Raw genomic sequence first — 56,603 nt, forward strand, 5'->3', positions numbered from 1 at the left:
GCACAACGCGTTGGCGGGCTGGTGGCGGGAGCCGTACGACCGCAGGACCCCGCTGACCGCCGCCATCCTGGTCACGAACGGGTGGATCGCCGAGGGGTTCAGGGACGTCGAGCAGTCGGCCCACTGGCTGGGCCGGGCCCGCGACCTCGTCTCCGGCTACGTCGCGACCTTAGATCCCGGCGACGACCCGGTGGGCGTCGAGCGCACGGTCGCCACCCGTACCAAGGTCATCGCCGTCTCCGGCCGCATCGACCGGCTCGACCGGCGCGGTGACGAGCTGGTCGTGGTCGACTACAAGACCGGCCGCCGGCCGCTCACCCCGGACGACGCCCGCTCGTCCCTCGCCCTGGCCGTGTACGCGGTCGCGGCCTCCGCGGTGATGCGCACGCCCTGCCGCACGGTCGAGCTCCACCACCTGCCGACCGGCGAGATCCTGGAGTGGCGGCACACGGAGGAGTCGCTGGCCCGCCACATCCGGCGAGCGGAGGACGTCGCGACGGAGGCGTCGGAGGCCGACGAGCGCTACCGCGCGCTCGTGTCTCCACCCGCCCGGAGGTCCGCCGCGGGAGAGCGCCAGTCCGCCGGTCCGGCGGCGGTGCCGGATGAGGTCGACGAGCTGTTCGCGCCGAACCCCGGCCCGATCTGCTCCTGGTGCGACTTCCGCCGCCACTGCCCGGAGGGCCGGTCGGCCGCCCCCGACCGCAACTCCTGGGACGGCCTCGCCGAGTAACCCCGCCAGTCGTGGCGAGCGGTGGAGGGGACCGCTCGCCCCGGGCGCTGCCGTCCACCTGCCGCGTGGACGTGGACGGCAGCGCCGTTCCACGTGCATTGCCAGGGGACACGCAGTTTCCCCGGCGAAAACAGTGGTTATGACCGAAAAGTGGCACCTATCGGGCGGTTACCGGCGGCGGTGGCGCTGGGCACGCTGTTCAACCCCCTGAACTCGTCCATGATCGCCGTGGCCCTGGCCCACATCGAGGCCGAGTTCCACGTGGGCATCGCCGCCGTGACGTGGCTGGCCGCCGGGTTCTACCTGACCGGCATCGTCGTCCCGCCCGTGATGGGCACGCTGGCCGACAGACTGGGCCCGAGGCTGGTGTTCTGCGCCGGCCTGGTGACGATGGCCGTCACGGGCGTGCTGGCCGCGCTGGCCCCCTCCTACCCGGCGCTGGTCGTGATCAGGCTGCTGCAGGCGTTCGGGAGTTGCGCGACGATGCCCGCCGGGATGGCGATCGTGCAGGCCGCGATGCCGGGCGAGGACGGGAGGCCGCCGCCGCGCGTGATCGCGACGATCTCCATGGTGCTCACCGCCAGCGCCGCCGCCGGTCCGGTGCTCGGCGGGTTCCTGGTGTCGTTGTGGGGCTGGCGGGCGATCTTCCTGGTCAACGTCCCGCTCGCGGCGGTCGCGCTCATCGTGGCGCTGCGCTGGCTGCCCAAGGTCCGCGTGGACGGCCCGAAGCAGGCCCTGCTGCCCCGGCTCAGGCCCGGGCTGCTGGCCACCTGTGGCCAGTTCGCCCTGGCCAACGTGGTGTTCTACTCGGCGTTCTTCGTGGTGCCGCTGTGGGCGCAGCGCTCGGCGGGGTTGCCCGCGCACATCGCCGGCCTCCTGGTGCTCCCCATGTCCGGGCTGGCGATCGTCATGACGCCGGTCGCGGTGGCGGTGGCCAGGCGGGCGGGGATGCGGGTCGTGCTGGTGGCGAGCGCGGCGCTGCTGGTCACCGGCTCCTGCCTGATCCCCGCCGTCGGCCCCGTCTGGCTGGTGCCGGTGGCGGCGGCGCTGCTGGGGGTGGCCTCGGCGCTCGGCCAGTTCGGGCTCAACTCGCTGGTCTTCGTGCACGCCGGCAGGAACGAGACCGGGATCGCCGTGGGGCTCTTCCAGTCGTCCAGGTACGTGGGCGCCGCGACCGCGTCCACCCTGCTCGGCGTGCTGTTCGACGGCGGGGGCATGGGCGGGAGCGGATGGACGATGGCCGGCGTGTCGGCGGTCGTGCTGGTGACCGGCATGCTCCTGCCGGTCAGGCGGCCGGCGCCGTCGGCCACCGGCGGGGGTCGGTCAGGCCCTTGAGCCCCTTGCTCACGTCGTACCCCGCGGCGCCCAGGCGCTCCCTGGAGGCCCGCAGCATCTCCCTCGTGGCCGGCATGAACGCGTGGTCGTGCACCGGCTCGGGCAGCGAGTTCATGCCCAGCCTGAACGCCCTCAGCGCGGCCGTGACCGTCGCGCGCGGCACCTCCGGCAGCGCCCGGTACATCCGTCTGGCCCAGTCCGGCAGCGTGTAGTAACACAGCGCGCCGAACGGGAAGTAGGCGGGCTTGCCCGGGGACAGGAGCCTGAGCTCGTGCGGCAGCCTCGGCCACATGAGGAACCGCACGGTCGAGGCCGCCTCCTCCGTGACGCGCAGGCTGGGACGGGCCCGCTTGAAGTAGGCGTCCATCTCCGCGCACGAGCCGGGCACGTCCTCGGCGTGCAGGCCGACGTACGTGGCGCTCCTGCGCTGCTCGTACAGGTAGCGGTCGGCCTGGCGCTCGGTGAGGCCCAGCCCGCCGCGCCTGGCCACCTCCAGGTACGACGACACCTCCGCGCAGTGCACCCACAGCAGCAGCTCGGGGTCGTCCACCCGGTGGGTCCGGCCGGTGTCGGGATCGTGGATGCGCAGCGCCTTGTGGATGCCGCGCACCCGCCTGCCGATCTCGTCCGCCTCCTGCGGGCTGCCGAACGTCACGCGCCCCACGAAGTCCGCCGTGCGGCGCAGCCGGCCGAACGGGTCCTCCTGGAAGTCGGAGTTCTGCCAGACGCCGCGCATGGCCAGCGGGTGCAGCGCCTGCAGCATGAGACCGCGTACGCCGCCCACCCACATCGACCGGTCGAGGTGCACCTGCCAGGTCGCGCTCTGCGGGGGCTGGACGACGATGTCTTCGATGTTCGCCATAGTAAGTAAAGAATTACATGGCATTGGACTTAGTGTCCAAAGAGCGTTTTCTCGGCCGCGTTCCAGAACCTCACCAGCGCCGCCGCAGTCGTCTCCGGCGCCTCGACGGCGGGCGAGTGGACGGCGCCGGGCACGACCACGCACTCGGCCCCGAGACTGGCCGCCATCTCCGACTGCTCCTCGGGCGGCCACCCGTCGTCGTGCTCGCCGTACAGCACCAGCGTGGGCACCTCGATCTGGCGCAGCTCGTCGGTGCGGTCGTGCATGCTCAGCACCTGCTCGGCCATGCACGCCAGCCCGGTCGGAGAGTTGGTGAGCAGGCGCCTGCGCAGGAACGCCAGGATCTCGTCGGACACGTCGTTGGACAGCGCCTCGGGCTCCAGCCGGTGGTGCCAGACGTGCTCCAGCCCGAACGCCTGCACCTCTTCCATGATCTTCCGGCCGTTGACCGCCCGCTTGCCCTCGATGCCCGAGGGCCCGGACCCCATCAGCGTGAACGACGCGAACCTCGTGCGCCCGTCGATCACCGCCTCCCTGGCCACGAGGCCGCCGAACGAGTGGCCGACCAGGTGAACGGCGTCGCCGCCGCCGATGATCTGGGCGAGCGCGTCGACGTCGGCGCCGAGCGCGGGACAGGTGTAGGCGGCGGGGTCGTCGGGGCCCGGTGTCTCGTACTGGCCGCGCAGGTCGACGGCGACCACCCGGCGCCCGGAGTGGGCCAGGGTCATCAGCACCGCGAGGAAGTCCTCTTTGCTGCCTGTCAAGCCGGGGATCAGGAGGGCGGGCCAGCGCTCAATCACACCACTGACCGGGAGGGCCTCCAGGGCCGCGAACGTGCCCTGTGGCGTTTCGATCTTCTGTGGTGCGACGCCAGGAGGCAGATCGAGGAATCGCGGCGTACTCACGTGGGGCAACAATACCCAGAGGTCAGCGGCTCGACACCGTTATGGGCATTACGCTGGGCAGACTTGCGGTGAGTCGTCCGCAATCGGAAGACCCCCGAGCGCGCCCTCAGAGCCCCCCAGAAGGGCCGTGAGCGTCAAACGCGAAGAGGCGCGCACCCGATGCGGATGCGCGCCTCTCAGGCGGTGCTCAGCCCGTGCGGCGGCGGTTGCCGCCCCCGCCGCGGGCCTGGCGGCGCTGCTGCTTGCGCTCCGAGGCCGCCGACGGGGCGATGTCGTCGTCGTCCGAAGCCAGGTCGGGCGACTGGAAGATCACCGAGAACGGGCTCGGCGGGACGATCCGCTCCTGCTCCTTGCGCACCGGCGGAGGCGGCGTCGCGAGGAAGCTCGGCGCCGGATCGGCGACCGGCTCGGGAACGGGTGCGGCCTCGGCGACGGGCGCCGGGGCCGCGACGGCGGCGGTGCGGCGGGAGCGGGTGCTCTTCGCCGGCGCCTCCTCGACCGTGTCGGCCTCGGGAGCCGCGGCGACGCTCCGCCGCGACCTGGTGGCCTTGACGGGCGCCTCGGGGGCGTCGGCGAGCGCCTGCTCGATGGCAGTCGAAGCCGCCCCCCTCCGCGTACGGGTCCGCTTCGGCTCGGCGGCCGCCTGGATCTCGTCCGTTGAGAAGATCGCGGGAGTCTCCTCCGCCCTGGCATCCACGAGCTCGACCTCCGGAGTCTCGGCGACTGCGGTCTCCGCCAGTTCCCTGCCGCCACGGGTGCGACGGCGCTGGCGCGGCGTACGGGCAGGGCGCTCCTCGCGGCGCTCCTCACGCTCGTCGCGGCGACGGGCGCCACGACCGCGAACCCTGCCGGTCTCCCCGAGATCCTCGATGCGCTCCGCGGACAGCCCCGCACGCGAACGGCTCGCGTGCGGCAGGACGCCCTTGGTGCCCTCGGGGATGTTCAGCTCGGAGTAGACGTGCGGTGAGGTGGAGTAGGTCTCCTCGGGCTCGGCGAACTCGAGCCCGAGCATCTGGTTGATCATCTTCCAGCGGGTCAGCTCCTCCCACTCCACGAACGTGACCGAGATGCCCGTGCGCCCGGCCCGGCCGGTGCGGCCGATGCGGTGCACGTACGTCTTGTCGTCCGTGGGGCAGTCGTAGTTGACCACGTGGGTGACGTCGTCGATGTCGATGCCGCGGGCCGCCACGTCGGTGGCCACCAGCACGTCGATCTTGCCGTTGCGGAAGGCGCGCAGCGCCTGCTCGCGCTGGCCCTGGCCGAGGTCGCCGTGCACGGCCGCGACGGCGAAGCCGCGCGTGTCGAGCTGTTCGGCGACCATGTCGCAGGCCCGCTTGGTCTCGCAGAAGACCATCGTGAGCCCGCGGCCCTCGGCCTGCAGCAGCCGCCCGAGGATCTCGATCTTGTCCATCCGGTGCGCGCGCCACACGAGCTGGCGGACCTGCGGAGTGGTCTCGCCCTCGCCGGTCTCGTGCTCGGCGCGTACGTGGGTCGGACGGTTGAGGTATTTCCGGGACAGCGTGACGATCTCGCCCGGCATGGTCGCCGAGAACAGCATCGTCTGCCGCTGACCGGGGATCAGGTTGAAGATCCGCTCTACGTCGGGCAGGAAGCCCAGGTCGAGCATGCGGTCGGCCTCGTCGAGCACGAGGGTGGTGATCTGGCTCAGGTCGAGGTGCTTCTGCTTGACCAGGTCGAGCAGACGTCCGGGAGTGCCGACGATGACGTCGACACCGGCCTTGAGCGCCTCGATCTGCGGCTCGTACGCGCGCCCGCCGTAGACGGTCAGAACCCGGGATCCGAGCTTGCCGGCGGCGGTGACGAGGTCTTCGCTGACCTGCACGGCCAGCTCGCGGGTCGGCACGACGACGAGCCCGCGGGGCTTCTTGCGGTTTTTGCGTGGCTTGCCGATGCTCTGCAGCATGGCGATGCCGAACGCGTACGTCTTGCCCGTGCCCGTGCGCGCCTGACCGATGAGGTCCTGGCCGCTCAGGGCGAGCGGGAGAGCCATCTCTTGGATGGGGAACGGTGTGACGATGCCCTCGGTCTCAAGGGCATCGGCGATCTCAGGTGTGACTCCGAGGTCTCGGAAAGTCGTCAGCGTGGCCTGCCTCAGTTCTCAAATGAAGGCGGGCCTGCCGGGACCGACGGGCATGAAACAGCCCCCGTTGCGTGGGTCCTCGCGGTAGAGCCAGCCCTCTCGCGTCATCAGCGACCGCGCACCCGGAAGTGGGGGTAGTCGGGGGAAACCCCCGAATTTACACAGTGCGGTCGCACTTTCACAGAGCAGTGTACTCGATACCACAACGCTGGCCGAGCTTGCGTATGTTCCCGAAGATTCATCGAAGTACGCTGCCTTCCATGAAGGAGTCTCCAGGAGTGGTCGATCTGCTCGGTGTGCTCGCCTATGCGGAGCTCAGCGCGTACGCGCGGATGACGGAGGACGCCGCCACGCTGGCGCCCACGCTGGCCGACCGCGCGGCGCTGAGTGAGCTGGCCGTTACCGAATACGCCCACTTCCGCATGCTACGCGACCGGCTGGCCGAGCTCGTGGCCGATCCTGACGAGGCGATGTCGCCGTTCGTCGACGCGCTGGACGCCTGGCACACGCAGACCAGGCCGGCCGACTGGCTGCAGGCGCTGGTCAAGACGTACGTCGGGGACGGCATCGCGCTCGACTTCTATCGCGAGGCGGCCAGGCACCTCGACCCCTCGATCGCCAAGCTGGTGGACGAGGTGCTGGTGGACGAGGGGCGCTCGCAGTTCGCGGTCGAGCGGGTCAGGGCCGGGATCGAAGCCTCACCCGCCACCGCCGGACGGCTGGCCCTGTGGGCCCGGCGGCTCGTCGGCGAGGCGCTGAGCCAGGGGCAGCAGGTGGCCTCGGCCCGGCCCGAGCTGGCGCTGCTGCTGGTGTCGGGGGAGGGCGCCACCGACATTTCCCGGCTCTTCTCGACATTGACGGAAGCCCACAACAAACGCATGGCCGCCATGGGCCTCTAACCCCCCGGCGCCGCGGGCACTCACCCCCCGGGACACAGGGGCGGGCTCTGGGGGCGTCGGGTCGGCGGGGGTGGTGAGGCGCTGAGCGGGATCGGGGGTGCGCTCTCGCGACTCCGAGCACCGGGACGGCGTGCACGACCCGGGAGGGGTACGGCGGGCGGGCCGTACCCCTGGGTCAGGAGCGTCTAGAGGGTGCCGCCGAAGCCGACTGGCCGGGACTCGTCCTCGCCGATCTCGATGAAACCGAGCGAGGCCACCGGCACCACCACCCGCCGGCCCTTCACGTCGGTCAGGGCGAACACGCCACGATCGACCGACAACGCGTTTCTGATCTCTTCTTCGACCTGCTCGGCGGAGAGGTCGGTCTCGACGACGAGCTCGCGGTGTACGGAGCGTACGCCGATCTTGATTTCCATGTGGCTCCCTAGTCGACGGGCTGGCTCACTCCCATCGTGGCGGCTCGCGGCCGTGAAAAGCGCAAATGATCGCGCCCAGCGAACGGGTTATGCCGTACGCGGAAAACCGCTGATGCCGCGCCAGGCCAGTCGGGCCATCAGTTGCTCGGCCGCGTCCTTCGGGATCGAGCCGTGCTGGGTCACCCAGTAGCGGGCGCTCACCTCGGCCATGCCGACCAGCCCCACGCCGAGCAGGTGCGCCTCGTCGCTGGTGCACCCGGTGTCCTCCTGGATGAGCACGCTGACCATCTCCGCGCACTCCTGCAGCGAGCGCTCCACGCGCTGCCGCACCGGCGCGACGTTGCGCAGGTCGGACTCGAACACCAGCCGGAACGCCTCGCCCTGCGTGGAGACGAAGTCGAAGAACGCGCTGAAGGTGGCCTGCACGCGGAGTTTGTTCTCGTGGGTGGAGGCCAGCGCCTCCCGGCAGCGGTTGACCATGTCGTCGACGTGGAGGTCGAGCAGCGCCAGATAGAGCTCCAGCTTGCCGGGGAAGTGCTGGTAGAGCACCGGCTTGCTGACCCCCGCACGATCGGCGATCTCGTCCATGGCGGCCGCGTGATAGCCGTTCTCCACGAACACTTCCTGCGCGGCGCTCAACAGCTGCCGGCGGCGGGCGAGTCGGGGCAGCCGGGTGCCCCGGGGCTTAGCGTCCGGGGTTGCGGTCACGCGGGTCTCCATAGGTCTCTCAGCGGGCTGGGCTGTGCGGACATCCTACGTGCGGGTAGGCGACTTGTTCATTGCCTCACCGAGTGAGGCGATGCCCGGCCGCCCTGGAGCCGTCGCGGAGCCGTGCTCAGCGATATTCGTCGTCGTCGAGATCCACCACGCGGTCCTGGTCGGCGGCGTCGGCGGGATCGACGTCGAGCGGCAGCTCGCTGCGCGGCCTCCCGGCACTCTGGCGGATCTCGAAATGCTGCTCCGCGGCATCCGCCTCGGGCGTCTCGATCGACAGCTCTGCCTCATCCTGGCCGTAGGAGAGCTCGTCCCCGCGTATGTCCATCTCCGACATCTTCTGGTCCCCCTCTTGGTGTGGACGGAACCAGCCTACGCCCGGCCGAAAAGGTCGCCGCGTTTCTCCACTCTGGCGAGTACGTCGTGTGCCGTGAACACCAGCTCGCCGGGCCGTTCGCAGCCCTCGACCTCCGTCCACGTCAGCGGTGTGGAGACGGTCGGCAGCTCCCTGGCCCGCAGCGAGTAGGGCGCCACGGTGGTCTTGGCCGGGTTGTTCTGGCTCCAGTCGATGAACACCTTGCCAGGCCTGGCCTTCTTCGTCATCACACTCACGACCTGTTCGGGGTGCTCTTTCTCCAGGAACTGGGCCAGCCTCCTGGCGTACGCGGAGGGCTCCTCGCGGCGGTCCCAGTCGGCGTACAGCTGCATGCCCTTGTTCCCGCTGGTCTTCGGGTGGGCGGTGAGCCCGTCGGCGGCCAGCACCTCGCGCAGCATGAGGGCCACCCGGCAGCACTCGACGACAGTGGCGGGCGGGCCGGGATCGAGGTCGAACACCAGCGTGTCGGGCGCCAGCGCCTCGCCGCCCTCGCCGACGCGCCACTGGGGAACGTGCAGCTCCAACGCGGCCAGGTTGGCGTAATAGACGAGCGTGGGCAGGTCCTCGATGACGGCGAAGTCGATGCTCTCGCGGTTCTTGGTGCTGCCGGGGACGGGGAGCTTGACCCGCCTGACCCAGGTCGGGGTGTGGTCGGGGGCGTTCTTCTCGAAGAAGGACTGGCCGCCGACGCCGTTCGGGTAGCGCTTGACGGTCAGCGGCCTGCCCCGGAGGTGAGGGAGGAGCACGGGGGCCACGCGGCTGTAGTAGTCGATGACCTCGGCCTTGGTGAAGCCGTACTCGGGGTAGAGGACCTTGTCCAGGTTGCTCAGCGTCAGCGCTCGCCCGTCGACCTTGACCTGCACCTTCGCCGCGCTGTTCACAGCGTCACCTCCGAGGGGAGCTTGTCGGCGCGCAGCCCGCGCCAGACGGGGTGCCGCAGCCGCTGTTCGTCGGTCCACATCGTGTAGGCCACCTCCCCGACCAGCTCCGGCCTAACCCACCGATTTCGCCACGGAACCTCGTTGCTGAACGGGCTGTGCGCGAGCTCCAGCGGCCGCAGCCGCCGGTGGAGCTCGTCGAGCACGGTGTCGGTGAAGCCCGTCCCCACGTGCCCCACGTACGTGAGCCCCCTGTCGGTGAACACCCCCACCACCAGCGAGCCGATCCCGCCCGCCCGGCGTCCCTTGCCGGGCTTCCAGCCGCCGACCACGACCTCCCTGGCGCGCAGGTGCTTCACCTTGATCCACCACGGGGACCGGGTGCCGGCCCGGTAGGGCGAGTCCAGCCGCTTGGCGACCACCCCCTCCAGGCCCTGCTCGGACGTGGCCGCGAGCAGGTCGGACTCGCCGGGGAAGTACGGGGGCGCGCCGACGTCCAGCTCGTCGAGCAGCGCCCGCCGGTCGCGGTAGGGCAGGTCGAACAGCGGCATGCCGTCGAGATAGAGCAGGTCGAACGGCATGTACGTGATGGGGTACAGCTCCAGCATGACCGGCTCGGGATCGGTCAGGTGCATCCTGTGCTGCAACCGCTCGAAGCTGGGCCTGCCGTGCTTGTCGAGCGCGACGACCTCGCCGTCGATGATCGCGTTCTTGATCCCGAAACCCGATATTTCCGGATACCTCCGCGTGTATTCGGCCCCGTGCCGCCCGGTCACCCTCAGCCCGCCGTCAAGATGGACGACGGCGCGGATGCCGTCCCACTTGACCTCCAGCCCGTAGCGCTCTCGATCGGAGGGCAGTTCCCCAGGTACGGCCAGCATCGGTTCGACCGGGTATGGCATTGGTTGCCCCATGACGGGTATGTGCCCATTGGCGAAGCATTGAGAGCTGAGGAGTGACCATGCGCAGCATCTGGAAAGGTGCGATCTCCTTTGGGCTGGTCACGATTCCCGTCAAGCTCTACTCCGCCACCGAGCAGAAGGACGTGACGTTCCACCAGGTCCATCGCGAGGACGGCGGGCGGATCCGCTACAAGCGCGTGTGCACGCAGGACGGCCAGGAGGTGCCCTACGCCGACATCGCGAAGGGGTACGAGCTGCCGACGGGCGAGATCGTCGTGCTCACCGACGAGGACTTCGAGGACCTGCCGCTGAGCACGTCCCGCAGGATCGACGTCCTCCAGTTCGCCCCGGCCGCGCAGATCGACCCGATCTACTTCGCCAAGTCGTACTACCTGGAGCCCGACGCGCAGGGGGCGAAGCCGTACGTGCTGCTGCGCAACGCGCTGGAGAGCTCGGGCCAGGTGGCGGTGGTCAAGGTGGCGCTGCGCCAGCGCGAGTCCCTGGCCACGCTGCGGGTACGGGACGGCGTCTTCGTCCTGGAGACCATGCTCTGGCCGGACGAGATCCGCACGCCGGACTTCGGTTTCCTGGAGGAGGACATCGAGGTACGCCCCCAGGAGCTCCAGATGGCCGAGTCCCTCATCAGCACCATGGAGTCGGACTTCGACCCGGGCGAGTACCACGACACCTACCGCGAGGCGCTGCAGCAGGTGATCGAGGCGAAGGTGGCGGGCAAGGAAGTCATCCCGGCCAGGGAGGAAGAGGAAGCCGGCCCGGCGGTGGACCTCATGGCCGCGCTGCGCGCCAGCGTGGAGGCCGCGAAACGGGAGCGGGAGGGCGGGGGCGCCAAACCCAAGAAGCCGGCCGCCAAGTCCGCCGACAAGCCAAAGGACGAGGAGAAGGCCCCCGCGAAGCGCAGGCCCCGCAAGACGGCCTGACCGGCCGGAAGACGCACGTCTCCCAGCGCTCCCGCGTGCCTCCGCAAGGGCGCCGCAGGCCCGTTTCGCGTGCCTCCGTAATGGCCACACGCCCGTTCCGGGCGACGCCGTAATGGCCACGTGCCCGCTTCGCGCGACGCCGTAAGGGCCGTGGGCCCGCTTCGTACGACGCCGCCGTGGGCTTTCTCCTTCGGGTGTCCGCCCCCTTTCATGGGGCCTTCTCGGCAATGGGCGCTTCGCGCGACGGGGGCTTTGTGCTGCGCTCCTGTCGTTGTCGGCTCTTGCGGAATCCCGCACTACCCGTCGACCGAAGCGATCATCAAATAGGACATATCGGGATAAGTCATCTGATTTCGCTCTATAAATCTTTAATGCAAGCAATAAGATTGTTAATGCATAGCAAAACCGGCTAGTTGCCGTTTGCTGAGCCGCTGTCCGGAAATGACTTTTGGTGGATGACCCTTCGGCAGGCGTCCAGGACCTCTTTCCGGGATAACCGGAAACGTCTAGAACGGGGCAATCGATCCTTTAGGGGGAAAACGCAATGCCCAAGCTCAAGAGTGTTATCGCAGGCCTCGCCGTCAGCACGGCGCTGACCGGTGGCGTGGTAGCCGCGGGCGCGGCCACGACTTCGGCCAGCGCGGCTGCCCAGGTCAAGTCTGCCGCCTCCGTCCTCGCCAATGGCTGCGGCAACGGAGGTTGGCGCCGCTGTGGCTGGGGCGGTCGTGGCTGGGGCGGCTGGGGCTGGCGCCGGCACCAGAACAACCGCGTTCGGGTCCACGTCCACAACCGGAACATCAACATCAACCGCCACGAGGTGCGTGAGCGCCACCACGACCACCACAACCACGACGGCCACACCTGGTGACGTAACCGTGTGCTGACGGCGTGGAGATGACCGCGCTTTCGCGGAAGGGGGTTTTCTCCACGCCTCCACGGCAGGTCATTGTCGAGGGCTCTCCGGACCCAGGTCCGGAGAGCCCTCCGCTGCGTCCGGAGCCCTATATGCGGTGCGGAGTTCGGTCTGAATCATGAGGGTGTCTGTGGTGAGCCAAATGACGGCAATTCCAGTTTGTTGGCTGTTTCAGCCGGAAATATGCATGATGCGGATGATTCGTTAAGGATCATCCGAGGCGTTTCCAAGTCGGTCGGTTTTCGTGGATTGGCCGGGAACGCGAGGAACGGGGCAATCGAACCTGTAGGGGGAAAACGCAATGCCCAAGCTCAAAAGTGTTATCGCAGGCCTCGCCGTGAGTACGGCCGTCTCCGGCGGCGTGGTCGGCGTGGGCGCGGCCATGTCCGCGGCCGACGCGGCGACCCAGGTCAGCTCCGCCGCCTCCGTCCTCGCCCATGGCTGCGGCAACGGGGGTTGGCGCGGCTGCGGCTGGGGGGGCGGCCGCTGGGCCAACTGGCGCCACCACCGCATGCCTCGCATCAAGATCATCATCATCAACCGCAACCGCAACCGCAACGAACAGCAGCGCATGGACGAGCGCCCCGTGATGCACCACGACGACAACAACCAGGCCACGTGGCAGTAGAGCCCATCGCGCAGGTGAACCCGGGGTGCGGGCCGCGCCCCAACAGGTGCCCCTGAGTGAGGAAACTCCGGCCACGCCGATCGAGTGCCCGTATTCACCGGGACCGACGTCCACCCCGACAGCGGCGACGTCGACCCACCGAATACGGGCACTCGACATGTCTCCCACCGCCGCCGGTGGCGGCTCCACCGGTGAGAAAGATCCCTCCAAGACCGGGACCGCCCTCTTCCCGAGGATCGGCCGCGTGGAGGCAGCGGGTGCTCCCGCCTGAGACGGGGGCATGGCCGGAAGAACACAAGTGAGTGCCCGTATTCGGCGGGCCGCGCCGGTCGGGGGGTGGCGCGGGTCCCGGTGAACACGGGCACTCGATTGGTGTGGGCCGGAGTTCATCGCTCCTCGGGGGACTCCGCCCGATGCGGCGGCCTCAGCGGCGCGCCGATGCTCAGCTCGATGTCTGAGTCTTACCACTCGTCACGGTGGCCACCGTTGATGTTGTGGTTGTGGTTCTGGTTGACGATGACGATCCGGATCCGGGCGGCCCTGTGGGGGCGGTGCCAGCCCCAGCCGGGGCCGCCCCAGCCCCAGTTACGGCCACCCCAGCCGCGGCCGCCCCAGCCCCCGCCGCACCGGCGCCAGCCCCCGCCACGGCAGTTGCCTGTGAGCACGGAGGCGGCGGACTTGACCTGGACAGCCGCGCCGGCCGGCGTCGTGGCCGCGCCCGCGGCTACCACGCCACCGGCCAGCGCCGTGCTGACGGCGAGGCCTGCGATAGCACTCTTGAGTTTGGGCATTGTTTTCCCCCTGAAGGTTCCGATTGCCCTGTTTCGCGCCCCCGGCCCAGCCGATACAAACCTGGCCGGATCGGAAACGCTACGGAAGATTCTTGGAGAATCACCCGTATGGGGCATATTTCCGGGCGAATACCCAGCAAACCGGAACCATCTGGATTTGGCAGACCACAGACTCCCTCATGGTCGAAACAAAAGATTCCGCCCTATATATCCGTGCCAAGCCGACCGGCGGCCCGGGCGTACGGGTACCGCGACACCCGCCGATATCGACACCCGCCGATATCGACCGCCGCACAAAGCAGTGGGGGCTCCCCCGGCCAAAGGCCGGGAGAGCCCCCACCAAACCCCCCGCGGAAGACGAGAAGACAATGACCTGCCCGAAGGAGCGGACGCTCATCCTCCCGCCATTAACACGCGGTTATGTCAGAAGGTACGCCGGCGGCGCTCGGGCCTGTTGTCGTTGAAGTTGTCGTTGCGGATGACGACGCAGACCTCGCCGCCGCGACCGCGACGGCCCCAGCCGCCCCAGCCGCCGCCCCAGCCGCCGTGGTGGCGACGGCACTGCCGGCGGTTACGGTCACGGTTACGGTCGATGATGATGCCGTTGGTGAAGCCGTCATCGAAGCCGTCGTCCAGGCCGTCGTCGAAGCCGTCTTCGGCGAGGACGGACGGACCGGTGAGCTTGATGGCGTCGGCGCTGACCGCAGTGGTGGCCGCGCCCGCGCTGACCAGGCCGCCGGTCAGCGCCGTGCTGACGGCGAGGCCTGCGATAACACTCTTGAGCTTGGGCATTGCGTTTTCCCCCTAAAGGATCGATTGCCCCGTTCTCGACGTTTCCGGGTACCTGAAAACAGGTCTTGGACGGCTGCTGAAGAGTCATCCATTGAATGTCATTTCCGGGGCGACGGGCGGGCAAACTGGAGAGACCCTATTTTGCTATGCATTAAGAATCTTATTGCTTGCATTAAAGATCTATCCAGTGAAATGGCATGATATGTCCGATTGTGTGGCAATTAATAGGGCGGCCACGCATGGCAACGCTCGCGCCCCGGCCTGGCTCGTCGTCTTGGCCATGCCGGTTGTGTGAGTGGTGATTTCGCCTGCGGTGCCGCCCTCGGACCGATGAAAGTCCGCGAACATACGAATAGCCATTACGTCGAGCGCTTCGCCGGCGCCCGGCGTCATTATTCGGGGGAGCGCCATTATGCGTCCCCCCGAACAATGTCTCCCGATTGTTGTGCGGCACCCGGCGGTGGCGCATTCGAGGCTGCTCTGTCCCGCCATTAACGGTATGTGCCTCATGCGTCACGCTAAGTGCTGCTGGTTGTCATGCTTTCCGACCTTGGTGGGCCATAAACGGTGAACGGTGGCTTTTGCCACACTCTTGGCATGCGATGAGATCGATTAGACATCTAAGCGGCGATATATGGCGATATGTCCGAACGGGCGCCGACGGCCCGGACGCCCCGCCCCACCCGCCGACGGCCACGCCGGCGGGGCTGTTGGGGCATGTGTGAATGTATGTGCCTGATGTCGGAAAAGGGGAAGTAAGCAGGGTTCTGTACTGAATACAAACCCCACCCAGACGCGATGGTTATCGTTGAAGGAACGAGAAGGAACGGCAGGGAGGACGCATGATGGCGGAGCCGGTCCCGCACTGGCCTGGCCGCATGGTCGGCTCGGTGTACGTCCGATCGACGGGTGACCATCGGGAGCGACGCGAGCAGGCCGTCTTCGTGCACGGTCTGGCCGGGTCGGCCACCAACTGGACCGACCTCATGGACGAGCTCAAGGACACCGTCACCGGCCACGCGCTCGACCTCCCCGGCGCCGGCTACTCGCCCGCCCCGGCCGACGGCGACTACACCGTCGCCGGCCACGCCAGAGCCGTGGCCGAGCTGATGGAGCACACGGGCCCGGCCCACCTGTTCGGCAACTCGCTCGGGGGCGCGGTCGCCGTCAGGGTGGCCGCCACCCACCCCGACCTGGTCCGCTCGCTCACCCTCGTCTCCCCGGCCCTGCCCGACCTGCTCCCCAGGTACGGCCCCGTCCGGGTGGCCGCCGCCGCGGTGCCCGTACTGGGCGAATGGGTGGCGAGCAGGCTCCGCCTGGTGCCCGCCGAGCACCGCGTCAACGCCTCCATGGCCATGGTCTGGGCCAACTCCACCGCCGTCCATCCCATACGCCTGCGCGACGCGATCGACGAGCTGCGCAGGCGCGACGACCTCCCCTACTCGGGCGAGGCCATGATCGGGTCGGCCAGGGGCATCGTGGCCGAATACTTCCGCCTCGGCGAGGACAACCTGTGGCGCCAGGCGGCCAAGGTCAAGGCCCCGACCCTGATCGTGCACGGCAGGCACGACCGTCTGGTCCGGCCGGCGATGGCCGCGAAGGCGTACCGTACGTTCCCGCAGGTCCGGCTTGTGCTGCTGCCGACGGCGGGTCACGTGGCGATGATGGAGATACCGCAGGTCGTGGCGGCCGAGGCACGCCGTCTGATCCGTGAGACTCGATTGGGGAATGCCCCACTCGCCAGCTAGGTTTCAAGGTGAGATAGGACCCCCTGGAACGGGAGCGTAGAAAGTGTCGTTGCCACCGCTGGTCGAGCCGGCCGCAGAGCTGACCGTCGACGAAGTGCGCCGCTACTCGCGCCACCTGATCATCCCCGATGTGGGTATGGCGGGGCAGAAGCGGCTGAAGAACGCCAAGGTGCTGTGTGTGGGCGCCGGGGGCCTGGGCTCGCCCGCGCTGATGTACCTCGCGGCGGCGGGCGTCGGCACCCTCGGCATCATCGACTTCGACATCGTCGATGAGTCCAACCTGCAGCGCCAGATCATCCACGGCCAGTCCGACGTGGGCAGGCTGAAGGCCGAGAGCGCCGCGGCGTCAGTCCGCGAGATCAACCCCCTGGTCGACGTCGTCATCCACAACACGGCGCTGACCACAGAAAACGTCATGGAGATCTTCTCCGGATACGACCTCATCGTCGACGGCACCGACAACTTCGCCACGCGCTACATGGTGAACGACGCCGCGGTGCTGCTCGGCAAGCCGTACGTCTGGGGCTCGATCTACCGGTTCGACGGCCAGGCCAGCGTGTTCTGGGCCGAGCACGGGCCCTGCTACCGCTGCCTCTACCCGGAGCCCCCGCCTCCCGGCATGGTGCCGTCGTGCGCCGAGGGCGGCGTGCTCGGCGTGCTGTGCGCGTCGATCGGCTCCATCCAGGTCAACGAGGCCATCAAGCTGCTGACGGGCATCGGCGACCCGCTCGTCGGGCGGCTGATGATCTACGACGCCCTGGAGATGAAGTACCGCGACGTCAAGGTCCGCAAGGACCCCGAGTGCGTCCTGTGCGGCAAGAACCCGACGGTCACGCAACTCCTCGAAGACTACGAGGCGTTCTGCGGCGCGATCTCGGACGAGGCCGCCGAGGCCGCCAGCGGCTCCACGATCACCGCGCAGGAGCTCAAGGGCATGCAGGACCGCGACGAGAACATCTTCCTCGTCGACGTCCGCGAGCCGAACGAGTACGAGATCGTCTCGATCCCCGGCGCCACGCTGATCCCCAAGGGTGAGTTCCTCAACGGCTCGGCCCTGGAGAAGCTGCCGCAGGACAAGCGCATCGTGCTCCACTGCAAGTCCGGCGCACGCTCGGCCGAGGCGCTGGCCATCGTCAAGAACGCCGGGTTCTCCGACGCCGTCCACGTCGGTGGCGGCGTTCTGAGCTGGGTCAAGACCGTCGACCCGAGCCTGCCCTCCTACTGAGGGTTTCTGGGGGTGTTCCCTGGAAGCCCCGGTTAAGGTCGATGGGGTGAACTCTGCCCGTCCTTGGCCGACACTTGTGGTGGCCTCCGCGCTGACCCTGGTCTGCGCGGTGGCCGCCGGGGTGTCGGGCAGCGCGGCGGGCACCGAGCTCACCCGGGGTCCCAGCGCGGTCGAGTTGCAGACCGCGTCCAAGCGCGAGGTCGCCGAGCGCTGGCGCGCCTGGCCCAGCGGACGTATCTTCCCCGCCACATTGCCGTACTCCGCCGAGCAGGGCGGCCGGGAACGTGCCAGCAGGATCGGCATCTCGCCCGAGACCGCCTGCGACCGGGTCGATCCCAAGGCGGCCAAGGCCCTGCGCGAGGCGGGCTGCAAGGCCCTGCTGCGGGCCACCTACATCGACGCGCTGCGCGGCGTGCTCGTCACGATCGGCGTGGTCGCGCTGCGTGACGAACCGGACGCCGTACGCGCGAAAGCCGCCTTCTCCGACAGCGGCAAACCCGTGCCGGGCCTGTATCCGCTGGCCTTCAGCGGTACGGTCGCCGACCGGTTCACCCCTGGGGTGCGCCAGGCCGGCTCGGTGCGGCAGGCGGGGCCGTACCTGGTGCTGACCACGGCGGGCCAGGTGGACGGCCGACCCGCGGACGCCGCGGACGAGCAGCGGCCCTCCATCTTCGCCTTCGCCACCGAGATCTCCGAGCGGGTGCTGACCGACCTGAGCACGCCGCGGATGCCCGACTGCGCGGCCGAGGAGTGGCGGTGCTGATCCAGGACGGTACGGGGGCCATGCTCAGGCGGGGAGCGGCGGCCGCGGCGGTGGGGGTGCTGTTGTGCGCGGTCGCGCCCGCGTGGGCGGACGACGTACGCGGCGGGCAGCGGCCCGTCATCAAGACGCTGGAGCTGAACCAGGCGTGGCGCATCAGCAAGGGCGGCGGCGTGACGGTGGCCGTGCTCGACTCCGGCGTCGACCCGGACCACCGTGACCTGGTCGGCTCGGTCCGGGTGGGCAGGGACTTCACCGAGGGCGCGAACCCGCCGGGGGTCGCCCCGAGCCGCCTGCACGGCACGTACATGGCCTCTCTGATCGCCGGGCACGGTCACGGCGATGGGGGAAATCTGGGGATCATCGGCGTCGCGCCCGAAGCGGACGTACTGTCAGTAAGGGTCATCCTTGAGGACGAGGAGCCGGGTTTCCGGGAGTTCAACTCGGCGGAGCGTTTCGAGGACGTGGTGGCCCAAGGCATTCGCTACGCGGTGGACGAGGGGGCGGACGTGATCAACATGTCGATCTCCAAGGAGCTGGCGACCAGGGAGGAGCGGGCGGCCATCCGCTACGCCATCTCCAAGGGCGTCGTGCTCGTGGCCGCCGCCGGCAACGACGGCGACCGGAAGATCGACAGCGACTTCGCCCCCTATTCCTATCCGGCCGCGTTCCCCGGTGTGGTCTCGGTGGGCGCGACGGACCGGTCGCTGCGCAGGGCCACGTTCTCCAACTGGAACTCCTCCGTGCTGGTGGCCGCGCCGGGCGTGGACATCATGGGCGCGGGGCCGGGCGACGAGTACTGGGTCGGCAAGGGCACCTCGCAGGCGACCGCGCTGGTCTCGGGCGTGGCCGCCCTCATCAAGGCCAAATATCCGGGCATGTCGCCGCCGCTGGTGGCACGTGCCCTGACGGTCAGCGCCACCGACAGACCGCCGGGCGGATACGACACCGGCACCGGCTTCGGCGTCGTGAACGCGGCCAGGGCCCTGTCCGAGGCCGGCAAGTTGGCCGGTTACACCGAGACCGCCACCGGCGACCAGGCCCAGGACCCGGCCCAGCCGCTGGCCGGCGGGCAGACGGGCCCCATCAAGGTCATCGTCAGGGACGAGAGGCGCGTCACGGTCTACGCGGCCATCGCCGCCGCCGCGGCCGTCGGCGCGTTCGCGTCCCTGGGCGTCATATTCATCCTGGTCAGGCGCGTTCGCCGGGCATACGGCTCACAAGACGCATGATCCGCCCACTAAGGGGGACGAAATAGACACGCGAGGGAGCGCCGTTGCCTGGACTGAGGAGTGGCGGGAGCGCAGCGACCAGAGCGACGAGGGAAGGCGACGGCTCCCCGGCGACCGAGCCCGCCTCACGTAGTGAGGGGCAGGGAGGACGCGAGGATGAGGCGGTGGTGAAGGCTCGTAGGTCGACTTCAGGGCTACCGCGCGCCGAGGGCGAGGCCACGCCGGAACGGAGGAATCCGCTCGGCGCCACCACCGGCCGGCGGTCGCGCGTGCGTACCTGGCCGGCGGCGGGCTCGCGGGTCCGTACGGCCGCCAAGGACCGCGCCGAACGCGAGGTGCTCCAGCAGGGTGTGCGGTATCGGCGCGTGTTCGTGATGCTGCTGAGCGTCATCATAGTCGTATCCTCCGTGGTCGTGCTGCTCGGCACGATCGGGCTGTTCGCGGAGACCCGCTCGCGCCCGCTGACCCCCGCCGAGCAGAACCAGTACAAACAGGAGGAGATCGCCAGGCGCTGGCAGGCGTGGCCGGCGACGGGCGTCTTCCCGGAAGAGGTGAAATACCTCGGGCTCGACCGGGCCCAGCAGTACGCCAGGCGTGTCGGCATCGCCCCCGAGACCGAGTGCGGCAAGGGCGTGGACGCCTCCGTGGCCGGGGTGCTGGAGAACCACGGCTGCGTCACGATGCTGCGGGCCACGTACGTCGACCAGACGGCCTCGTTCGTGATCACGGTCGGCGTGGCCGTGCTGAAGGACGAGGCGTCCAGGGTCTCGGCGAGCGAGGAGCTCACCCAGGACGACCGCGTGGGCGTGCTGCCCGTCGCGTTCCCCGGCACGGTGACCGAACGCTTCGGCCCCGACCAGCGCCAGCGCACCGGCTGGGTGGGCGCCGGGCCCTACATCGTGTTCTCCACGGCCGGCTACGCCGACGGCCGGACCAGGGCCGCGATCCCGCCGGAGGAGATCCTGCACTCCGAGCTGTGGCCGGCCGCGAAGTCCGTCGGCAACCAGATCGCCTACTTCCTCGCGGACCCGCCCAAGGTGCCGCCCTGCACTCAGGGGAACGTGTGCTAGCGACCGTGCGCGCGCTCACCGCGGCGCTCCTCGTACTGGCGGGACCCGCCGCCGACCCCGTGCGGGAGCAGCAGCAGTGGGTGCTCGACGCCCTCAACGTCGAACAGGCGTGGACCGTCACCAAGGGCGAGGGCGTCACCGTCGCCGTCGTGGACAGCGGCGTGGACGACCAGGTCAAGGAGCTGAAGGGGCGCGTGAACGCGGGCCCCGACATGACCGCGGGCGCGGTGACCCGGGAGACGCCGCCGGGCAGGCACGGCACCGCGATGGCCGGGCTGATCGCGGCCTCGGGCGAGGACGACGGGCTGATCGGCGTCGCCCCCGAGGCCCGCATCCTGTCGCTGCCCATGGTCACCGACGACGACCCCGAGCTCAGCGTCCCGCCCGTGGAGAACGACGAGCAGACCTCGGACAGCCCGCTCGCGCGCGCCCTGCGGTACGCGGCCAACCACGGCGCCCAGGTCATCAGCATGTCCATCGGCTCCTACGGCCCGCTCAGGTCCGAGCGCGAGGCCGTCTCGTACGCGCTCGGCAAGGGCGTCGTCCTGGTCGCCGCCGTCGGCAACGACGGCCTGACCGGCTACGCCAAGGAGAACCGCACCTCCTACTGGAGCTTCCCGGCCGGCTACCCGGGGGTCATCGGCGTCGCGGCCACCGACAAGCAGGGCAGGCGGGCCACGTTCAGCAGCGACAACCTCTCCGTGCTGGTCGCCGCGCCCGGCGTGGGCGTGCCCGTGGTCAAGCGCAAGAGCGGCTACGAACTGTCCGAGGGAACCAGCTCGGCCGCCGCGCTCGTGGCGGGCGTGGCCGCGCTCATCAAGGCGCGTTACCCGAACCTGCCGCCCGAGCAGGTCGCCCAGGCGCTGGCGTCCAGCGCGCGGGGCCGGCCCGCCCCCGGATACGACGACCAGACCGGGTTCGGGGTGGTCGACGCGGCCGCCGCGCTCAACGCCGCGGACCGGCTGACGGGGGAGCAGCGCAGTGTTTTGCCAGGTCAGGAGCACTTCGGGCAGGGTGAGGACTCGCCCGTGCCGACCAGGCCGGGGCCCGACCCGCTGCGGCTGTGGTTGTACGGGGGAGGAGTGCTGGTCGCGCTGGTCATGTTCTGCGGCGCGATCATCGTGCTCAATCAGCGCAAGGAACAGTAAAGATCCGCTATGGTCCCGCGTCATGGGATACGAGCTGCGGGTGGTGCGCGAGTCGCCACTCGCCTTCGCGGAGCTCGCGAAGGCCATCGCACCGGCCGGTTTCGAGCTGCGCGGGGATGACAAGATCATGGCCGCGCACAGGGGTGGCACGTACGCGGTGGCGCGCTGGCAGGACCAACTGGTCGGCGAGCCCGGCTCCGACTGGCAGGTCGCACAACTCGTCCGGCTCTCGGCCGCGCTCGGCGGCCGGCTCGTGGGCGAGGACGGCGAGGTCTACGCGCTGCGCGACGGCGTCATCGAGGTCGTGACGGGCGGCAGCGCGATGGAGATCGGCAAGTTCGAAGAAATCATCGACGCCGGCCCGGCAGCATGGACCCCCTGAACCCCTTCGCCGAACGGGTGCTCGAACTCGTCGAGCGCATCCCGCCCGGCAAGGTCATGGCTTACGGCGACATCGCCGAATACCTCGGCGAGGGCGGCCCCCGCCAGGTCGGCAAGGTGATGTCGACATGGGGCGGCGGCGTGCCGTGGTGGCGCGTCGTCCACTCCGACGGCTCCGGCGCGGCCCCTGACCACCTGCGACGCTGTCTGGCCCACTGGCGCGAGGAAGGCACACCGTTGCGGGGCGAACGGGTAGATATGCGACAGGCGCGCTGGGATGGGCGTTCAGCGGATTTTCAGTAAATGTCATGACCTGCTCTTTCACTGAACGGGCGAATCTCTGACATGTGACTCCCATTACCATTGGGAGAACACTGAATGGCGGCCCGAAAGGCGGTGCCACCCTTATGGCCACCGGCGTCACAGCCCAGAGCCAGGGAGGCGAGTCGTTCGCCGACCGCCTGAAGGCTGTCCAGGATCTTTGTGATCGTGGAGAGCCTCTCGAAGCGGTCATGCGAGCGGTCGGTCCCGGCGGTCGCGACGCGGCGTACGACACCGAGGTGCTGAGCGGCCCACTCGGGGCACGCATGGACCTCGCGGTCAAGCGCGGCGCCGCACGGCGGCGTGAGATGCTCGACCTCGTCCGGCCCTACCTCGCGGCCGTGGACGCGCGCGTCAAGCACGACCTGCCGGTCGCGCGGCGTGTCATATGTCACCTGATCGAGCACCGGCCCGACGAGGAGCTCGTCGAGGGCGAGACGCTCACCAAGGTCGTGACGGCGGCGGCCGAGCCGTCCAAGCGCATCCGCAAGGGCCTGCGCTGGTACGCGGACCTGCCCTTCCGCGAGGAGCTCGCGCCCGACCTCTACCGGCTGCGACGCGCCGACCTGGTGCCGGTGACCCACATCGACGACATCGTCTGGGTCGACGGCAAGCTGCGCGTCACCGGGTTCGCGTACCTGGCGGGGCTCTCCGTCCGCAGCCGCAGGTTCAACTGGGCGACCGTGGTGCTGCGCGGGCCGCGCTGGCTGCCGCCCATCCGCATGCGCACGCGACGCGTGCTCGCGCCCGAGGCCACCCACGGCGCGCGCGAGCCCGGCTGCAACTACGACTGGTCCGGGTTCGCCGCCGAGCTGAGCCCCTGGCCGCTGCGCTGGCGCGGCGCCGTGCGCGGCGTGGTCTCCGCCGTACGGCGGCGGATGCGCCACCGCCCGTCCGTGCCCGACACGACCACCTGGCGGGCCGAGATCGTGTTCTGGAGCCGGGGCGCGCGGGCCACGGGCCTGCTGCGCGGCTCCTCGGTCGGCCGGCCCGAGCGTCCCACCGGGCTCAAGCTGCGGCCGGGCTGGTGGATCAGGCCGGTGTGGACGTCCGACCGGGCGCTGCAGGTCGTGCTCCAGCCCAACCGGGCCGAGCTGAAGGGCGTGTCCGTCGAGGGCGAGCGCCTGGAGCTGAAGATCTTCCTCCCCGGTCGCACGGTGACCAAGGGCCACGCCCGCCTCGGCGGCCACCGCATCGCGGCCGACTTCACCCCTGCGGGTGACGGCACGGAGGTCACGGTGGGGCTGGCCGTGCCCACCCTGCTGCAGGAGAAGGACGGGCGGCGGCTCTGGGTCGAGCCCAAGGGCGACCCGGCGGCGTCCGTCATGCTCGCCGACCTGGTGGACACCCGCACGGCGGTCGGCGACCGCGAGATCACCGTGCTCGGCGACCGCCGCGACCGCGTGGTCGTCTCCGCCCACCGCATCCGGCCGGTGATCACCTCGGCCGTCTGGGAGGGCTCCGCGCTCGTCCTGCGCGGCCACTACCCCGACGCCCCGGGCTCCCGCATGCTGACGCTGCGGCACCGGTCCGGGCTGTCCTATCTGCTTCCCATGGAGCGCTCCGGCGAGGAGTTCTCCGTACACGTCGAGCCCTCGGCCATGGACCGCTTCGGCGAGTCCGTGCCGCTCGCGTCCGGCACCTGGAACATGTCCATCCGCCACCCGTCGGGCGAGATCGTGCCGTTGCGCATGGACCACGGTGCCCTGCCGGGGCTCGACGAGGACCCGCGCACGCTCGACGGGCGCACGTACCGGATGATCTCCACCCGATTCGACGTGCCGGTCGTGACGGTCGAGGAGGCCCGGCCCGCCGACGAGCGGGGCGTGGCCGGCACCCACGTGCTGCGCCGCGTGTTCTACCCGGCCCAGCGCACCGAGCCGCTGAACGACGCGACCGTCTACGTCGTCAACGACGGCCGCCTCTACGCCGACAGCGTCCGCGCCATCTACGAGGAGCGGCTGCGGCGGGGCGACGACCGCGAGCACATCTGGATCGTCAAGGACGGCGCCTTCGTGCCGCCCGGCGGGGCGACCGTCATCCGCGCGGGCAGCCGCGAGCACCACGCCGCGCTGGCCAGGTCCCGCCACATCGTGACCAACGCGTTCCTGCCGGTCTGGTTCCGGGCCCGCGAGGACCAGGTCGTGCTGCAGACCTGGCACGGCACCCCGGCCAAGCGCATCGGCAACGACCAGTCCCACATGGCGCGCGACCCGAAGCCGCCGATCTGGCACCGCCAGGCGGCGGAGGTGCGCGGCTGGGACCTGCTGCTGTCGCAGTCGCCGTGGGCCACACCGGTGCTGCGCAAGGCGTTCGGCTACAAGGGCGAGATCCTGGAGAGCGGGCTGCCGCGCAACGACGTCCTCAACTCGCCCGACCGCGAGGAACTGGCCGCCGCCGTGCGCCGGCGGCTGGGGCTCGTGGAGGGCAAGCGGGTGATCCTGTACGCGCCTACGTGGCGCGATTACGACCGCAAGAACGCCATGGTCAAGCTGGACCTCGCCAAGACGCGCGAGGCCCTCGGGGCCGACCACGAGATCCTGGTGCGGGCACACCCGATGCAGGCGGTGCCGGCCGTTCCCGACATCGCCCACGACGTCACCACTTATCCCGACATTGCCGACTTGCTGCTCGTGACCGATGTGCTGGTGACGGACTACTCGTCGGTCATGTTCGACTTCGTGTGCACGGGGCGGCCGATCGTGTTCTACGGGTACGACATGGCCAAGTACTCGTCCAAGCGAGGGCTCTACCTGGACCTGGCCGAACAGGCGCCGGGGCCGGTGCTGTCGACGTCGGCCGAGGTGATCGAGGCCCTGCGGTCCATCGACTCCGTCGCGGCGGCCCACGCCGACCGCTACGAAGCCTTCCGCGCCACCTTCGCCCCCCGCGACGACGGCAAGGCCACCGCCCGCGTCGTCGACCACCTCTTCTCGTAAACCCCCGTGGTGGGCCTCGTGCCCACCACGTCCCCTTGCGGGCGCCGCACTTCGGTCAAAACCCCGATCTTTTACGGCTGCGCACGGTGGGCCGCACGCGCCGACGTCAGTGGCCGTCCGTCATGGCCGGTCGTGAAGGCTCACGGGTCGGTCGTCGTGACGACGCGCACTCTTGACCGGCTCCGTGGTCAAAGGCGCGCCCCTCCCCGCACCACTCGGTCCGCCGACCCGCCGGCGAACCGCCGCACGGCACCCACCCCCGGCCCCCTTTGGCGCCCCGGAATCGCGCCGGGACGGCCGGGGAAGCAGGGTGCTCCCGGTCGGTGGGGTCAGAAGAGGTCTGGGAGGTCGGGGAGGAGGAAGCGGCGGTCGGGGTCGTAGCCGAAGGCGAGGTCTTCGGTGCGGTGGAAGCCGCCGTTCGGGAGGTTCTCCACCAGGAGGTAGAGAAGCGACGACATGGTGGTCCCGCAGACGATCTCGCCGTTCTCGATGAGCTTGCGAATGCCCGAGGCGTGCACCCACTCCACCCGCTCCGCCTCGCAAGGGTCCGAGGGCGGGCCGATGTGGGTGGCCGAGTCGGCGTGGTAGACGTGGTGCAGGCTGTCGGTGAAGCCGTTGGTCGGCTGGATCGACAGCAGCGGGCGCAGCGGGCCGGGACGCCAGCCGGTCTCCTCCTCGACCTCGCGCGCCGCCGCCACCCGGGGCATCTCGCCCTCGTCCACCTGGCCCAGCGGGATCTCCCAGCCCCAGCTGTCGGTGATGAAGCGATGCCGCCAGATCAGCAGCACCCGGTCCTGGTCGTCGGTGACGACCGCCCCCGCGCCGGGCGCTGAGCGTACGAGCCGGTGGTCGATGCGGCGCCCGTCGGGCAGCTCCACATCCGCCACCCGGATGTCCAGCCACGGGTCCGCGTACAGCGACCTCTCTGAGTGGACCTGCCACCGCATGCGATCAACCCCCAGACCGAGGCGCAATGTTGACCCTACGTTACAAGGCGGGACGCTCCGTAGGCGAGGTTATCGATCACTTCCGCAGGTCGACGTCGAGCGCCAGGGGCGACAGGTGGATGTCGTACGTGCGGAAGGAGGTCCGCGCGATGAAGTCCTCGAACTCGGACCTGGTGTACGCCCGCCGGCGCAGGAAGGACCGCAGGGCGTACTTCGTGAAGAGCCTGGACGGGCCGCTGATCCCCATCCGGGCCACATCGTCGTCCACGGCCTGCCTGGACACGTCCCGGCGGAGGTCGACGATGAGGGCGTGGCCGCCGGGCCGCAGCACCCGGTGCATCTCGTGGAGCGCCCCGACGGGATCGGAGAAGTTCTTGAACGCGGCGCAGCAGACGACGAAGTCGAAGCTCTCGTCCCCGAACGGCATCGCGGACGCGTTTCCCCGGCGGAAGTCCACCTGGACCCCGGCTTCGGCGGCCTTCGCACGGGCGATCTCCACGAACGTCCGGCTGATGTCGAGCCCCGTGACCGTGTAGTCGCCGGTGCCGGCCAGGGCGATCGACAGGTTGCCGGGGCCGGGGGCGACCTCCAGGACCTCGCTGCCCGGCCCGGCCAGCTCGCGCACCCGTTCGACCTGCTCGGAGTACCGGTCGGGCGACCGGTCGTTGCCGGCGGCGTACCAGCGGGCGATCGCGCCCTCCATGCCGACGCCCTTGTATCCCTTGTCAGTCATGACAAACACGATATGTCGCGTCTGAGAGAAGTCAAGATATATCGCGGGAAGCCGTCGGCGAACATGAAGGCGGCGTGTCGCGCGAGAAAGTGGAGATTCGCCCCGATACGGTAGGCGGATCGCGTGGGGAGACCGGGCAAGTCGGCACGATCTGTCCCTGTGGTCTGGTGGAATCTAGTGCTGTGAGTGGTCAGACCTGGCGGTTGGTGCGACGCGGCAACAGTGGCCCTGTTGCGCCCCCTGTGCTCGATGAGCACCAGCGTGCCGTGGTCGCCCACCAGAGCGGTCCCCTGCTCGTTCTCGCAGGTCCTGGCACCGGCAAGACCACCACGATCGTCGAGAGCGTGGTCGACAGGATCGAGCGGCGCGGCCTCGACCCCGAGCGCGTGCTCATCCTCACCTTCAGCCGCAAGGCCGCCGAGGAGCTGCGCCAGCGGGTCACCGCCCGCCTGCGCCGCACCACCCGCACCCCGCTGGCCCTCACCTTCCACTCCTACGCGTACGCGCTCCTGCGCCGCGAGTCGGTGCTGGAGGGCAAGGCCCCGCCGCGCCTGCTGACCGGCCCCGAGCAGCTCCTGGAGATCCGGCGGCTGCTCCACGGCGAGCTGGAGAACGGCGCGCTCGACTGGCCGGTGTCGCTGCGCGAGCCGCTCAGGACGCGGGGCTTCGCCGAGGAGCTGCGCGACTTCCTGTCCAGGGCCAACGAGCGCGGGCTCGACGCCGAGCGGCTGATCGCCCTGGGCAGGCTGCACGGCAGGAGCGACTGGGCGGCGGCGGGCAGGTTCGCCGAGCGCTACCAGGACAGGTTCGACCTCGACCCGGAGGAGACCTACGACTACGCCGAGCTGATCGGGGCCGCCTCGGCGTTACTGGCCCGGCCGGAGGTGCGCGAGCGGGAGCGGGCGGCGCACGACGTGGTGTTCGTGGACGAATACCAGGACACCGACCCGGCGCAGGAGTTCCTGCTGGCCCAGCTCGCGGGCGACGGCGCCGACCTGGTCGCGGTCGGCGACCCCGACCAGTCGATCTACGGCTTCAGGGGCGCCGACGTGCAGGGCATCATGAAGTTCCCCGAGCGGTTCAAGACCCTCGACGGCCGCGACGCGCCGGTGCTGGCGCTGCGGGTGTGCCGCAGGAGCGGGGCCGACCTGCTGGAGGCCTCCCGCCGGGTGGCGGCCCGGCTGCCGGTGGCGCCCATGCCCGACCACGCGTACGGGCACGAGCACGACCACCGCGACCTGGCGCCGCTCCCGGACGCCGACCCCGGTGACGCGCGGGTGCTGCTGGCCGACAGCACCAGCCAGGAGGCGGCGATCGTGGCCGACACGCTGCGGCGCGCGCACCTGATCGACGGGGTGCCGTGGCGCCGGATGGCGGTGCTGGTCCGTTCGGCCAAGCGCCAGGTGCCGCTGCTGCGCCGGGCGCTGGTCAACGCGGGCGTGCCGACGATGATCGCGGGCGACGAGGTGCCGATCGCGCAGGAGCCCGGCGTGCGGCCGCTGCTCACCATGCTCCGCGTGGCCATGGACCCCGCCCAGCTCGACGAGGGCGTGGCCGAGGAGCTGCTGACGGGCCCGCTCGGCGGCACGGACATGATCGGCGTGCGCCGCCTCCGCCGCGCCCTCAAGATCGCCGAGAACGAGGCCGAGGGCACGCGCTCGTCCGGCGAGCTGCTGGTCGCGGCCGTGCAGGACGTCAGGGAGCTCATCCGCGTCGAAGACCACGTCGCCGTGCCCGCCGAGCGCGTGGCCAAGCTCCTGGCCGCCGCCCGCGAGGCCGCGCGGCAGGAGGGGACGGCCGAAGACCTCCTGTGGGCCGTCTGGGACGCCAGCGGCCTGGCCACGCGCTGGACCGAGCAGAGCCTGCAGGGCGGCCCCAGGGCCGCGCAGGCCGACCGTGACCTCGACGCCGTGGTGGCGCTGTTCGACCACGCGGCCCGGTTCGTGGACCGGATGCCCAAGGCGGGCCCCGAGGTGTTCATCGACGACCTGGCCGCCCAGGAGATCCCCGGTGACACGCTGGCCGACCGGGCCCCCGACGGCGACGCCGTACGCGTGCTGACCGCCCACCGCTCCAAGGGCCTCGAATGGGACGTCGTGGTCGTCGCGGGCGTCCAGGAGGGCGTCTGGCCCGACCTGCGCCTGCGCGGGTCGCTGCTGGGCGTGGAAGACCTCGTCGAGGTGGTCGAGGGCACCAAGCCCAACGCCGCCTCGCTGGTCTCCAAGCTGCTGGCCGAGGAGCGCAGGCTGTTCTACGTGGCCGCCACCAGGGCCAGGCGCAGGCTGGTGGTGACCGCGGTGGGCGGCGAGGACACCGACGAGCGCCCGTCCAGGTTCCTGTCGGAGCTGATGCCGGGAGCGGTGGAGTCGGCCACGGTGGACGACCGGGCCCGGTGGCTGAACATGTCCGCGCTGGTGGCCGACCTCCGCAGCGCGGTGACCGACCCCACCAGGCCCAGGAAGATGCGGCAGAGAGCGGCCAGGCAGCTCGCCCGCCTGGCCGCCGCGGGCGTCCAGGGGGCCCATCCCAACGACTGGTACGCCCTCACGCCCATCTCCGACGACCGCCCGCTGAGCTGGCCCGACGACGTCGTCAGCATCTCGCCCTCGGCGGTCGAGAGCTTCACCAAGTGCGGCCTGCGCTGGCTGCTGGAGACGGCCGTCGGCGCCGCGGGCACCAGCACCGCCCAGGGCCTGGGCAACATCATCCACGCCCTGGCCGTCCTGGCGGCCACCGACCTGCCCAGCGAGGACCTCCTGGGCGAGCGCCTCAACCAGGTCTGGAGCGACCTCGACTTCGGCGGCGTCTGGTACAACCGCAAGCAGCGCCAGGTCGCCGAGCAGATGATCGGCAAGTTCCTGCGCTGGCACAAGGAAAACCCACGCGAGCTGGTGGCCCTGGAGGAGGCGTTCACGGCGATGGTCACCGAGGGCGTCCAGATCAAGGGCCGCGTCGACCGGGTCGAGCGCGACTCCGACAACCGCGCCGTGATCATCGACCTCAAGACCGGCGGCTCCAAGCCCAAGGCCGGCGACCTCGACCGCCACCCCCAGCTCGGCGTCTACCAGCTCGCCGCGCTGCTCGGGGCCTTCGCGCGCCACGGCATGACCGAGCCGGGCGGCGCCGCGCTGGTCCAGGTCGGCAAGGCGGCGGGCAAGAACGACGCGCTGGAGCAGGCGCAGCCCCCGCTGGCCGACGACAAGGACCCGGGCTGGGCCGCGGACCTGGTCGACACGGTGGCGACCGGCATGTCGGGCCCGTTCTTCCAGGCCAAGGTCAACGACGGCTGCCGCACGTGCGCGGCCAGGGCGAGCTGCCCGGTCAACGACAACGGGGGCCAGGTGTGCTGACCCCCGCCGAACTCGCCGGCAAGCTCGGCATCCTGCCCCCCACCCGCGAGCAGGCCACGGTCATCGAGTCCCCGCTGGAGCCCATGGTCGTCATGGCCGGCGCGGGCTCCGGCAAGAGCGAGACCATGGCCGGGCGCGTGGTCTGGCTGGTCGCCAACGGCCTGGTCAAACCGGAAAACGTGCTGGGCCTGACCTTCACCCGCAAGGCCGCCGCCGAGCTGGCCACCCGGGTCAGGGAGCGGCTGAACGGCCTGGCCGAGGCGGGCCTGGTGGAGCCGGGCGCGCTCGACAACGAGCCGACCGTGTCCACCTACCACGCCTACGCCGCCCGCCTGGTCACCGACCACGCCCTGCGCGAAGGGCTGGAGCCCACCATGCGCCTGGTCACGCCGGCCGTGTCGTGGCAGCTCGCGTCGCGGGTGGTGGCGATGTACGACGGGCCGATGGACCGGATCGAGCTGGGTCCGCCGTCGGTCACCGCCGCGGTGCTGGAGCTGGCCGGCGAGCTGTCGGAGCACCTGCGATCGGCCGGCGACGTGCGGCGGGTGGGGGAGTGGCTGCGGGGCAGGCTCGACCTGCTGCCCGGCAGGACGACCGTGGCCCAGCGCAAGCCGCTCGGCGTCCAGGCCGCCAGGGAGCAGCTGCTGCCGATGGTGGAGGCGTACGAACGGCTCAAGCGCGGCCGCGAGGTCATCGACTACGGCGACCAGATGTCGCTGGCCGCCAGGATCGCCGCCAACCACAAGGAGGTCGGCGAGATCGAGCGCGGCCGCTACTCCGTGGTCCTGCTCGACGAATACCAGGACACCAGCCACGCCCAGCTCGTCCTGCTGCGCTCGCTCTACGGCGGCGGCCACCCGGTCACCGCCGTGGGCGACCCCTGCCAGTCCATCTACGGCTGGCGCGGCGCCTCCGCGGGCAACCTCCGCCGCTTCCCCCAGGACTTCCGCACCAGCACCGGCGACCCCGCCGAGATCCGCCAGCTCAGCGTCAGCTTCCGCAACGGAGACCGGGTGCTCGACGTCGCCGCCCGCGTCCAGCTCCAGCTCCGCATGGAGGCCCGCGAGGTGCCGGTCCTGGTCCCGGGCCCCAACCGGGTCGACCGCGGCCGGGTCACCTGCGCCTTCCACGAGACGGCCGAGGACGAGGCGAAGTGGGTCGCCGACGGCATCGCCAGGATCCTCGGCACGGAGACGGCGCCCGACGGCCTGCCCTGGGGCGAGAAGGAGCGCAAGAAGACGCTCGCCGTGCAGCCCCAGGACGTCGCGATCCTGGCGCGCAAGCGCTCGCAGTTCCCCGCGCTGCGCAGGGCGCTGGAGGAGCGCGACATCCCGGTCGAGGTGGTCGGCCTCGGTGGCCTGCTGACCGTGCCCGAGGTGACCGACATCGTGGCCACCCTGCGCGTCCTGTACGACGCGACGGCCGGCGACGCGCTGGCCAGGCTGCTGGCCGGGCCCCGCTGGCGGATCGGGCCCGCCGACCTGCGGGTGCTGGGGGAGCACGCCAGGCAGCTGGCCCGCGAGCTGAGCGAGAGCGGCCGGGAGGAGGACCCGCTCGACCAGGTGGTGGCCGACCTCGCCGAGGAGCGCGGCAGCCTGGTCGACGCGCTGGACGAGCTGCCCGACAGGGAGGAGTGGCTGGAGGCGTTCTCGCCGCTGGCCCGCACCAGGCTCGTCGCGCTGGCCCACGAGCTGCGCCGGCTCAGGGCGCACACCGCGCAGCCGCTGCCCGACCTGATCAGCGAGGTCGAGCGCACGATCGGCCTCGACATCGAGGTGGCCGCGCGCAGCGGCACGGCGAGCACGTTCGCGGCGCGGGCCGACCTCGACGCGTTCCTCGACGCCGCGTCCAGGTTCGCGGGCGACGCGGAGGACCCGACGCTGGGCGCGTTCCTGGCCTATCTTCAGGCGGCGGAGAGCGAGGAGTTCGGGCTGGAGGCGGGCCGGGTCGGCGACAGCAACAGCGTCAAGCTCATGACCGTCCACGCCTCCAAGGGGCTGGAGTGGCCGATCGTGGTCGTGCCCGGCCTGTCGCAGCTCGTCAGCTCGAAGGGGACGATCGCGACGGGCAGCATCTTCCCCGCCACCCCGGTCATGAACAGCCGCTGGACCGAAAACCCGCGCAAGCTCCCCTACCCGCTGCGCGGCGACGCCGCCGACCTGCCCAGGCTGAGCGGGCTGAGCAAGGAGGAGCTGGGCGCGTTCGACGAGCACTGCCGCGAGCGCGACCTGATGGAGGAGCGCAGGCTGGCGTACGTGGCCGTGACCCGCGCCCACTACCACCTGATCGCCTCCGGCTACCGCTGGGGCAGTGCCACCAAGCCCCTGGAGCCGTCCGACTTCCTGCTGGAGATCCGCGACACCGCCGACCGCGTCTCGTTCTGGGCCGGCGACCTGGCCGACGGCGCGACCAACCCGCTGCTGGCCGAGCCCGCCGAGGCCATCTGGCCGGTCACGCCCGAGGGCCTGCGCTACGAGTCGGTGCTCGACGGCGCCCGCCTGGTCGAGGACGCCCTGGCCGGGGCGCTCGCCGACGAGGAGGACGAGCCGCTGCGCGCGTTCGAGGAGGAGCGGCTGCGGGCCTGGGAGCGCGACACCGAGCTGCTGCTGCGCGAGCGGGAGCTGCACCGGCGCAGGCCCGCCACGATCGTCGAGCTGCCGACCAAGCTGACCGTGTCGTCGCTGGTCACGCTGGCCGGAGACGCGCGCGAGCTGGCCCGCAGGATCCGCCGCCCCGTCCCGGTCAAGCCGGCGCCGCTGGCGCGCCGGGGCACGTCGTTCCACAAGTGGCTGGAGACGCGGTGGGACCAGCAGCGGCTGATCGACGACCTGGAGCTGTACGACGAGGAGCTGGAAGAGGCGGACGTGCGCCTGGCGGAGCTGCAGGAGCGGTTCGAGCAGAGCGAGTGGGCCGATCGGCGGCCGGTCGATCTGGAGGTGCCGTTCGAGACCATGATCGCCGACCGGCTCGTGCGCGGGCGGATGGACGCGGTCTTCGAGCTGCCCGACGGCGGCTACGAGGTCGTCGACTGGAAGACCGGCCTGCCGCCCAGGGGGAAGAAGGCCGCCAGGGTGGCGTCGGTGCAGCTCGCCGCGTACCGGCTGGCCTGGTCGCACCTGGCGGGGGTGCCGCTGGAGAAGGTGCGGGCGGCCTTCCACTACGTACGCGCCAACCGCACCGTCCGCCCGGTCGACCTGCTCGACGCCGACGGCCTGGTCGCGCTCGTCGAGGGCGTCAGGCTCGTAGATAGTGAAACGACGGCTTCGGGTGCATGAGGAAGTCGTGGTGCGAGATGTTCCAGGCGTAGGCCCCGGCCATCTCGAAGACGACGGTGTCCCCGACGCGCGCCGAGGTCACGATTTTTCGGGAGAAGACGTCTTTCGGGGTGCACAGCTGGCCGACGAAGGTGATCGGCTCGTCCGCCAAGCCCGGCCCCTCGCCCGTGGGCAGGATCGTGAACGGCTGGTCGTGGCCCTTGGTCGCCGGGGTCCGCAGGTGGTGGGTGCCGCCCAGCAGGATCGCGTACGCCTCGCCGCGCACCCGCTTCACGTCCACGACCCTGGTCACGTAGTAGCCGCAGTACGCCGTCAGCGCCCTGCCGGGCTCGATCCGCAGGAGTCTCCCGCCCCGGAGGGCCGCGAGGCCCGCCCCGTACGCCGCCCAGTCGAACCTGGACTCCGGCGCCGCGTACGACACCGCCATGCCGCCGCCCAGGTTGACCTCCTCGTGCTCGTTGTCCAGCAGGGCCTTGGCGAGGGCCAGCAGCTGAGGGGCGTCCAGGCCGCTGGCCAGGTGGGTGTGCAGGCCGCGCAGCCGTACGCGGTCGGTGAACAGCGGCAGGCACTCCTCCACGCCCCCCTCGTCCATGCCGAACGGCCCGCTCATCGTGAGCGCGGCGCCCTCGACCGGCAGGTCGGGGTTGAGCCTGAGCAGCACGTCGGCCTCCAGCCCGGTGGCGAGGAGGCGGCGCAGCTCGTTCGGGGACTCGACGTGGATGCGGTGGTGCGGCAGGCGCAGCTCGGCGTCGGTCTTGCCGGGCCCGCCGAGCGCGATCGGCCTGCCCGGGAACAGGGTCGTGACGTGCGCGTGCTCGCCCGCCGACGACGCCTCGAACCCGTCCACGTGCCCGGCCAGCACGCGCAGCAGCTCGGCGTCCGGGTTGGCCTTGACGGCGTAGTACAGCTCGACCCCGCCGAGCGCCCGCCGTACGGCGGCGGCGTGCTCGTCCAGCGCGGGCAGGTCGTACAGGTAGGCGGGTGTCTCGCCGATGCGCGGCGCGGCGTCCTGGACGCGGTCGGCGATCATGCGAGCGGGTTCGCGATCGGGACGTAACCGGCGGTCCGGTCGGCCGCCCGCGCCCAGCGGACGCCCAGGTTCGCCTTGGCGGGCAGCGGCGCGCCGGCCAGCAGGTCCGACAGCGGCAGCGGCCGGCCGAGGTCGCCCGCCTGGCCGGCGAGCAGGTCGCGGGCGATCCGCCACAGCTCGCGCAGCAGCCCGTCGTCCGCTCCCGCGACCGTGGCCGCGATCTCGGTCAGGTGGTTGACCAGCAGGCAGTACACAACGCGGGCCCAGCCGCGCTCGGCGTCGTAGGTCAGGGCCGCGGCCACCTCGGGGTCCAGGCCGTCGAGGTCGTGGCGGCCGGCGACGAGCTTGGCGCCCTCCAGGTCACGGAAGACGGCCTCCGCGGGGAGGCCGTCCGCGTCCAGGCCGACCAGGACGTTCTGCAGGTGGGGCTCCAGAACGACGCCGTAGGCGAAGTACAGCTCCATGACGGGCAGCGCCACCGCCGCCACGTACGCCCGCCACCAGGCGATCGGATCCGTGACCGGCGCGTCGAGGGCGAGCGCGGCGGCCAGCACCGGGGTCACGCCAGGGGAGCAGGTGGTCCAGGGGCTCTGCCTGACGATCACGCCCAGGCCCTCGTGGAGGCGGGTGCCGAGGGCCGCCGAGCGGTAGCCGGGCTCGGGGAGCCAGCGGGTGGCCGGGTGCCTGTTGGCGACCTCCTTGAAGATCGGGCCCAGGCGGGAGGTGAGCTCCACGGCGCCGGCCAGCTCGTACCAGGCGTTCTTGCGCACGCAGTTCGTGATCCGCACGTCCAGGGAGAACTTCAGGCACGCCTCCGCCCCGGGCGCGTACACGGTCCGCACGGACGAGGTCGGCAGCACCGCCGGGCCCGGCCCCAGGTCGATCAGCTCGGCCCCGAACGCGGGCCGCAACAGCTCCAGCTGCCACGGGTGCGCGGGAAGCAGCCGGTAGCCGCACGGCGCCTCGCCCATCGAGTCGAGCACCGACGCGTCGCCGCCCTCGGCGAGCACGTCCTCGCGCACGCCGAGCAGCCGGACCGGGAACCGGGCGTGCGCCTCGGGCGCGTAGCGCAGCCAGCCGTCCCCGCCGCGCGCCTTGGGGCTGGGGTGGAAGGGATGGCCGTACACCAGCGACTGCTCCGAGGCCAGCCACGGATCGGCGGGCGGGACGGCGTCCTCCCGGGCGCGCAGGATCGCGGCCACGGCCTCGCGGCTGGCCGCCACCTGCTCGGCGAACTCGCCGTTCTCCCCCTGGAGGTCGGACTCGGCCAGCCGAACCAGCTCGTCGGTCGTCAGGGGCTGCCAGGCGCCCTCCTCCAGGCGCTCAGGCCGGCCGTCGAAGCGCAGCGCCGCGCCGCCGTGCGTGCGGACCCGCAGCAGCGTGCCCGCCACCCGCAGCAGCAGGTACGGCGGCGCGGGCCAGACCAGGCCGCGTGGCCCGGCCACCTCCCGCACGCAGCAGCGCAGCAGGGCCGCCAGCGTCGCCTCCTCGGCCGGGGCGGAAGGCGCGTCGATGGCCGGAGCGTGCATTCATGGTCTCCTCAGGTAGTTGGGCCCGCTGGTGCCGTAGAACTTGTTGACGTCGCGGGCGCCGGAACGTTCTTTGGCCACGAGCGTCCCAGCGGTGATCATGGACTTGCCGGTGAGCCTGGCCGCGTCCAGGGTTCTGGCGCGCAGGATCCTGGCCATGGGGTCCTCGCCGTACTCGTCGAGGGCGTCGGCCAGCGTGCCGCGCAGCAGGGCCGCCGCCTCGGCGTGCGGCATCGTCCCGAACGCCACGGCGGCGGCGGCCAGATGCAGCGTGATGGTCACGAACACGTCGGCCAGCGCGTGCGGATCGTCGTTCAGCATCCGCTCATCGGCGAACTCCGGCACCCGGATCCCGGCCGCCCGCAGCCGCGCGGGCGAGGCCAGCAGCCCGTCGTTGTCCTTGACGAGCAGCCGCGTCCGGTCCCCTTCGAAGACCAGGGCGAGGTTCTGCTGGTGGGCTTCGAGCGCGACGCCGTACCGCACGAAGAGCCGCACGTTCCAGCGCAGCAGCAGCCGCAGGTAGGCGGGGACGACGTCGCCGACTTCGTCCAGCACCCCGGGCGCGGCCAGCGCGGCCACCGGCACGATCTTCCCCGGGGGCAGCCGCCGGACCATCCAGGCCAGATACTCGTGCCCGGCGTGCGCGTGGACCTGCTCGTCGGCCAGCGCCACCTCCGGGCCGGCCAGCTCGCGGAGCAGCAGCTCGGCCTTCGCGCCGTCGCTCAGGGTGCCCGGTTTGATCGACCGCCTGTTCCGGACGCCCAGGGTGCTGATGGGGAGGGGAAGCTTGAGGTGGGTGCGCGGGTCGATCTCGACGGTCCGCATGGACAGCGTGGGCCGCACGGTCAACCGCGCCTCGTCGAGCACCCGTACCCCGTCGATCTTCCGCACCTCCCCGACCGTCAGCGGGTGCACGGGGAACAGCACCTCGTCCGGACCCGGCTCCCACGGGCCCGCGTCGGCGGGGAAGCGCGCGGCGGAGCCCGGCGCGAGCGAGCGGCGGGGCACCGCCGCCCACCGCAGCTCGAACGAGGGCGCGAACTCCGGCGCGTAGGCCAGCAGATCCTGCTCCGACAGCCCCACCCGGGCCCGGGAGGTCGGATAGACGGGATGATCCACGAAGGCGGCCAGCGCCTCATAGGAGGGATCGCGCCCGAGCACCTCGCCGGCCCGCGAGTCGTGCAGCTCCAGAGCGGCCAGGGCCGCCAGGCACTCTTCGAAGAAGGCCGCGACCCCCTCCGCGTCCGCCGGGTCCGCGACCTCCACCAGTGTCTCCAGCACCTGCTCCAGCCCGAGCCGCTCCTCCGGGGCGACCACGAAGTCCTGGAACAGCGCACCGGGCGCCAGCCACACCCACCGGCCGTCGGCCAGCAGCAGCCCCACGCCGTCCTTCGTCCGGCTGATCCGGGAGGACAGCCCACCGTAGTCCTCGCGCAGCAGCGCGTTCAGGACCCGGGCGGCCAGGTAGGCCTCCCGATCGCTCATTCGACCACCCACGGCCGCGCGGCGCGGTAGGCCTCGACGGCCGCGTCCACGGCCTCCCGCGAGGGCCCGACGGCGCGTACGACGCCCAGGTAGTCGCGGTTCGTGTGCGTGAGCGACACGACGTCCCCGACGGCGCGCAGCGGCCGGTGCCACAGCCGGACGTCCCCTTCGACGAGGGCCTCGGCCCCGGGCGCGTCCTTGATGGTCCCCGACCGGTCGGCGACCAGGCTGACCGCACTCCCGTACGAGGAAATTTCCGGAATGTCGGGCACAGGCTCCCCGAGATGCGCCCGCAGGATCCACTCGAACAGCGGCACTCCGAGCACGTCGCCGAGCAGGAAGTCGCAATGGTCGCCGATCACCCGATAGTTCACCTCGACGATCCGGGGCCCTCGCGGGGTGACCACGTACTCGGTGTGGCAGGCCCCGAACCCGACCCCCAGCGCCCGTAGCGCCTCTAGCACGTGCTCGTGCGACCCGTCCCGCGGAGCCCAGTCGAGCCGTTCCTCGATGAAGTACGGCAGCGCCCCCAGCGTCGTCTCGAACCCGCCGAGCACCCGCGTCCCGGACGCGTCCCCCAGCGTCTCCAGCGTCCGCAGCGGCCCTTCGAGATACTCCTCGGCGACCAGCGTCTCGCCCGGCCGCCGCTTCCTGACCTGGGCCACGGCGGCGGCCAGGTCGCGTTCGACGAGCATGACGTCCTCGCTGGCCACACCCTCGCGCGGTTTCAGCACGACCGGGTAGGGCAGGCGCTCGGGCACCGGGTCGCCGGGGGCGAGCCGGATCGACCACACCCGCTCGACCCCGGCATCGAGGAGCCTGCGACGCATCAGAAACTTGTTCTTGGCGGCCAGGCAGGCGCGCCAGTCCTTCCCCGGCAGGCCGAAGTAGGCCGCCGCGAGCGCGGTCTCCGCCTGCAGGTGGTCGGAGTTGGTGAAGATCGCGTCCGGCCTGCCGAGGCTCTCGACGGCGTCGATGAGGGCGCGCGGGTCGCGTACGTCGCACGCCACCGCGTACGGATGCCGTTCCGGCCGATCCGTCAGGACCGTGACCTCCAGGCCCAGCGCCTCAGCGGCGGGCAGGAAGCCGTGCGTCACGGAATCGGTTGTCTTGAGCGCGGTCAGATAGAGCCGCAACGCGAAGGCACCCCCGGGGTATCAGGTAAGGCTAACCTAACTCGTCGATCTTAGCCTTTGAGAGATCACCCCGGGGCCCGGATACCGTAATCGCCGGCTAACTGCGAGGTCATAGGATGACAGGGGATTTCGGGAGGGGGCGGCCTGTGGAGACGACCGCGGAAGAGCAACTCATCGGGCCTCTGCTTCTGGCGCGCGGCACGATCGACAGATCCTCGGCGCTGCGGGCTGACGAGCAGTGGCTGGAGCGGGCATGGTCAGATCCGTCGACGAAGGTGCTGGTGATCGACGACGGTCACACGCTGGTGCGGCGGTCGGGCGACGAGGTGCAGGCGGTGCTGTACTCGCCGGGCGACGCGCCGCAGGGCGAGCGCTACCTGCTCGGGGTCGAGGACGGCGTCGCCTACTTCGCGGTGGCCGCGCCGCTGCCCGGCGTGCCCGGGGGCGACGTCAACGGCCGGGTGACGATCCCCATGAGCCTGCGCGACACCCCGGAGGGCCAGCCGGTGGCGGCCGGGCTGCGCCAGGTGGGAGGCCTGCTCGGTGACCGCGACGCGGGCCTGCTGGTCTACGCCGTGGCGCTGGAGGCCTGGCACACGACCCACGAATACTGCCCGCGCTGCGGCTCCCGCACCGACGTCCAGTCCGGGGGGCACATCAGGGTCTGCCCGCAGGACGGCAGCCAGCACTTCCCCCGGGTCGACCCCGCGGTGATCATGCTGGTCCGCGACGAGAGCGACCGTTGCCTGCTCGCCCGTGGCCCGCAGTGGCCGGAGGGGCGGTTGTCGATCCTGGCGGGGTTCGTGGAGCCGGGGGAGTCGCTGGAGCACGCCGTCGCCCGTGAGGTGGCGGAGGAGGTGGGCGTCACCGTCGTCCGCCCGCGCTACCTCGGCAGCCAACCCTGGCCCTTCCCGCGCAGCCTCATGCTCGGCTTCTTCGCCGAGGCCACGTCGACCGAACTCATGCCGGACGCCGAGGAGATCGCCGAGGCCCGCTGGTTCTCGCGCGAGGAGCTGGCGCGAGCTCTGGAGACCGGCGAGCTGCGCCTGCCCCCGCCGGTGTCGATCGCCCGCCGCCTGATCGAGACCTGGTACGGCGGCGAGCTGACCGGCGACTGGTGATCAGGCGGCCCCGAGCAGGGCCTTGACCTCGCGAGCCGAGGGGTTCGTGCGCACGACGCGGCCGTCGGGGGTCTCGATCACCACGGTCGGCACCACCTGGTTGCCGTTGTTGACGCTCATGACGAACTCGGCCGCCGCCGGGTCGCGCTCGATGTCGACGTCCTTGAAGCTGATGCCCTCGCGGGTGAGCTGGGACTTGAGCCGCTTGCAGGGGCCGCACCACGTGGTGCTGTAGACCGTGAGCGCCATGTCGGGAGATCCCTCCGGAGGTCGGCAAAATAGGCGTTCCGTGCAACAACCGGACTGCGCACGTTCATTCCTGGGGCGGGAGTGTCCCGCCTCGGGTGCTCAGCCGATGCGGTCGGCGATCCAGGCCTGCACCTGCTCGGCCACCCCGGGCTCGCGGTAGAGCGGGTTGCTGTGGTTGACGCCCGGCTGGGTGATCACCGTCACGGGCACGCCCACCTGCCCCAGCATCGTCTTGAGCAGTTGGCTCTGCACCGGCGGCACGAACTCGTCCTTGGAGTGAATGGTCAGCATCGGCGCGTCCTTGCGGCTGGCGTGCCAGGCCACCTCCATGCTGGCCCAGATCCGCGAGCACTTGCCCTTGGGCGCGCAGCCTCCGGCCAGGCGGATGGCGGCCGTACGCAGCTTGCGCTTGTTGGGGTCCAGCGACTTCTCGCCGTCGGAGTAGGCGCGCAGGGGCGAGATGATCGGCGAGAGGCCCACGACGCCCTTGAGGCCGCTGATGCCGTCGCCGTACGTGCCCACGGCCGCCGCGATGTGGCCGCCGGCGGAGAAGCCCGCCACCACGTAGTTGCTCGCGTCGAACGCCCACCGCTCGGCGTGCTTGCGGGCCAGCGAGATGGCGGCCAGCGCGTCAGAGCGCTGCGCGGGCCACGCCGCGTCGCTGGAGAGGCGGTAGTTGAGGTTGAAGACCGTGTAGCCCAGCTCGGCGTACTGGCGGACGACCTCCTTCATGTACCGCTTGTCGCCACCCGACCACCAGCCGCCGTGGATCAGGAAGACGCCCGGGCGCTCCTGGCCGTCGGGGGTCCACCAGACGTCCATGGCCTGACGTGCCTGGGGGCCGTACGAGACGGTCTCGGTGGAGAACCCGCCGAGACCGTACTGGTCGATGGCGTCCGTGGGGCCGGGCGTCGGCTCCTTGTTGGCGCTGGCGGCCACGGGCGTGAGCACGACAGCAGCAAGGGCGAGCACGCCCGCGAAAACCGCAGTTCGCACGGCCTTCCTTTCCCCCATGCAGATGGTCGGACCCATTGTGAGGGAAGAGACCGGTTCTTTGCATCTGGTGGCTATGAACATACGTCGGCCCGCATGTTGCCAGAATAAAGAGGCTGTCCGCTACACCTGCGAGTATGTACGGGTGAACAACATGGATGACGTCCTGGCCGGTCTCGACCCCGAGCAGCGCGCGGTGGCCGAGGCGGTGCGCGGGCCGGTGTGTGTGCTGGCCGGCGCGGGCACCGGCAAGACCAGGGCGATCACCCATCGCATCGCGCACGCGGTCCGCAGCGGGGTGGTCGACGCGCAGAGCGTGCTCGCTGTGACGTTCACCACTCGCGCGGCGGGGGAGCTGCGCCAGCGGCTGCGCGCGCTCGGGGCGCCCGGCGTGCAGGCCCGCACGTTCCACGCGGCGGCGCTGCGGCAGCTCACCTACTTCTGGCCGAAGGTCATCGGCGGCGCGGCGCCCTCGGTGATCGAGTCCAAGCTCCCGGTGCTGGTGGAGGCCTGCCGCCAGATCCGGAAAAATCCGGATCGGTCCGAGTTGCGGGACATCGCGGCCGAGGTCGAGTGGGCCAAGGTCACCCAGATCGGCCCGGAGGACTACGTGGGGGCCGCGGCCAAATACCACCGCACGCCCCCGGTCCCGCCGGAGGAGGTGGCCCGCCTTTACGAGGCGTACGAGCAGATCAGGCGCGAACGCCACCTGGTCGACTTCGAGACCATCCTTGAGCTGACCGCGGCCGTGATGACCGAGCACCAGGAGGTCGCGGCGCAGATCCGCCAGCAATACCGCTATTTCGTCGTCGACGAGTACCAGGACGTCAACCCGCTGCAGAAGCTCCTGCTCGACACCTGGCTCGGGGGCCGCGACGACCTCTGCGTGGTCGGCGACCCCAACCAGACCATTTACTCCTTCACCGGCGCCACCCCGCGCTACCTGACGGGCTTCGCGGTGGAGCACCCCGACGCCGCCGTCATCAAGCTGGTGCGCGACTACCGCTCGACCCCGCAGGTGGTCGACCTGGCCAACCGGCTGGTCGTCAGGTCTCCGCATCGGCTCGACCTGGTGGCCCAGCGCCCCGACGGCCCCAAGCCGTCGTTCTCCGACTATGACGACGAGCCCGCCGAGGCCGCCGGGGCGGCCCGCGCGATCAGGAAGCTTCTGGACAAGGGCGTGCCCTCGCGGGAGATCGCGATCCTGTTCCGCGTCAACTCGCAGTCGGAGGCGTACGAGGAGGCCCTGTCCAAGGCCGAGATCCCGTACATGCTGCGCGGCGCCGATCGCTTCTTCGACCGCCCGGAGGTCCGCCAGGCGGTCGTCCTGCTGCGCGGCGCCGCCCGTTCCTACGCCGGAGAGCCCCTGGCCTCGGAGGTCCACCAGATCCTCGCCGGCGTCGGCCTGACCCCTTCCCCTCCGGGCGGCGGCAAGGCGAGGGAGAAGTGGGAGTCCTTGAAGGCGCTGGCCGACCTGGCCGAAGACCTGGCGGCCGAGGGCGCCGACCTGCCCGCGTACGTGGCCGAGCTGGAGCGCCGGGCCTCCGAGCAGCACGCCCCGCCCGTGGAGGGCGTCACGCTGGCCTCCCTCCACGCCGCCAAGGGCCTGGAGTGGGACGCCGTCTTCCTGGTCGGCCTGACGGACGGCATGCTCCCCATCATCTACGCCGAGACCCCGGAGCAGATCGAGGAAGAACGCCGCCTCCTCTACGTGGGCGTCACCCGCGCCCGCGAACACCTCTCCCTCTCCTGGGCCGGAGCCCGCGCCCCCGGCGCCCGCAGGACCCGCCGCCCCTCCCGCTTCCTCGACGGCCTCGCCCCCCGCACCTCCTCGTCGCCGCCCCGCGTCTCGACCCCGCCCCGGGAGCGGCGCCCGGTGGCGGCGCCGGTGAGCTGCCGGGTGTGCGCCAAGACGCTGGTCGCGGCGGCCGAGCAGAAGCTGGGCCGCTGCTCCACCTGCCCGGCGGACTACGACGAGGCCCTCCTCGAACGGCTGAAGGCCTGGCGCACCACCGTCGCCAAGGAGTCCAAGGTCCCGCCGTACGTCGTCTTCACCGACGTGACCCTCCAGGCCATCGCCGAGCGCGCGCCCGCCACGGAGCAGGAGCTGCTGTCGATAGCGGGCATCGGCAGGATCAAGGTCGACCGCTACGGCGAGGCCGTCCTGTCCCTCTGCCGCGCCGACTGACAGCCCCGCTTTCGTCCCATATAAGAGGCACGTCAGACTTGTCCCCAACACCCGAGAGCACAAGGGGGGGCGAACCCGTGAACGAGGCGCTGAAGGAGCTGCTGGACCTGCTCGACCTGGAGCAGATCGAGCTGGACATCTTCCGGGGAAGGAGTCCGGAGGAGCGCATCCAGCGGGTCTTCGGCGGCCAGGTGGCGGCCCAAGCCCTCGTGGCGGCCGGCCGTACGGTCCCGAAGGACCGGAACGTCCACTCCCTGCACGCCTACTTCATCCGGCCCGGCGACCCCGCCGTCCCGATCGTCTACAACGTCGACCGCCTCCGGGACGGCCGTTCGTTCACCACCCGCAGGATCGTCGCCATCCAGCACGGCAAGGCGATCTTCACGATGTCGGCGTCGTTCCACATCGCCGAGGAAGGCGTGACGCATCAGGCGTCCGAGATGCCGCAGGTGCCCGGCCCCGAGACGCTCCCCACGTTCCAGGACAGGATGTACGAGGCCGTCGGCGACCACCCGGAGCTGCGCGAGTGGTTCTCGCGTCCCCGCCCGGTGGACGCCCGATACGTCTCGCCGCTCACCTGGGAGGCGTTCAAGAACCCCGAGCTGCGCAGCGCCCAGACCAACGTGTGGTTCCGCTACCACGCCGACCTGCCCGACGACCCGCTCCTGCACGTCGTGCTGGCCGCGTACGCGTCCGACTTCACGCTGGTCGACACGATCCTGCTGACCCACGGCATGGCCTGGGGCGCCTCGAACGTCTCCGGCGCCTCGCTGGACCACGCCATGTGGTTCCACCGCCCCTTCAGGGCCGACGACTGGTTGCTCTATGCTCAGGAGTCCCCCTGGTCGGGGGGAGCTCGGGGACTTGCGCGTGGCGAGATGTTCACCGCGTCGGGTGAGCTCGTGGTCTCGGTCGTTCAGGAGGCCATGATCCGCCTGACGAAATAGTGCCGACACGCCGCGTGCAATAGGCCGCCAGGCGCGGTCAATGTAACAAAATCGCAGGTAGAAAATATGTTGCCCGCTCCCGGGTTCCCGGTTTAGGGTCATGGTCAAGCGAGTCGGACACTCCTGTTCCGACGGTCTCAAGAGTGGAGGTGAGTCACCGGTGATCAGCATTCAGATGTCAGCCACGCAGTGGCTCGCTTCCGCGTGCAGTGACTTGGTGAGACTCGTTGACGGTCCCACCAAGTTGCGGCAAGAGAAGTCTGTCCGTAGCCAGGCCGCCGCCCGCCGCGCGCGCTTCCACGCTGCCGCGCCAGCTGCTCCTGTCTACAACGCACGTATCGAACTGCCGGCCTACCAGCTCACCAAGGGTGGACTGTGGGGTCCGCAGCCCTGGAGGGATGCACCGGTCATAACCTGACCGGCGTATTGCAGCCCACCAGGCCGCGGATCCACAGACGGATCCGCGGCCTTACTTATTTGTCCGTGATTCCCGACCACCTACGAGGTGCCCGACCGAGATCAAAAAGATCGACAAAAGGAGAAAGCAGATGGGGGCGAAGACGATCATGGACCTGATCGACGAAGCCAAGATCCCCTGCCGTACCGACCCTGACCTGTGGTTCGCCGAGTCGCCGGAGGACGTCGAGTTCGCGAAGGCTCTCTGCGGCGGCTGCCCGATCCAGAAGGCCTGCCTGGCCCGCGCGCTCGAGCGCGAGGAGCCTTGGGGCGTCTGGGGCGGCGAGCTCATCCTCCGGGGAGCGATCGTTCCCCGTAAGCGTCCGCGCGGGCGTCCCCGCAAGCACCCGGTCGCTGCCTGACCACCGCACCAACTACCAGAAAGCGAACAAACCAATGAGCACTCAGATCACGAGGAGCCGAGCAGTGCCGGATCTCATCCATGACCTGGTGAATGACCGAATACAAACCCTCCACCGCGAGGCGGAGGAGCAGCGCCTCATCGCACGCATCACGCGCGTGCAGCGGGCGCGGCGCAAGGTCAAGCAGGCGAACGACCGCCTCCGCGAGGCCCTGAGCCGCCAGATCTGATCCGGGAGATCCTGCCGCCGGCGCAGGATCTCCCCACGGATCCCTCAGAGAGCCGGGCGCCGCCAGCGCCCGGCTCTCTCGCTTTGCGGGCGTGCCTCCAGCCCGTTGCCCGGTCCAATTCCAGCAGAATCTCCACCCAGAACCCCAGAACCCCGGCACCTCGGGCACCTCGGGCACCTCGGGCGCCTTGGGCACCTCGGGCGCCTCGGGCGTCCCGAGCGCCCTGGGCACCCCGGCGCGCCAGGACACCAGAACCTCAGAACGCCGGGACGCCGGCACCCCCGGCACCCCAGGACTTAGGACTCGTGGGGCTTGTGGGCGAGAAAGAAGGCTTGCCGGCCCGAGCGGGGCTTCTCACTCTCATCAGGCTCACGGATCAGCTGAGCATCCAGGACGAGCCCGGTCTTGCTCTGCCACCACCGTCGAGGCCGCCGCCACCGCAGATGACAACGACGGTGCCGACAACAACGCCGACAACAACGACAGCGATGATGATGCATTCAGGCCGTCCGCCGGACGCCCGGCGTCTGTGGTGGATGCGTGACAAGCTCCTCCTCCGCCGCGCCCCACAACCGGGCCGCCATCCAAGCGACCCCGACCGCCGCCACCACCAGCCCGGTCAGATACACCGGCAGCGGCACCACGTTCCGCAACGACCCGGGAACCATCCCCACCGCATAAAGCACCACGCCGACCACGGGCATGACCCCGCTCCTGATCGCCGCCAGGCTGAAGGTGAGCACTCCCGCCAACAGCACGGCCGCCGTGACCAGGAACGCTCGCCCCGTGCTCCCGGCCAGCAGTTCACTGACCGTGCCCCCGCCGAGGTAGGGGAAGACGAAGTGCAGGATGTACTCGATGGCGAACGCCCCGGCCAGCCCGGCCGAGTTGAGCACGTACCCCACCAGCCCGAGACCGCCCGCCGTACCCCGAACGAGCAGGTAGATGCCGGTGATCGCGAGGAGGCCAGTCAGCGCCCCGAACGGCGCGATGGCGTGCGTGAACGCCGTCTCAGGCAGTAGCCCGGCGCGTCGGGCCGAGTTCACCACGAGCAGGACGGCACACACGAACCCCGCCGCCGCCGTGACCCGATAGACACCCATCTCTGGAGCCCTTTCTCTCGGTGATATCAAGCGATAACGCTCGTTATGATGCGCGTTATCGCCGGATATGGTGAGAGCGTGCCGAGAGACGTAAGCACCCCGAAAGAACTCGGCGCACTGCGCCAGGACCTGCTCGACGCGGCCATGCACGTTCTCCGCGAACAGGGCGCCCTCCACCTCACCCTCCGCCGCGTCGCGGACGTCGCGGGCACCTCCACGATGGGCATCTACACCTGCTTCGGCGGCCGCGCCGGCCTCTTGGAAGCGATCTACGAGTACGGCTTCAGCATCCTTCACGACGCCATGACCACCTCGCTGAACGGTCACGCGGACCCGCTCTCCCGGATCATGGCGGTGGCGCGCGGTTACCGGAAGTTCGCGCTGGCGGATCCCGCTCTCTATGCGCTGATGTTCGAGCGCCCGCTCCCCGACTTCGACCCTTCGCCCCAGCGCCGCAACGACGCCCTCAGCCTCGCTTTCGACCTCCTCACCCAAGCCACCACGGCCGCGGCCCAGGCCGGGCTCATCCAGTCGAACGACCCCGTACGCGCCGCGTACCTGGTGTGGACCACCATCCACGGCATCGTCAGCATCGAACTGACCTGCTCACTCCGCAGCCCGCTCCCGGGCTGGTTCCTGAACTCCCGCGAAGAAGGCGAACGCGTACTCACCGACGGCGTCCACGCCCTCCTCGCCGGCCTCACCTGAACGGCCGCCGGCACCTTCGCCACCGGGCGACGCGCGCTTCTGCCCGCGAGGCCACCCGCCCGTCACCGCCAGGAGAGTGCCCTGAAGTCGCCCGCCCGCCGACCGCGATACCGACACTGCGGGAACGAGCGCTCTGCTGTCATCAGCGAGCTCGGCACTGTTGACAACTGGCAGCCGAATCCAACACTCTTTCCCTATTCGAATAGTGAAAGGGTGGCTTCGGTTGATCGAGTTCAACCTGGACCGCGGCTCGGGCGTCTCGACGTACCTGCAGCTCGTTCACCAGGTCAAACAGGCGCTCCGGCTCGGCACGCTGCGGCCCGGCGATCAGTTGCCGACTGCCCGCGAGGTGGTCGAGAGCTTGGCCATCAATCCCAACACCGTGCTCAAGGCCTACCGGGAGCTGGAGCGCGAAGGGCTGGTCGAGGGACGGCCGGGAATGGGGACGTTCGTCCGGCAGGGCATCGCGGGCGCGACGCTCGCCGAGCACACGCGGCTGCGGCGCGGCCTGGAGGCGTGGGTGCGCGAGGCCCGCGCGGCCGGGCTCGATCAGGAGGACCTGCGGACGCTGTTCACCGTGGTCCTGGCCGACGCTGCGAAGGAGGGCGTGGCATGACTCCCGCGCTGGAGGCGACCGGGCTCGGGGTCCGCTATCGGCGTACGTGGGCGTTGCGCGACTGCTCGCTGTCGGTGCCCACGGGACGCGTGGCGGCGCTCGTCGGGCCCAACGGCGCGGGCAAGACCACACTCATGCACGCGGCCGTCGGCCTGCTGCGGCCCGCGCGGGGAAGCGTCCGCGTGGCCGGCGAGGCAGCATTCGTGGCACAGGACAAGCCGCTGTACGAGAGCTTCGCCGTCGCCGAGATGCTCACCTTCGGCCGCCGCATGAACACCCGCTGGGACGACGCCGCGGCTGCCGAGCGGCTCGCCGGGCTGGGCATCCCGCTGAAGCGGAAGGTGAGCGGGCTGTCGGGCGGGCAGCAGGCGCAGGTGGCGGTCACGCTGGCGCTGGCCTGTCGGCCCGATCTGCTCGTGCTGGACGAACCGCTGGCCAACCTCGACCCTATCGCCCGCCACGACGTGATGCGCTCGATCATGGCGGAGGTGGCCGGGCGGGAGCTGACCGTGCTGCTGTCCTCGCATGTCGTCTCGGATCTGGAGGAGACGTGCGACTGGCTGGTCGTGCTGAACGGGGGTCGGCTGCAGGTCAGCGGAGACATCGAGGAGCTGCTCGACGAGCATCTCGTGCTCACCGGTCCGGACGGGGCATCGGCGGCGGGGACACAGGTGGTGAGCGCGAGTCGTACCGGCAGGCAGCTCAGCATGCTGGTCCGGGGCGCGCCCCCGCTCGATCCGCGCTGGCAGGCGCGGCGCCCTGGGCTGGAGGAGCTCGTCATGGGCTACCTGCGCAGCCCCGAGTCGGCGGCACTGCCGCACCTGTCGGGGGTGGGCGCGTGATCTGGGTGACGTGGCGCCAGCACCGGCCGCAGATCCTCGTGACGGCGGCCTTCCTGGCGCTGCTGGGGGTCCTGCTGCTGGGTTCGGCGGTGGAGGCGAGCCGGTACGTGGCCGAGCACGCCCCGCCCGGCTGCCCGGGGCCCGCCGTGGCGTGCGGAGAGGTGGCGGTGGCGCTCGGGCAGCGCTACGACGCTGTCTACTCGGTGTTCGGGTGGATGCCGCTGGTGGCGCCGGCGCTGATCGGGGCGTTCTGGGGCGCGCCGCTGCTCGGTCGCGAGTACGAGCGCGGCACCCATCGCCTGGCCTGGACCCAGTCCGTGCCCGTGTGGCGGTGGCTGGCGGTCAAGCTGTCGGTCCTGGCCGGCGCGGTCGTGGCGGGCGGGCTGCTGTTGTCGCTCATGGTGAGCCTGTGGCGTCCCGTGTTCAGGACGGGGGTCGACTCCACGTTCGGCAATATAGGCGTGTTCAACATGGTCGGGGTGGAGCCGGCGGCGTGGTGGCTGTACGCGTTCGCGCTGGGCACGCTGGCCGGCACCCTGTTCCGGCGTACGCTGCCCGCGATGGTGCTGGTCATGGCCGGGGTGGCGGTGACGATGTTCACGCTGTTCCAGCTGAGCGACTACTACGCCGAGCCGGCGCGTGCCGTGCTGTCCGGCACCGTGCTGCTGGATGATCCCGACGCCCGGTTGGTGAGCGCCGCCTGGGTGGAGCCGTCCGGGAGGGAGGTCGCCGAGCCGGCCGACAGCGGCTGCCCGCGCCGGGTGGACATGGGGCAGAGCAGCAAGAACATCGAGGTGTGGCAGGCCTGCCTGTTCGGCAAGGGCTACCGGTACGCGGTGTACTACCAGCCCCCGTCCAGGTTCTGGCGCTTCCAATGGACCGAGGCGGGAATCCTGGCGCTCGCATCGGCGGCCCTCGGCGGCCTGGCCGTGCGCCGCACCCTCCGCCGCCCCGGATAACAGGCCAGTTCTGGCAGGAGGCGGTCCAGCGCGGGTCGGCGGTTCTTAGATAATCTGCGTTATCTGGCAAGATGGCGATCATCGGCCGGGTGCGAGCTGGCCGACCGTCGTCGGCGCGAAGGGCTTCGTTTTCCCGCTGCGGTCCGTTCGCTGATCCCGGGCTCGGCACCGAGGGGCGGACGGTTTGATGCTCGCCCACCGGCGTCAGTTACCCGCAGGCATGTAGGCATGTAGGCGTGCCCTGATGCTTGTCTGCCGGCGTTAGTTTGGCCGCTCGAAGGCGTGTCCTGACGCGGACTGCCACCACCAGCTTGGTGCTGGCCGAAGACGTGCTCTGGTGCTCACCCACCGGCGCCGGCTCAGCACCCTGGAGGGGGTGTGCTGACCATCAGCGCCGGTGGGATCTCCGAGCATGGCACGGGCTCATGCACGGGCCTGGTGGACCGATCGGTGGAGGGGGCCACGGACCTGGATGGGCCGTGGGTGGAGCTGGATCGGTCGCGGACATCAGGGCGTCGTACCCACCTCAGGCACCACGGCGCCGAACCGTGCGCGTGCTCATGCCGGCTGTCCGCGTTCGCGATACCCGCGCCATGGGGGGTGGGGGAGCGAGTGGGTCTGCGGGGGCCGTGAGCAGGCGCGCGGATCGGCGCATGTGGATCCTTTCGAATGGGTAACGGCTTGCACTTGTATCATTACACAGAGGAGTCAGAAGTTAACCTCACGTTCAGTAAAATCCCTGCGGCCCACCAATGAGCCGTCAGATCAGCCCCTCAAATCGGGACGATCAGCCGATGGCCAGGGCCTCGTCGTCGGGGTCGTCGGCGAAGCCGGGGACCCAGCGGATCACCTCGTCGCGGAAGCGCGCCGTGGTGCCCAGCTGGCAGAGGACGCCGATACCCGCCGCGTGGACGCGGTGAATGAGCACGTACGAGGCAGGCAGGTTGAGCTGGCGGATCACGTTGGTGGGTCGAAGATCCGTCACACTCGCGGCCTGGGCCTGCAGCCACTCCCGGCTGAACGTGAACTCCTCCACCGCAGTCGGCTCCACGTACGGCGCGAGAAAGGCCCGCAGCGCGTCCGGATCGATTTCGATGTCGGTGCGGATGAAGCCCTCCCGGCGCAGGCCCGCCGTGACGGTCTCCATGTCGCCCTCGTTGAAGATGCGCGTCAGCCGGCCGAACGCTTTGGGATAACCCCCGGGCAGACGATTGACCGCGCCGAAGTCGAGGGCGCCGAGCTTGCCGTTGGCCAGCATGCGGAAGTTGCCCGGGTGCGGGTCGGCGTGCAGCATCCCGACCCGCGCCGGGGAGCAGAAGAGGAACCGGACGAAGAGTAAGCCCGCCCGATCGCGCTGCTCCTTGGTGCCCTCGGTGATGACGCGGGACAGCGGGATGCCGTCCATCCACTCGGTGACCAGCACCAGCTCGTTGGCCGCGACCACATCGGGGACGTGGAAGTCGGGATCGTCGTCGAACTCCAGCGCGAAGGCGTGTTGGGCTTCGGCCTCCCGGAGGTAGTCGAGCTCCTCCGCGACCCGTTCGCGCAGCTCCGCCAGGACGGCCTTGACGTCGAGGCCGGGCAGCAGCACGCCGAACAGCCTGCCCAGCCGCGCCAGCTGCGCGAAGTCACCGAGCAGAGCCTTGCCTGCCCCGGGGTACTGGATCTTGACGGCCACTTCCCTGCCGTCGTGCCACACAGCCTTGTGCACCTGGCCGATCGACGCCGCGGCCGTCGGCTGATCGTCGAACGACAGAAAGTTTTCCCGCCAGTCGTCACCCAACTGCTCGGTGAGCACCTTGTGAACGGTGGACACGGGCAGCGGGGGAGCGGCGTCCTGAAGTTTGGTCAGTGTGGCGCGATAGGGGCCGACGATCTCCTGCGGCAGCGCCGCCTCGAAGATGGACAGCGCCTGCCCGAGCTTCATCGCGCCGCCCTTGAGCTCGCCGAGCACCTTGAAGATCTGCTCGGCCGTACGCTGCTGAACCTCCTGCGCCACGATCTCCGCGGACTTGCCGCCGAGCCGTTTGCCCAGCCCGAGGGCTGCGCGGCCGGCGAAACCGAGCGGAAGGGCGGCCAGCTTGGCGGAACGCGTGACAGCACGGCGCGGAAGATCGCTCACCCTCATGCGCGGAACCTCGACGAGATACCGCTTCCCCCCTTCATGGTCGTCCTCTGAGCACGTCAGTCGCGGTTAGGAGACATGACCATTCTTAGCGAATATGGATTGTTTCGCATACAACGACATTGCGGGTGCAGGGTCCACGACCGTCTTTTCCAGCGCCAATCAGGTGTTACGTCCATTGTGCCGTTGGTCACAGCCGACTCTCCGCCATCAAGATGAGCAAGCGCATGACCGACCACCGCCGCCGCGACCAGCGCCGCCAGGGTGGCGTCGCAGGCTATCTCGCCCGGTGGATACCCGCCCAACCGGGCGGTCACGATCGGCCACATCGGGTCGCGATCGCGCCGCGTCAGGTCCAGGCAATGCAGGCACGCCGTCTTTCCCGGGATGACCAGCGGGCCCACGGTCCCATGCCCTTCGAAGGCTGACCCAAGGAGATGTGGGATGCCGAGTGAGGTCAACTCGTTGACCAGCACCCCGTCGAGGGGGTCGACGGGCGTGAGGATGACGAGGTCGGGCCGATCCGACTTGTCCCCGAGATACGGCCCTCCCGCCAACGCATTGACGGACGGCCTCAAGTCCTTCCCGGCCCTCGCACTCTCCCCGGCCCTCATGCTCTCCCTCGCTCTCACGTCCTTCCCGATCCTCGTGTTCCTTCCAGCGCCCGTGTTCTTCCCCGTGTCCGTGTTCTCCCCGGTCCTCATGTCCTCCCTGGTCCTCATGTCCTCCCGGGTTCTCACGTCCTCCCGGTCCCTCATGTGCTCCCCGACCTCGTGCTCCAGCCTGCCCCAACGGCTTTCCGCCTCTCCGCCGGATCCGCCCTTCCCGGCCACGCGGGCTCCCGCGCTCTGATCGGTTGTCGAGTCTCGTCGCGTTGCCGTATTCGGTCGGGTTGCTGTGTCGTCCGGGCGGGGGCCTGCGGCGTGGCGGGATGGATCGTCCGCGCTGGGTGCTCTGTCTGCGTGAGGTGCGTCGTTCGTGTGGGTTGCCGTTTCCTGTCGGGGTGCTGCCTCCTGGCGGCGTCGCGCGGTCTCGGGGATCGCCGCGTCCCTGTCGGTTGCCGTGCCCCAGTGGGGTGCTTCGTCCGTGCCGGGGGATCCGTCTGTGTGGGGTGTCCCTTCCTCGCGGGATGCCATAGCCCTGTCGGTCGCCGTGGCACGGCGGGGTGCTCTGTCCGTGCGGGGTGGCTCGCCTGGCTCGTTGGCCAATGGGGCGGCGGGCCGGGCTCGTTGCAGGGGGACGGTGGGGTGCTCGGCTCGCGCGGAGCTGGTGGAGTGCGGGGTACGTGCCGAACTCGTCGGGCGCGCGGTCCGTGCGCGGGTGGAGCCGGTGCTGGTGGTGGGGATGGGCTGAGGTGCTTCAGGGTGGAGGGGGTCGGGGGAGCCGGTGGTGGGGCCGCCGGAGGTGAGTCGGCCGGCGATCCGGGCGGCGCCGATCTCGCGAGGGAGGCCCACCTCCGTCCACGTCAGTCCGCCAGGCGTGATGTCGCACGGGCGTGCCGTGCCTGGGTCGAGGACCCGGATGTTGCCGACCCCTGAGGCGGCGAGCAGGGCGACCACCTGGGCGCCGACTCGGCCGGCCCCATAGACGCGCACCCGCCGTTCGCGGCGGCGGGCGAAGAGGCCGATCGCGCCGTCCGGGGCGGTCGAGGCGAGGTCGAGGGCGTCGAGGTCCGGGCGCAGCCGGTCCCGCTCGGCCAGGGTGAGGTCGGCGATCGGCGCGGGGCTGGTGGCGGCGTCGTGGAGGGCGCCTTGGGCGGCGAGTTGGTCGAGCAGGGATCGGGCGCGGATCTCGTCCAGGCCCGCGGCGCTCGCTTCTTTCAGGACGCGCTCCAGATCACGGGTGCCGTCGAGGCCCTCTATCCATTGCCGGACGGCTTCGGTCAGGCCGCTCAGCATGACGGCCCGGAGGGGGTGGGCGCCGTACTGGAGAGTGTGCTCGTCGCGGATGATGCGCCGGAGGGCGGGCTTCACACGTGGCCTCATGGCGGGAAGGGTTCCATGCCCGAGCAAGATCCGGAGCGGGTTCGGCGGTGGCTGTGGATAACTACCCGACCCGAGAGGACTTGTGGAGAGGAAGGGAAGGACAAGCAGGTCAGAGTGCTGATGGGCGGCATATCCGGCCTTTGGGGGCAAGGCTGATCCGGCCGACCTGGGGGATGAGGGGAGAGCCGAGCTTGTTGGGCGCGCTCAGGCGGGAGAGGCCGGGTGGGGGAACTCCGGTGGGGGAACTCGGATGACGGGTCACTCAGGTGACTGGGCGCCTTGGTGGGAGGCGCTCAGGCGACTGGGTGTCCTGGTGGGAGGGGCTCAGGTAATGGGTCGCCCAGGTGGGAGGGCTCAGGTGAGGGGTGACTGGGCTGAGCGGTTGGGGTTGGGTGAGTTGGGGGCGGGGGGTGGACGGTGAGGTGCGAGGGGCCAGGGGGGTGGCCTCCGAGGTACGAAAAGGTGGCTTCGGGGGTCGGTGGCGCAGGGATGCGCGGGCGTTCGGGGAGGGGGCGGAGGGAAGCTGGAGATAAAAATCTGGTAAATCAATCTTTCCCGGAAAATGACCGAATGTCGGGAGCTCGGGCGACCGCAATGAAGATCATTTAGAACGCTCCTACCGCCACAAGACCCCACAAACTACCCCGAAACCAAGACTGCCAACACCGGGAAGCCGCGCTGAGGTGGGAATCCTCCGTCGGGGCCGTGACCACGGCCGCCACCGGCATGATCAGGCGCTCCACGCCCATCGGGAAAGGGCGCATGCCCAAATTCACCGGCTCTTAATCATCTGACCAGCAGAAACAACGTCCACCCTCTGTGGAATTTCGCCGGGGTCGGCTACCGTGCATATGTGCCCCCCGAGACAGTCGAGGTTCGTCGCAGTTCTCGTCGCCGGCGTACGGTCTCCGCCTACCGCGACGGCGACAAGACGATCGTGCTCCTGCCCGCCTGGCTGAGTGGCGAAGACGCAGATGAATGGGTGAGCCGGATGCTGGATCGGCTGGCCGCGAAGGAACGCCGGCGAAGGCCCACCGACGAGGCGCTGCTCGAACGAGCCAAAGAACTGTCGGCGAAATTCCTCGACGGCAAGGCGGAGCCGGAGAGCGTGCGCTGGGTCGACAACCAGCAGCACCGATGGGGCTCATGCACCCCGGAGAACGGCACGATCAGGATCTCGACCAGGCTCAAGGGCCTGCCCGAATGGGTCATCAACTACGTGATCATCCACGAGCTGGTGCACTTGCTGGTGCCCAGTCACGGAGCCAAGTTCTGGGCGCTGGTAGAACAGTATCCCAAGGCAGAACGCGCGCGCGGGTTTCTGGAGGGATTCTCCGCCGCGGCCCACACGGCGCCGGAGGAATGTTGACGCGCATCGCCGCGGTCCTGGTACGACAGCGTATGGCACAGGCGGCGCCCCCGGGCGTGGACCCCGCACGGTTCCTCGAGGCGGTGGCGGAGGACACCTACGAGATGGTCGCGGGGCTGGAGCTCGTCACGCCGGTCCTGATCACCAGCGTCCCCGAGCTGGAGGAGATCGTCTGGCCGGGCACCGAAGTAATCACGATAAAAGACGACGAACCGCTAAAAATCATCCTTGAGCGCCTCAAGGCCGACCAAGCGGCGGTGATCAGCGCGGATGCGCCCGACCTGCCGCCTCTCCTCGTCGGCAAGCTGTTCAGGGAGCTCGGCAGGGCCGAGATCACCGTCTGCCCGGCGGAGAACGGCGGCGCCGTGGCCATGGCCTGCGCGCTCCCCCCGCCCACCTGGGCGGACCCCGACCTCGACGACGCGCGGATCGTGACCACTCTGCGCGCCCAGGCCCCCGGCTCCCGCAAGGTCGCCACCACCCCGGGCTGGCACCGCCTGCGCACCCCCGAAGACGTCGAACGCCTCGACCCCGGCCTGGAAGGCTGGGAAAGCACCAGGGCGCTGATCAGGGCACGGTGAGCTCGGCCAGCACGGCCCGGTGATCGGTCCTCGGCACGTCGCGCACGCTGACCTCCTGCACCCCCACCCGCTGGTCCACCAGCACATGGTCGATCGTGATGATCGGCGGCACCCGCTTGTTCGCCGGCCAGGTGGGTATCAGCCCGGCCCCCACGGTGTCGGCCGCGTCCTTGTAGCCCCGGGCCAGCAGCCCGCGCAGGGCGGCGTGGTCGAGCGAGGCGTTGAAGTCACCCGCGATGATCCGGATCCGGTCAGGGGAGGTGGAGGGGAAGTTCGCCATGGCCTCGTTCCAGTCGACGACCTGGGGCCCGAGCGGCGGGAACGGATGCGCGTCGATGAACTCGATCGGCCTCCCGCCGGGCAGCGAGATCAGCGCGGCGGGCATGTGGTGCCCGACCGGCGGCATCAGGTCCCACAGCGGCTCCACCGGATGCTTGGAGTAGAGCCCGCTCCCGCCGGCGCTCCACTCGTCCTGCAGCACGCGGTGGGGCATCAGCTCCTTGAGCCCGGCCTCGTCGAGGTCGGCGACCGCCCCGGGGGTGAGCTCCTGCGTGCTCAGCACGTCGGGCTGGAACTCGCGTACCAGCTTCATGATCGTCGCCGTGTCGGCCCGGCCGAACAGCATGTTGATCGTCATGACCTTCAGCGGCCTGCCCGTGGTGGCCTCCGCCCTGCCCAGAGCCCTGGGCAGCACGCTGAAGCCGAGCGCGGTCGTGGCCAGCAGCGCGACGGCGGTCGCCGCCCGCTTACGCCCGGCGGCGGCGATCAGGAGCGGGATCAGCGAGCCGGCCGCGGCGTACGGGGTGGCGGTCATGATCTGCGTGGGTAGCGACCCCCGCTCCAGACCGGCCACCCGCACCACGGCCCACGCCGCGAACGGGGTCACGGCCAGCCAGGTCAGCGTCGTCCCGGGGAATTTCCGGCGCTTGCGCTTGGGAGTCACGATCGTGCCGCCCACGGCAGAAGTCTCCACGCAACCCCCCATTTTTGGAACGACGCAAAGAGACTCTAGCCAAATGCGCGTGAGCCTGAGCTAAGGGCGGCCTGTCCGCGTGCGGCCAACCGCCGCGTCGCCTCGTCGGAAAGCTCAGGAATCCCGTCAACGGGGAACCACCGCAGATCCAGCGACTCCTCGCTGATCACGGCCTCGGCGCCGGGAGGGGCCACGGCCGCGTACTCGACGTCGAGATGCCAGCTGCGCGGGGAATGGCACCACACCTCGTGCCTGTCGACCGCGAGGGGCCCAGGCAGCAGCTCAAGCCCGGAAATTCCCGACTCCTC

Annotated in this window: 52 protein-coding genes (2 of these 52 running past the window's edge); 29 read left to right on the forward strand and 23 right to left on the reverse strand. The window is 70.4% G+C overall.

Features of this window, described 5'->3' with window-relative positions; genetic code table 11:
* Both ACIBQ1_RS11715 and ACIBQ1_RS11720 read left to right on the forward strand, forming a co-directional pair.
* Positions 1 to 730, forward strand: partial view of a RecB family exonuclease gene (locus ACIBQ1_RS11715; protein WP_397276634.1) — the 3' portion only. It extends 176 nt beyond the left edge of the window; only the last 730 of its 906 coding nucleotides appear in the window; the start codon falls outside the window, past its left edge; the stop codon is at positions 728 to 730.
* Between the two features lie 150 nt (positions 731 to 880).
* Positions 881 to 2,065: an MFS transporter gene (locus tag ACIBQ1_RS11720; protein WP_397276636.1), complete on the forward strand. Its 1,185-nt coding sequence runs from the start codon at positions 881 to 883 to the stop codon at positions 2,063 to 2,065.
* On the opposite strand, the gene ACIBQ1_RS11725 is transcribed toward ACIBQ1_RS11720, so the two are convergent.
* The 3 genes from ACIBQ1_RS11725 to ACIBQ1_RS11735 all read right to left on the reverse strand — a co-directional run bounded on the left by ACIBQ1_RS11725 (position 2,016) and on the right by ACIBQ1_RS11735 (position 5,843).
* Complete coding sequence (locus ACIBQ1_RS11725; RefSeq protein WP_397276638.1) at positions 2,016 to 2,927, reverse strand: oxygenase MpaB family protein; 912 nt, start codon at positions 2,925 to 2,927, stop codon at positions 2,016 to 2,018. The two genes, ACIBQ1_RS11720 and ACIBQ1_RS11725, sit on opposite strands and share 50 nt — an antisense overlap.
* Before the next feature lie 29 nt (positions 2,928 to 2,956).
* The gene (locus ACIBQ1_RS11730) at positions 2,957 to 3,832 is read right to left on the reverse strand and encodes an alpha/beta fold hydrolase (RefSeq protein WP_397276639.1); all 876 of its coding nucleotides are present in this window, start codon (positions 3,830 to 3,832) and stop codon (positions 2,957 to 2,959) included.
* A gap of 187 nt (positions 3,833 to 4,019) precedes the next feature.
* Entirely contained in the window at positions 4,020 to 5,843 is a 1,824-nt protein-coding gene (locus tag ACIBQ1_RS11735) for a DEAD/DEAH box helicase (RefSeq protein ID WP_397276641.1), read from the reverse strand.
* 350 nt (positions 5,844 to 6,193) lie between these two features.
* Here ACIBQ1_RS11735 and ACIBQ1_RS11740 point away from each other — a divergent pair, with 350 nt between their 5' ends.
* Complete coding sequence (locus ACIBQ1_RS11740) at positions 6,194 to 6,832, forward strand: ferritin-like fold-containing protein (protein ID WP_397276643.1); 639 nt, start codon at positions 6,194 to 6,196, stop codon at positions 6,830 to 6,832.
* Between the two features lie 185 nt (positions 6,833 to 7,017).
* On the opposite strand, the gene ACIBQ1_RS11745 is transcribed toward ACIBQ1_RS11740, so the two are convergent.
* The 5 genes from ACIBQ1_RS11745 to ligD (ACIBQ1_RS11765) form a co-directional block, all read right to left on the reverse strand.
* Positions 7,018 to 7,248, reverse strand: coding sequence for a DUF3107 domain-containing protein (locus tag ACIBQ1_RS11745; RefSeq protein WP_397276645.1), 231 nt, complete (start codon positions 7,246 to 7,248; stop codon positions 7,018 to 7,020).
* Between the two features lie 87 nt (positions 7,249 to 7,335).
* Entirely contained in the window at positions 7,336 to 7,956 is a 621-nt protein-coding gene (locus ACIBQ1_RS11750; RefSeq protein WP_313043020.1) for a TetR/AcrR family transcriptional regulator, read from the reverse strand.
* A gap of 127 nt (positions 7,957 to 8,083) precedes the next feature.
* On the reverse strand, positions 8,084 to 8,299 hold the full coding sequence (locus ACIBQ1_RS11755; protein ID WP_397276647.1) for a hypothetical protein: 216 nt from the start codon (positions 8,297 to 8,299) through the stop codon (positions 8,084 to 8,086).
* A gap of 35 nt (positions 8,300 to 8,334) precedes the next feature.
* Positions 8,335 to 9,219 carry a non-homologous end-joining DNA ligase gene (gene ligD / locus ACIBQ1_RS11760; protein WP_397276649.1) on the reverse strand — a complete coding sequence of 295 codons (885 nt, stop codon included), beginning with the start codon at positions 9,217 to 9,219 and terminating at the stop codon, positions 8,335 to 8,337.
* Positions 9,216 to 10,118 (reverse strand): non-homologous end-joining DNA ligase, encoded by a 903-nt coding sequence (gene ligD / locus ACIBQ1_RS11765; protein WP_397276651.1) that lies wholly within the window; start codon positions 10,116 to 10,118, stop codon positions 9,216 to 9,218. Before ligD (ACIBQ1_RS11765) ends, ligD (ACIBQ1_RS11760) begins: the two co-directional genes overlap by 4 nt.
* 59 nt (positions 10,119 to 10,177) lie before the next feature.
* Between ligD (ACIBQ1_RS11765) and ACIBQ1_RS11770 the strand changes: the two genes are divergently transcribed.
* The 3 genes from ACIBQ1_RS11770 to ACIBQ1_RS11780 all read left to right on the forward strand — a co-directional run bounded on the left by ACIBQ1_RS11770 (position 10,178) and on the right by ACIBQ1_RS11780 (position 12,597).
* Positions 10,178 to 11,056 (forward strand): Ku protein, encoded by an 879-nt coding sequence (locus ACIBQ1_RS11770; protein WP_397276653.1) that lies wholly within the window; start codon positions 10,178 to 10,180, stop codon positions 11,054 to 11,056.
* Positions 11,057 to 11,600: 544 nt separating this feature from the next.
* Positions 11,601 to 11,924 carry a hypothetical protein gene (locus ACIBQ1_RS11775; RefSeq protein ID WP_397276655.1) on the forward strand — a complete coding sequence of 108 codons (324 nt, stop codon included), beginning with the start codon at positions 11,601 to 11,603 and terminating at the stop codon, positions 11,922 to 11,924.
* A gap of 382 nt (positions 11,925 to 12,306) precedes the next feature.
* On the forward strand, positions 12,307 to 12,597 hold the full coding sequence (locus tag ACIBQ1_RS11780) for a hypothetical protein (protein ID WP_397276656.1): 291 nt from the start codon (positions 12,307 to 12,309) through the stop codon (positions 12,595 to 12,597).
* 461 nt (positions 12,598 to 13,058) lie between these two features.
* Here the strand turns inward: ACIBQ1_RS11780 and ACIBQ1_RS11785 are convergent, their stop codons facing one another.
* Positions 13,059 to 13,388: a hypothetical protein gene (locus ACIBQ1_RS11785; RefSeq protein ID WP_397276657.1), complete on the reverse strand. Its 330-nt coding sequence runs from the start codon at positions 13,386 to 13,388 to the stop codon at positions 13,059 to 13,061.
* A gap of 423 nt (positions 13,389 to 13,811) precedes the next feature.
* On the reverse strand, positions 13,812 to 14,180 hold the full coding sequence (locus tag ACIBQ1_RS11790; protein WP_397276659.1) for a hypothetical protein: 369 nt from the start codon (positions 14,178 to 14,180) through the stop codon (positions 13,812 to 13,814).
* 842 nt (positions 14,181 to 15,022) lie between these two features.
* On the opposite strand from ACIBQ1_RS11790, the gene ACIBQ1_RS11795 reads away from it, so the two are divergent.
* The 9 genes from ACIBQ1_RS11795 to ACIBQ1_RS11835 all read left to right on the forward strand — a co-directional run bounded on the left by ACIBQ1_RS11795 (position 15,023) and on the right by ACIBQ1_RS11835 (position 25,004).
* The gene (locus ACIBQ1_RS11795) at positions 15,023 to 15,928 is read left to right on the forward strand and encodes an alpha/beta fold hydrolase (RefSeq protein WP_397276660.1); all 906 of its coding nucleotides are present in this window, start codon (positions 15,023 to 15,025) and stop codon (positions 15,926 to 15,928) included.
* A gap of 43 nt (positions 15,929 to 15,971) precedes the next feature.
* A complete protein-coding gene (gene moeZ / locus ACIBQ1_RS11800) occupies positions 15,972 to 17,153 on the forward strand; it encodes an adenylyltransferase/sulfurtransferase MoeZ (protein WP_397276662.1) in 1,182 nt (393 codons plus the stop codon).
* Positions 17,154 to 17,199: 46 nt separating this feature from the next.
* The gene (locus ACIBQ1_RS11805; protein WP_397276663.1) at positions 17,200 to 17,916 is read left to right on the forward strand and encodes a hypothetical protein; all 717 of its coding nucleotides are present in this window, start codon (positions 17,200 to 17,202) and stop codon (positions 17,914 to 17,916) included.
* A complete protein-coding gene (locus ACIBQ1_RS11810; protein ID WP_397276666.1) occupies positions 17,910 to 19,145 on the forward strand; it encodes a S8 family serine peptidase in 1,236 nt (411 codons plus the stop codon). The genes ACIBQ1_RS11805 and ACIBQ1_RS11810 overlap by 7 nt, the downstream gene beginning before the upstream one ends.
* Before the next feature lie 269 nt (positions 19,146 to 19,414).
* Positions 19,415 to 20,215, forward strand: a complete 801-nt coding sequence (locus tag ACIBQ1_RS11815; protein ID WP_397276668.1) for a hypothetical protein — start codon at positions 19,415 to 19,417, stop codon at positions 20,213 to 20,215.
* Complete coding sequence (locus ACIBQ1_RS11820; protein WP_397276669.1) at positions 20,209 to 21,363, forward strand: S8 family serine peptidase; 1,155 nt, start codon at positions 20,209 to 20,211, stop codon at positions 21,361 to 21,363. Before ACIBQ1_RS11815 ends, ACIBQ1_RS11820 begins: the two co-directional genes overlap by 7 nt.
* A gap of 22 nt (positions 21,364 to 21,385) precedes the next feature.
* The gene (locus ACIBQ1_RS11825) at positions 21,386 to 21,745 is read left to right on the forward strand and encodes a hypothetical protein (RefSeq protein WP_397276670.1); all 360 of its coding nucleotides are present in this window, start codon (positions 21,386 to 21,388) and stop codon (positions 21,743 to 21,745) included.
* The gene (locus tag ACIBQ1_RS11830) at positions 21,733 to 22,047 is read left to right on the forward strand and encodes an MGMT family protein (protein WP_397276673.1); all 315 of its coding nucleotides are present in this window, start codon (positions 21,733 to 21,735) and stop codon (positions 22,045 to 22,047) included. Before ACIBQ1_RS11825 ends, ACIBQ1_RS11830 begins: the two co-directional genes overlap by 13 nt.
* Before the next feature lie 209 nt (positions 22,048 to 22,256).
* Positions 22,257 to 25,004 (forward strand): CDP-glycerol glycerophosphotransferase family protein, encoded by a 2,748-nt coding sequence (locus ACIBQ1_RS11835; RefSeq protein ID WP_397276675.1) that lies wholly within the window; start codon positions 22,257 to 22,259, stop codon positions 25,002 to 25,004.
* Between the two features lie 329 nt (positions 25,005 to 25,333).
* Here ACIBQ1_RS11835 and ACIBQ1_RS11840 read toward each other — a convergent pair whose 3' ends face one another.
* Both ACIBQ1_RS11840 and ACIBQ1_RS11845 read right to left on the reverse strand, forming a co-directional pair.
* Complete coding sequence (locus tag ACIBQ1_RS11840; RefSeq protein ID WP_397276677.1) at positions 25,334 to 25,951, reverse strand: NUDIX hydrolase; 618 nt, start codon at positions 25,949 to 25,951, stop codon at positions 25,334 to 25,336.
* Positions 25,952 to 26,027: 76 nt separating this feature from the next.
* Positions 26,028 to 26,684, reverse strand: coding sequence for a class I SAM-dependent methyltransferase (locus ACIBQ1_RS11845; protein ID WP_397276679.1), 657 nt, complete (start codon positions 26,682 to 26,684; stop codon positions 26,028 to 26,030).
* A 242-nt stretch (positions 26,685 to 26,926) separates the two neighbouring features.
* Here ACIBQ1_RS11845 and ACIBQ1_RS11850 point away from each other — a divergent pair, with 242 nt between their 5' ends.
* Together ACIBQ1_RS11850 and ACIBQ1_RS11855 are read left to right on the forward strand one after the other, a co-directional pair.
* Positions 26,927 to 30,034: an ATP-dependent helicase gene (locus ACIBQ1_RS11850; RefSeq protein WP_397276681.1), complete on the forward strand. Its 3,108-nt coding sequence runs from the start codon at positions 26,927 to 26,929 to the stop codon at positions 30,032 to 30,034.
* Positions 30,028 to 33,309, forward strand: coding sequence for an ATP-dependent helicase (locus ACIBQ1_RS11855; RefSeq protein ID WP_397276683.1), 3,282 nt, complete (start codon positions 30,028 to 30,030; stop codon positions 33,307 to 33,309). The genes ACIBQ1_RS11850 and ACIBQ1_RS11855 overlap by 7 nt, the downstream gene beginning before the upstream one ends.
* Here ACIBQ1_RS11855 and ACIBQ1_RS11860 read toward each other — a convergent pair.
* From ACIBQ1_RS11860 to ACIBQ1_RS11875, 4 genes are read right to left on the reverse strand one after another with little or no spacing between them, the layout of a single operon-like run.
* Positions 33,269 to 34,339, reverse strand: a complete 1,071-nt coding sequence (locus ACIBQ1_RS11860; RefSeq protein ID WP_397276685.1) for a type III PLP-dependent enzyme — start codon at positions 34,337 to 34,339, stop codon at positions 33,269 to 33,271. The two genes, ACIBQ1_RS11855 and ACIBQ1_RS11860, sit on opposite strands and share 41 nt — an antisense overlap.
* Positions 34,336 to 35,868, reverse strand: coding sequence for an IucA/IucC family protein (locus ACIBQ1_RS11865; RefSeq protein WP_397276687.1), 1,533 nt, complete (start codon positions 35,866 to 35,868; stop codon positions 34,336 to 34,338). The genes ACIBQ1_RS11860 and ACIBQ1_RS11865 overlap by 4 nt, the downstream gene beginning before the upstream one ends.
* Complete coding sequence (locus tag ACIBQ1_RS11870) at positions 35,869 to 37,353, reverse strand: IucA/IucC family protein (protein ID WP_397276689.1); 1,485 nt, start codon at positions 37,351 to 37,353, stop codon at positions 35,869 to 35,871.
* Positions 37,350 to 38,489, reverse strand: coding sequence for a siderophore biosynthesis protein (locus ACIBQ1_RS11875; protein WP_397276691.1), 1,140 nt, complete (start codon positions 38,487 to 38,489; stop codon positions 37,350 to 37,352). The genes ACIBQ1_RS11870 and ACIBQ1_RS11875 overlap by 4 nt, the downstream gene beginning before the upstream one ends.
* Before the next feature lie 146 nt (positions 38,490 to 38,635).
* Between ACIBQ1_RS11875 and nudC the strand changes: the two genes are divergently transcribed.
* Positions 38,636 to 39,610, forward strand: coding sequence for an NAD(+) diphosphatase (nudC, locus tag ACIBQ1_RS11880; RefSeq protein ID WP_397276693.1), 975 nt, complete (start codon positions 38,636 to 38,638; stop codon positions 39,608 to 39,610).
* Here the strand turns inward: nudC and ACIBQ1_RS11885 are convergent, their stop codons facing one another.
* Positions 39,611 to 39,859 carry a mycoredoxin gene (locus ACIBQ1_RS11885; RefSeq protein ID WP_355369801.1) on the reverse strand — a complete coding sequence of 83 codons (249 nt, stop codon included), beginning with the start codon at positions 39,857 to 39,859 and terminating at the stop codon, positions 39,611 to 39,613. It lies immediately after the preceding gene.
* A 99-nt stretch (positions 39,860 to 39,958) separates the two neighbouring features.
* The gene (locus ACIBQ1_RS11890; RefSeq protein ID WP_397276695.1) at positions 39,959 to 40,855 is read right to left on the reverse strand and encodes an alpha/beta hydrolase; all 897 of its coding nucleotides are present in this window, start codon (positions 40,853 to 40,855) and stop codon (positions 39,959 to 39,961) included.
* Positions 40,856 to 41,006: 151 nt separating this feature from the next.
* On the opposite strand from ACIBQ1_RS11890, the gene ACIBQ1_RS11895 reads away from it, so the two are divergent.
* The 4 genes from ACIBQ1_RS11895 (at position 41,007) to ACIBQ1_RS11910 (ending at position 45,034) form a co-directional block, all read left to right on the forward strand.
* Complete coding sequence (locus ACIBQ1_RS11895) at positions 41,007 to 43,040, forward strand: ATP-dependent DNA helicase UvrD2 (RefSeq protein ID WP_397276764.1); 2,034 nt, start codon at positions 41,007 to 41,009, stop codon at positions 43,038 to 43,040.
* 77 nt (positions 43,041 to 43,117) lie between these two features.
* Positions 43,118 to 43,987, forward strand: a complete 870-nt coding sequence (locus tag ACIBQ1_RS11900; RefSeq protein ID WP_397276697.1) for an acyl-CoA thioesterase — start codon at positions 43,118 to 43,120, stop codon at positions 43,985 to 43,987.
* A gap of 548 nt (positions 43,988 to 44,535) precedes the next feature.
* A complete protein-coding gene (locus tag ACIBQ1_RS11905; protein ID WP_350725390.1) occupies positions 44,536 to 44,805 on the forward strand; it encodes a WhiB family transcriptional regulator in 270 nt (89 codons plus the stop codon).
* Between the two features lie 64 nt (positions 44,806 to 44,869).
* Positions 44,870 to 45,034, forward strand: coding sequence for a hypothetical protein (locus ACIBQ1_RS11910; RefSeq protein WP_397276699.1), 165 nt, complete (start codon positions 44,870 to 44,872; stop codon positions 45,032 to 45,034).
* A 500-nt stretch (positions 45,035 to 45,534) separates the two neighbouring features.
* Here the strand turns inward: ACIBQ1_RS11910 and ACIBQ1_RS11915 are convergent, their stop codons facing one another.
* The gene (locus ACIBQ1_RS11915) at positions 45,535 to 46,137 is read right to left on the reverse strand and encodes a hypothetical protein (protein ID WP_397276700.1); all 603 of its coding nucleotides are present in this window, start codon (positions 46,135 to 46,137) and stop codon (positions 45,535 to 45,537) included.
* Between the two features lie 78 nt (positions 46,138 to 46,215).
* On the opposite strand from ACIBQ1_RS11915, the gene ACIBQ1_RS11920 reads away from it, so the two are divergent.
* From ACIBQ1_RS11920 to ACIBQ1_RS11935, 4 genes are all read left to right on the forward strand, one after another.
* Positions 46,216 to 46,845 carry a TetR/AcrR family transcriptional regulator gene (locus ACIBQ1_RS11920; RefSeq protein ID WP_397276702.1) on the forward strand — a complete coding sequence of 210 codons (630 nt, stop codon included), beginning with the start codon at positions 46,216 to 46,218 and terminating at the stop codon, positions 46,843 to 46,845.
* A 223-nt stretch (positions 46,846 to 47,068) separates the two neighbouring features.
* Positions 47,069 to 47,461, forward strand: coding sequence for a GntR family transcriptional regulator (locus tag ACIBQ1_RS11925; RefSeq protein ID WP_397276703.1), 393 nt, complete (start codon positions 47,069 to 47,071; stop codon positions 47,459 to 47,461).
* Positions 47,458 to 48,303, forward strand: a complete 846-nt coding sequence (locus tag ACIBQ1_RS11930) for an ABC transporter ATP-binding protein (protein ID WP_397276704.1) — start codon at positions 47,458 to 47,460, stop codon at positions 48,301 to 48,303. The genes ACIBQ1_RS11925 and ACIBQ1_RS11930 overlap by 4 nt, the downstream gene beginning before the upstream one ends.
* Positions 48,300 to 49,262, forward strand: coding sequence for an ABC transporter permease (locus ACIBQ1_RS11935; RefSeq protein ID WP_397276705.1), 963 nt, complete (start codon positions 48,300 to 48,302; stop codon positions 49,260 to 49,262). Before ACIBQ1_RS11930 ends, ACIBQ1_RS11935 begins: the two co-directional genes overlap by 4 nt.
* Positions 49,263 to 50,049: 787 nt before the next feature.
* Here the strand turns inward: ACIBQ1_RS11935 and ACIBQ1_RS11940 are convergent.
* Together ACIBQ1_RS11940 and ACIBQ1_RS11945 are read right to left on the reverse strand one after the other, a co-directional pair.
* Positions 50,050 to 51,384, reverse strand: a complete 1,335-nt coding sequence (locus tag ACIBQ1_RS11940) for an ABC1 kinase family protein (RefSeq protein ID WP_397276766.1) — start codon at positions 51,382 to 51,384, stop codon at positions 50,050 to 50,052.
* A 62-nt stretch (positions 51,385 to 51,446) separates the two neighbouring features.
* Complete coding sequence (locus tag ACIBQ1_RS11945; RefSeq protein WP_397276707.1) at positions 51,447 to 52,220, reverse strand: hypothetical protein; 774 nt, start codon at positions 52,218 to 52,220, stop codon at positions 51,447 to 51,449.
* Positions 52,221 to 53,138: 918 nt separating this feature from the next.
* Here ACIBQ1_RS11945 and ACIBQ1_RS11950 point away from each other — a divergent pair.
* The 3 genes from ACIBQ1_RS11950 (at position 53,139) to ACIBQ1_RS11960 (ending at position 55,322) form a co-directional block, all read left to right on the forward strand.
* The gene (locus ACIBQ1_RS11950; protein ID WP_397276709.1) at positions 53,139 to 53,528 is read left to right on the forward strand and encodes a hypothetical protein; all 390 of its coding nucleotides are present in this window, start codon (positions 53,139 to 53,141) and stop codon (positions 53,526 to 53,528) included.
* Positions 53,529 to 54,225: 697 nt separating this feature from the next.
* A complete protein-coding gene (locus tag ACIBQ1_RS11955) occupies positions 54,226 to 54,741 on the forward strand; it encodes a M48 family metallopeptidase (protein ID WP_397276711.1) in 516 nt (171 codons plus the stop codon).
* Positions 54,735 to 55,322 carry a hypothetical protein gene (locus ACIBQ1_RS11960; RefSeq protein WP_397276712.1) on the forward strand — a complete coding sequence of 196 codons (588 nt, stop codon included), beginning with the start codon at positions 54,735 to 54,737 and terminating at the stop codon, positions 55,320 to 55,322. Before ACIBQ1_RS11955 ends, ACIBQ1_RS11960 begins: the two co-directional genes overlap by 7 nt.
* On the opposite strand, the gene ACIBQ1_RS11965 is transcribed toward ACIBQ1_RS11960, so the two are convergent.
* The gene (locus ACIBQ1_RS11965; RefSeq protein WP_397276714.1) at positions 55,309 to 56,295 is read right to left on the reverse strand and encodes an endonuclease/exonuclease/phosphatase family protein; all 987 of its coding nucleotides are present in this window, start codon (positions 56,293 to 56,295) and stop codon (positions 55,309 to 55,311) included. The genes ACIBQ1_RS11960 and ACIBQ1_RS11965 overlap by 14 nt on opposite strands.
* A 35-nt stretch (positions 56,296 to 56,330) precedes the next feature.
* On the reverse strand, positions 56,331 to 56,603 hold the 3' portion of the coding sequence (locus ACIBQ1_RS11970; protein ID WP_397276716.1) for an NUDIX hydrolase. It continues 288 nt past the right edge of the window; 273 of the gene's 561 nt are visible here — the last part of the coding sequence; its start codon lies off the right edge, out of view; it ends in the stop codon at positions 56,331 to 56,333.

This window comes from Nonomuraea sp. NPDC050153 (assembly GCF_044460125.1).
In the GTDB taxonomy this organism is placed as follows: Bacteria; Actinomycetota; Actinomycetes; order Streptosporangiales; family Streptosporangiaceae; genus Nonomuraea.

Bases quoted from the DNA above. Each gene is read 5' to 3' on its own strand.
- ACIBQ1_RS11725 (WP_397276638.1), bottom strand. From the start codon at position 2,927: ATGGCGAACATCGAAGACATCGTCGTCCAGCCCCCGCAGAGCGCGACC.
- ACIBQ1_RS11735 (WP_397276641.1), bottom strand. From the start codon at position 5,843: ATGGCTCTCCCGCTCGCCCTGAGCGGCCAGGACCTCATCGGTCAGGCG.
- ACIBQ1_RS11740 (WP_397276643.1), top strand. From the start codon at position 6,194: ATGAAGGAGTCTCCAGGAGTGGTCGATCTGCTCGGTGTGCTCGCCTAT.
- ACIBQ1_RS11745 (WP_397276645.1), bottom strand. From the start codon at position 7,248: ATGGAAATCAAGATCGGCGTACGCTCCGTACACCGCGAGCTCGTCGTC.
- ACIBQ1_RS11755 (WP_397276647.1), bottom strand. From the start codon at position 8,299: ATGTCGGAGATGGACATACGCGGGGACGAGCTCTCCTACGGCCAGGAT.
- ligD (WP_397276651.1), bottom strand. From the start codon at position 10,118: ATGCCATACCCGGTCGAACCGATGCTGGCCGTACCTGGGGAACTGCCC.
- ACIBQ1_RS11770 (WP_397276653.1), top strand. From the start codon at position 10,178: ATGCGCAGCATCTGGAAAGGTGCGATCTCCTTTGGGCTGGTCACGATT.
- ACIBQ1_RS11775 (WP_397276655.1), top strand. From the start codon at position 11,601: ATGCCCAAGCTCAAGAGTGTTATCGCAGGCCTCGCCGTCAGCACGGCG.
- ACIBQ1_RS11785 (WP_397276657.1), bottom strand. From the start codon at position 13,388: ATGCCCAAACTCAAGAGTGCTATCGCAGGCCTCGCCGTCAGCACGGCG.
- ACIBQ1_RS11790 (WP_397276659.1), bottom strand. From the start codon at position 14,180: ATGCCCAAGCTCAAGAGTGTTATCGCAGGCCTCGCCGTCAGCACGGCG.
- ACIBQ1_RS11795 (WP_397276660.1), top strand. From the start codon at position 15,023: ATGATGGCGGAGCCGGTCCCGCACTGGCCTGGCCGCATGGTCGGCTCG.
- ACIBQ1_RS11825 (WP_397276670.1), top strand. From the start codon at position 21,386: ATGGGATACGAGCTGCGGGTGGTGCGCGAGTCGCCACTCGCCTTCGCG.
- ACIBQ1_RS11830 (WP_397276673.1), top strand. From the start codon at position 21,733: ATGGACCCCCTGAACCCCTTCGCCGAACGGGTGCTCGAACTCGTCGAG.
- ACIBQ1_RS11835 (WP_397276675.1), top strand. From the start codon at position 22,257: ATGCGAGCGGTCGGTCCCGGCGGTCGCGACGCGGCGTACGACACCGAG.
- ACIBQ1_RS11840 (WP_397276677.1), bottom strand. From the start codon at position 25,951: ATGCGGTGGCAGGTCCACTCAGAGAGGTCGCTGTACGCGGACCCGTGG.
- ACIBQ1_RS11845 (WP_397276679.1), bottom strand. From the start codon at position 26,684: ATGACTGACAAGGGATACAAGGGCGTCGGCATGGAGGGCGCGATCGCC.
- ACIBQ1_RS11860 (WP_397276685.1), bottom strand. From the start codon at position 34,339: ATGATCGCCGACCGCGTCCAGGACGCCGCGCCGCGCATCGGCGAGACA.
- ACIBQ1_RS11865 (WP_397276687.1), bottom strand. From the start codon at position 35,868: ATGCACGCTCCGGCCATCGACGCGCCTTCCGCCCCGGCCGAGGAGGCG.
- ACIBQ1_RS11870 (WP_397276689.1), bottom strand. From the start codon at position 37,353: ATGAGCGATCGGGAGGCCTACCTGGCCGCCCGGGTCCTGAACGCGCTG.
- ACIBQ1_RS11885 (WP_355369801.1), bottom strand. From the start codon at position 39,859: ATGGCGCTCACGGTCTACAGCACCACGTGGTGCGGCCCCTGCAAGCGG.
- ACIBQ1_RS11895 (WP_397276764.1), top strand. From the start codon at position 41,007: ATGGATGACGTCCTGGCCGGTCTCGACCCCGAGCAGCGCGCGGTGGCC.
- ACIBQ1_RS11905 (WP_350725390.1), top strand. From the start codon at position 44,536: ATGGGGGCGAAGACGATCATGGACCTGATCGACGAAGCCAAGATCCCC.
- ACIBQ1_RS11915 (WP_397276700.1), bottom strand. From the start codon at position 46,137: ATGGGTGTCTATCGGGTCACGGCGGCGGCGGGGTTCGTGTGTGCCGTC.
- ACIBQ1_RS11930 (WP_397276704.1), top strand. From the start codon at position 47,458: ATGACTCCCGCGCTGGAGGCGACCGGGCTCGGGGTCCGCTATCGGCGT.
- ACIBQ1_RS11960 (WP_397276712.1), top strand. From the start codon at position 54,735: ATGTTGACGCGCATCGCCGCGGTCCTGGTACGACAGCGTATGGCACAG.